We start from the raw sequence: 57,254 nt of genomic DNA on the forward strand, positions 1-57,254 counted from the left end.
GGGCAGCCCCAGCGGTCGGACCATGAGCGGCACGCTACCGGGCCACTTCGCCGTGGGGGGGGGGGGGGGGGGCCCGCCCGGCCCCCCCCGCCCCGCGCCCCCCCGCCCCCCCCCCCCCCCCCGGGCCGGACCCGCCCCCCCCCCCCCCCCCCCCCCCCAGGCCGAGCGGGCGGGCCTGGACGCGCCGCACCGACAGCGGCTCGGGGTCGCGGGCGGCGGGGACCTCGGCGGCCGCCGGCTCGTCGTCGGCGTACCCACCGGTGTAGTCGTCGTCGGCGTAGGGCCGGTCGGCGAACTCGTCGGCGTAGCGGTCCTCGCCGTACCGGCCGTAGCGGCGATCGTGCTCCAGCTCGCCGGACGAGCGGGAGTCGTACCGGCCGTAGCCGCGGGGGTCGTCGTCCTCGACGAGCCCCAGGTAGATCCCCATCTTCCGCATGGCTCCAGCCATCGGACCTTCCCCTCTGCCGGTGTCCTCAGCGTCGCGTCTGCACCATCGTCGTCACATCCGCCCCAGGAGCCCGGTGAGCCTGCGGCTCGTGCGACTGCTGTGACTCGCGTGGCTGGTGTTCCTCGACCTCACCGCAGGGTAGGGGCCGCGCTCCGAACAACGCGGTTCCGACACGCACGATCGTCGCGCCGGCCGCGACCGCGTCCTCCAGGTCGCCGCTCATGCCCGCGGAGATCTCCATCGCCTCCGGGTGGTCGGCCCGGAGGCGCTCGGCGAGGGTGGCCAGCCGCGCGAAGGCCGGTGCCGGTCGCTCTCCGCGGGGAGCGACCGCCATGAGCCCGCGCAACCGCAGCCCCGGCGCCGTCGCCACGGCGTCGGCGAGCGCGGGAACGCCGTCGGGCGACGCGCCGCCCCGCGCGGCGGCCTGCCCCTCGGGACCACCGAGGTCCACCTGGATCAGCACCTCGACCGGGCGCCCGGCCTGCTGCCCGGCCCGGTCCAGGGTCGCGGCCAGGGAGGCCCGGTCGAGCGAGTGGACGACCGCGCCGGTCCGCGCCACGGCCGCGGCCTTGTTGCGCTGGAGCTGGCCCACGAAGTGCCACCGCAGGTCCGCGCCCGCGAGCTCGTCGGCCTTCTCCAGGAGCTCCTGCACGCGGTTCTCGCCGAAGTCGCGCTGCCCCAGCCCGGCGAGCGCCCGGACGTCGGCGGCGGGCCAGGTCTTGCTGACCGCGAGCAGCGCGACGCCGGCCGGGTCGCGGCCGGCAGCCCGGGCGGCCGCGTCGATCCGGGCGCGGACCGCGTGCAGGTTCTCCTCGAGCAAGCTCACGTGGCCGATTGTCCAAGGAGGAACCGCCCCCGCGCAGGGGCGGGGGCACGGGGGCCCTCGATCAGCCGAGCCAGACCAGGCCGGCCTGGCGACCGGTGACGCCGTCGCGCCGGTGGGAGAAGAGGAAGGGGTTCTCGACCGTGCAGCGCGGGTCCTGGACGACCTCGGGGATACCGGCCCGGCGGAGGACCTGCTCGACCCCGGCCCGCAGGTCCAGCCCCGCCGTGCCGGCCCGGGTGCGCACCGCCGCGTCGGGGGCGACCCGCGCGACGTCGGCCTGCATCGCCGCGGGCACCTCGTAGCAGGCGCCGCACACCGCGGGACCCAGCAGGGCCGTCACGTGGCGCGCGCGGGCACCCAGGCTGGCCATGGCCGACAGCGCGGCCGGGAGGACGCCCTGCCGCAACCCTTCGCGCCCGGCGTGCACGGCTGCGACGACACCGGTCTCGGAGTCGGCCAGCAGGACGGGGACGCAGTCGGCCGCGAGCACCGCCAGCACCAGCCCGGGCGTCGCGGTGACCAGCCCGTCGGTCGCGGCGACCGGCTCCGCCCGGGGGCCGTCGACGATCGCGACGCCGGTGCCGTGGACCTGGTCCATCCAGAGCAGCCGGTCCCCGGCCACCCCGAGCTCGCGCGCGACGCGCGCGCGATTGGCCCCGACGTCGGCCGGGTCGTCGCCGACGTGCGTGCCGAGGTTGAAGGAGTCGTAGGGAGGACGCGAACGGCCGCCCCGCCGGTCGGTGACGACCCGGCGGGGTCGCACCGCCGACGGGGCGGCCGGTTCAGTGCTCATCACTGCTGACCTTACGGCCCCCTCCAGAGGCTCACCCGAACGTCCGGGAGGCGAGGAGGAGAAGGTCCTCTCTCAGCCCTTGAGGAACTCCGGGATGTCGAGCTCCTCCTCGAAGTCCTCGTTCGACAGCGGCCGGCGGCCGTTGGCGACCGGACCGGGGATCGGCGGGAGCGGGGGGACGGTCAGCCCGCCACCGCCGGCCGGCCGGCCGGCCGACGCGGCCGGCGCCGGCTGGGCGAGCCGCTCCCCCGTCGCCGGCTGGGCCGCCGGCGCCGGCTGGGCCGCCGGCGGAGCCGCCGCGACCGGCGGCGCGGCGACGGGACGACGCTGCGACGCGAACGGCGAGGCGCCGCCGGTGGACAGCGGCCCGGAGGTCGGACCCGACGTCGCCGCCGAGGTCTCCTTGCGCGAGCTGGGACGGCCACCGTCGAACCCCGCCGCGATGACCGTCACCCGCACCTCGTCGCCGAGGGCGTCGTCGATCACCGCACCGAAGATGATGTTGGCGTCGGCGTGCGCGGCGTCGGAGACCAGCGAGGCCGCCTCGTTGATCTCGAACAGGCCGAGGTCCGACCCGCCCGAGATCGACAGCAGCACGCCGTGGGCGCCCTCCATCGAGGCCTCCAGCAGCGGACTGGCGATCGCCTGCTCGGCGGCCAGCAGCGCCCGGTTGTCACCGCGCGCGCTGCCGATGCCCATCAGCGCCGACCCGGCGCCGGACATGACCGACTTGACGTCGGCGAAGTCCAGGTTGATCAGACCGGGGGTCGTGATCAGGTCGGTGATGCCCTGGACACCGGAGAGCAGCACCTGGTCCGCGGTGCGGAAGGCGTCCATGACGCTGACGTTCCGGTCGCCCAGCTGCAGCAGCCGGTCGTTCGGGATGACGATGAGCGTGTCGCACTCGTTGCGCAGCTCCTCGATGCCCGACTCGGCCTGCACCGCGCGCCGCTTGCCCTCGAAGGCGAACGGGCGGGTGACCACACCGATGGTCAGCGCGCCGAGCTTGCGGGCGATCGAGGCGACGACGGGCGCGCCACCGGTACCGGTGCCACCACCCTCACCGGCGGTCACGAAGACCATGTCGGCGCCCTTGAGCACCTCCTCGATCTCCTCGCGGTGGTCCTCGGCGGCCTGCCGGCCGACGTCGGGCTGCGCACCGGCCCCGAGCCCGCGGGTGAGCTCGCGGCCGACGTCGAGCTTGACGTCGGCGTCGCTCATCAGCAGCGCCTGGGCATCGGTGTTGATCGCGATGAACTCGACCCCCTTGAGGCCGACTTCGATCATGCGGTTGACCGCGTTCACCCCGCCGCCGCCGATGCCGACGACCTTGATGACCGCTAGATAGTTGTGCGGAGGTGTCATGCGGCGCTCCCCAACTGGACCCTCATCCTCAAGTTCAGCCTTACAGTTATGTCAACTGGGTCGACGTGGATGAAGTTAGGTGTGGTCCGAGAGGCGCTACAAGCACCCTCTCCGGGTCGGCGTGTCGGTGGACCCGGATCGCACCGAACCCCGGCGACCCATTGGTCACATCTGCCCCACTGAGTGTGACGACTCGCGCCGTGGATGTCTCATCCCGAGATCCAGGGACCGACAGCGCGCGCGACCAGAAACTTCGGCGAGGATTTCGCGTGTCGGGCGTGTCGGAGCCTCCGGCGTGTCGGCCGATCTGCTGGTCGCCGCCGGTACGCAGGCGAGCGGACACCCTCCGCCACCGACCCGGCTCGACCCGGCGGCGCGCGGCCCGGCCCTAACGCAGGACGACCGCGTCGGGGGTGCTGACGTCGATCTCGGCGGCCGGCTCGAGCTCACCGGCGGCGATCCGGTCGAGCAGCGCGCCCAGGACCTGTGCCTTGGTGGCGGACTCCGCGGCGTCGCCCCACACCACGACGGTGCCGTCGCTCAAGGTGAGGCCGATGTCCTCGACCCCGGGGACGGTGACCTCGGCCAGCTCGCGTCGGAGGTCGGTGGGGAGGGCGCGGATCGCCGCGATCCCGGCCAGCGTCTCCGGGTCGCCCGCCTCCGCGTCGTCCACGACGAGCGGCACCACAGCGGGAGGCGGGTTCCCGGTCACGGTGTCGAACAGGATGCCGTCGGCGTCCACCAGCGACCGCCGGCCCGGCGGACCGACCACCGCTACCGGCACCCGCTCGGCAACGGTGACCACGATGCGGTCGGGCCAGCCGCGCGCGGCCTGCACCTCGCGGACCTGCGGAAGCCGGGCGACGCGATCCTCGACCACATCGAGGTCGACGCGCAGGAGCGGCACGCCGTCGGGCACCTGCGCGGCCTCCCGCACCCGGTCGGCCGGGAGCGTCGTCGTCCCGTCCACCTGGACCGTCCGGACCGCCAGCAGCGGGGACATCCAGAGCAGCCAGCCGACCACGGCCACGAGGGTCGCGCCCACGGCCAGCTGGATCGACCGCCGCTGCCGGGAGCGGCGCCGGGGCGCGCGCCGGTCGGGCAGCGGGGTGACGCGGGCGCCGCGGCGATCGGCGGTCCGGCGTCCGCTCCGCGTGCGGTCGCGGGTGGTGCTGCCGGTCCGGTTCACCGGCCGGCGTCCGGCGCGTCGTCCTTCCCGGCCGGCCCCTCCGTGGCGCGCAGGGCGTCGAGCACCTCGGGCCCGACCATCGAGACGTCACCGGCACCCATCGTCATGACCAGGTCGCCCGGACGGGCGCGGGCGGCCAGCGCCGGGCCGGCCGCCGACCACGACGGCTCGAAGAGCACCTGCTCGGCCGGCAGCGGCACGGCGTCGGCGACCATCGCGCCGGTCACCCCCGGAACCGGGTCCTCGCGGGCGCCGTAGACGTCCATGACGACGACCTCGTCGGCCAGGCCGAGCGCGGCGCCGAAGCCCTCGGCGAACTCCCGGGTGCGGCTGTACAGGTGCGGCTGGAAGGCGACGACGAGCCGGCCCTCCCCCGCCACCGCGCGGGCGGCCCGGAGCTGGGCCTCGACCTCGGTCGGGTGGTGGGCGTAGTCGTCGTAGACCCGCACGCCCCCGGCGACGCCCTTGAGCTCGAAGCGTCGGTGCACGCCGCCGAAGCGGGCGAGCCCCTCGATCAGGCCGCCGGCGGGCAGCCCGAGCTCCAGACCGGCGAGCAGCGCCGCGGCGCTGTTGCGCGCCATGTGCTCACCCGGCAGCTGGATCGCGACCCGGCCGAGCTCGGCGCCGTCCAGCAGCGCGGTGTAGCTGGTGTGCTCACGGCCGACGACCAGGTCGGCCAGCCGGAGGTCGGCGTCCGCGGCGGTGCCGTAGGTGCGCACGCGGGCCGGTCCGGGCACCGTCCGCAGCCGGGCCGCCCCCGGGTCGTCGGCGCAGAGGACGACGAACCCTTCGGGGTGCACGGTCTGCAGGAACCGGTCGAAGGCCTGCTCCACGGCCGCGAGGTCGCCGTAGTTGTCCAGGTGGTCGGCTTCGACGTTGGTGACGATCCCCGCGAACGGCGACAGCAGCAGGAAGGAGCGGTCGCTCTCGTCCGCCTCGGCGACGAAGACGTCGCCCTCCCCCGCGTGCGCGTTGCTGCCGGACTCGTTGAGGTTGCCGCCGATCGCGAACGACGCGTCGACGCCGCAGGCCTGCACCGCGACGGTGAGCATCGAGGTGGTCGAGGTCTTGCCGTGCGTGCCGGCGACGGCGACGCTGCGCCGCCCCGCCATGACGGCGGCCAGGGCCACCGCGCGGGGCAGCACCCGCAGGCCGCGGTCGCGGGCGGCGACGAGCTCGGGGTTGTCCGCCCGGATCGCCGTCGACACGACCACGGTGTCGGCGTCGCCGACGTGCGCGCCGTCGTGGCCGAGCTCCACCCGCGCGCCGAGGGCACGCAGCGCCAGCAGCGTCGGGCTGTCCCGCCGGTCGGTTCCCGAGACGCGGACGCCCCGGGCGAGGAGGATCCGCGCGATGCCGCTCATCCCGGCGCCGCCGATCCCGATGAAGTGCACCGCACCCAGGTCCGGCAGGGACGGCACCGGGCCGGTCCAGGCCGCCACGTCGGCGGCGCTCATCGCTCGGTGCTCACTGTGCTCCTACCTCGCAGACGATGTCGGCCAGCTTCTCGTCGGCGTCGGGGACGCCGGCGGCGGCCGCGTGCCGGGCGAGGCCGGCCAGCGCCGCCGGGTCGGTCAGCAGCGGAACCAGGGTGCCGGTGATCCAGGCCGGGTCGAGGTCGGCGTCCTCGACGAGCAGCCCACCGCCGGCCTCGATCACCGGCAGGGCGTTGCGCCGCTGCTCCCCGTTGCCGATCGGCAGCGGGACGAAGGCTGCGGGCAGGCCCACGGCGGAGAGCTCGGCGACGGTGACCGCGCCGGAGCGGCAGAGCGCGAGGTCCGCCGCGGCGTAGGCGAGGTCCATCCGCTCCAGGTAGTCCACGACGACGTAGGGCGCGCTGCCCGCCGGCGGCTCGGGGACCACGACGTCGGTGTTCTTGGGTCCCCGGGCGTGCAGCACCTGCACCCCCGCGGCGGTCAGGGCGTCGGCCGCGGCGACGGCGGCGCGGTTGAGCGACGCCGCACCCTGCGACCCGCCGAACACCAGCAGCGTCGGGCGATCGGCGTGCAGGCCGAACTGCGCCCGCGCCTCGGCCCGCCGGGCGGCCCGGTCCAGCGAGGAGATCGCCCGACGCAGCGGCATGCCGACGTGCTCGCCGCGGTGCAGCGGCGTGCCGGGCACGGTGACCGCGACGCGGGCGGCCAGCCGGGCGCCGATGCGGTTGGCCAACCCCGGCAGGGCGTTCTGCTCGTGCACCACCACCGGCACGGAGGCGCGGCGGGCGGCGAGGTAGGCCGGCAGCGCCACGTAGCCACCGAAGCCGACCACCACGTCGGCGGCCAGCTCGTCGAGCAGGGCGCAGGTCTCGGCGACCGACCGGCGCACCCGGCCGGGCACGCGCAGCAGGTCCGGCGTGAGCCTGCGCGGCAGCGGGACCGGCGGGATGAGCCGCAGGTCGTAGCCGCGGGCGGGCACCAGCCGCGTCTCCATGCCGCGCGCCGTGCCCAGGCAGGTGATGCGCAGGTCGCCGTCGCGCCGGCGGAGGGCGTCGGCGAGGGAGAGCATCGGCTCGATGTGCCCGCCGGTGCCCCCACCGGCCAGGACCACCGACCGCACGGCGCTCACCGGTCACCGCCGGGGCGACCGCGCGGGGCGACGGGGCGCTGCCGCGGCGCCGGGGCCCCCGACGGGGTGCGCGCCGACGCGCCCCGGGTGGCGCCCCGGGGCCGGGCCGCGCCCCCGGCCCCCGACGGGGCCTCCGTGCGTACCGGGGAGCGGCGGGATGCGGCGCCCCGGGCGTGCAGGACGGTGCGAGGGCTGCTCACCACCGGCCGCTCCGGAACGGCGTCCGCCGGGAACCGGCGGGGACGCACCTGGTCGACGGCCGTGCTGGGCGCCGGCATGAGCAGCCGCGCCAGCCGGCTCCGCTCGGCCGTGCGCAGGTGCTCGACGGCGGCCGGCTCCGAGCGGGCGAACCGGGCGAGCAGACCGACGATGAACAGGGTCAGGATCAGCGAGGTGCCGCCCGCCGAGATCAGCGGGAGCGTCACCCCGGTCACCGGCAGCAGTCCGACCACGTAGCCCATGTTCATGGTCGCCTGGCCGGTGAGCCACACGGTGATGGCGACGCAGGCCAGCTGGACGAAGCGGTCGGCCGAGCGCCGGGCGATGCGGAAGCCGGCGTAGGCGAGGACCCCGTACAGGGTGACGACGACCAGGCAGCCGAGGAAGCCCAGCTCCTCGCCGAGGATCGCGAAGATGTAGTCGGACTCCGCCTCCGGGAGGATGTTCCACTTCATCGCGCTGTTGCCCAGGCCCACGCCCCACAGCCCCCCGGTGGCCAGCGCGTACATGCCCCGGATCGCCTGGAAGCCGGTGTCGGTCGGGTCCGCGAACGGGTCGAGGAACGCGGTGATCCGCTCCATCCGGTACGGCGCCGCCTGCACCATGACCACGATCGCGACGGCGGCCACCCCGGCGAAGGCGCCGAACCAGCGCAGCGGCATCCCGCCGGCCCAGAGCAGGCCGACCAGCACCAGGCCGAGGCTGACCACGCCACCGAAGTCGGGCTCGAGGATGAGCAGCAGCGAGAGGAGGACGAAGACCGGGACCACCGGCACGAGCAGCGACGTCGTCGTGAGGTACCGCTCGCGCAGGGCGATGACATGCGCGCCCCACAGCGCGAAGACCAGCTTGCCCAGCTCGGAGGGCTGGAAGTCGGTGACGCCCAGGGAGATCCACTGCCGGGCGCCGTTGCGCTGCTGGCCGATGCCGGGGATCAGCACGAGGACCAGCAGGACGACCACGACGATCAGCGCGATCGGTGCCCACCGGCGCACCAGCCCCACCGGCAGCCGCATGGCGACGACCATCGCGCCCAGCCCGATGCAGGCCAGCACCAGCTGCTTCACGCCGGGCGCCCACGCCGGCTCGTCGGCCAGCGCCGCCTCGATCGAGGAGGCGGAGAAGACCATGACCAGGCCGATCAGCAGCAGCAGCCCGGCAGCCCCGAGCACCAGGTGGCAGCTGGTCATCGGGCCGTCCATCCAGGCGGGCCCGCGCAACCGCGGCGCGCGCTGGTGCCGGAGCCGCGTGCCCGGGGAACGGCGCTCGGTCCCCGCCGCGCGGCCCGGCCGGGCGGTCGTGGCGGTCATCGGGCCAGCGCCGCGACGGCGTCGGCGAAGGCACGGCCCCGGTGCCCGTAGTCGCGGAAGACGTCCATCGAGGCCGCCGCGGGCGCCAGCAGCACCGTGTCGCCCGGGGCGGCCAGCCGGGCGGCGGCGGCGACGACCGCGGCCATCGTCGCCTCACCCGTCGCACCGGTCCCGTCCATCCCGTCATCGTCGCCGCTGGGCACCGCCACCACGGGGACCGACGGGGCGTGTCGCGCCAGCGAGGCGGCGATCAGCTCCCGGTCCCGGCCGAGCAGCACCACCCCGGCCAGCCGGGGGGCGACGGCGGCGACGAGCGGATCGACGTCGGCGCCCTTGAGCAGGCCCCCGGCGATCCAGACGACCCGCGGGTAGGCGGCGAGCGAGGCCGCGGCGGCGTGCGGGTTCGTCGCCTTGCTGTCGTCGACGTAGTCCACGCCGTCGACCGTGGCGACGAGGACGTTGCGGTGGGCGCCGCCGCGGAACCCGGCCAGCCCGCGCGCGACGGCCTCCAGCGGCACCCCGGCCGCGCGGGCGAGGGCCGCGGCGGCGAGGGCGTTGACGGTGTTGTGCGGCCCGGGGACGGGGACGTCGGCGCGCGCCATGATCGGCTCCCCCACCGGGTCGGCGGCGAAGGCGCGGTCGACCAGCGCCCCGGCCCGCACGCCCAGCTGCCCGGGGGCGGGCTCGGCGAGGGTGACGGTGACCGGTCGCGGATGGCCGGCGACGAGAGCGGCGGCGACGGGGTCGCCGGCATCGGCGACGGCGACCGGCGCCCGCTCGAGGATGCGCGCCTTGGCGTCCCGGTAGGCGGCGAAGGAGCCGTGCCAGTCGGTGTGGTCGTCGGCCACGTTGAGCACCGCGGCCGCGGCCGGGGCCAGCGACGAGGACCAGTGCAGCTGGAAGCTGGAGAGCTCCACCGCGATCGCGTCGTACGCCGGCAGCCCGTCGGCGCCCCGGGCGGTGACCACCTCGACCAGGGGCCGGCCCACGTTCCCGGCGGCCACGGCCCGGTGCCCGGCGGCGGTGAGGATCGCCTCGAGCATGGTGACCGTCGTCGTCTTGCCGTTGGTGCCGGTGACCGCCAGCCACGGGGCGCGCGTGCCGTCGGGGCCGGCGAGGCGCAGCCGCCACGCCAGCTCCGGCTCGCCGACCACCTCGATGCCGCGGGCGGCGGCGTCGACGAGCAGCGGCGCGTCGGGCCGCCAGCCCGGTGAGGTGACGACCAGGTCGACGTCCTCGGGCAGGACCTCCGACGCGCCCAGCCACCTGGCGCCCCGGCCGGTCAGCTCGTCGACGGCCGGGCGGCGGGCGGCGTCGGTGAGCAGCACACGCGCCCCGGCGTCCAGCAGCACCCGGGCGGCCGCCGCCCCCGAGACCCCGAGGCCCGTCATCAGCACCGTGCGGCCGGCGACCGGGAAGCCCTCGACGCTCACAGGCCCACGAAGCTCAGCCAGTCGGCGTAGAACAGGCCGAGACCGAACGCGACCGCCATGCCGGTGACCAACCAGAACCGCACGATCACGGTGTTCTCGGTCCAGCCGGCCAGCTCGAAGTGGTGGTGCAGGGGCGCCATGCGGAAGACCCGCCGCCGGGTGGCCCGGAAGAAGGCCACCTGGATGATCACCGACAGCGTGACCGCGACGAACAGGCCGCCGAGGACGACGAGCAGCAGCTCGGTGCGGGTGACGATCGCCAGGCCGGAGAGCAGCCCACCGAGGGCCAGGGAGCCGGTGTCGCCCATGAAGATGCGCGCCGGGCTGGTGTTCCACCACAGGAAGCCCAGGCAGGCGCCCATGCCGGCGGCGGCCACCAGCGTGACGTCCAGCGGGTCACGCACCGTGTAGCAGCCCTCGATGAGCTCGTTGGCGCAGTCGTGGGTGAACTGCCAGAACGAGATGAAGATGTAGGACGCGAACACCATCGCCGAGGAGCCGGCGGCGAGGCCGTCCAGGCCGTCGGTGAGGTTGACGGCGTTGGAGAAGCCGGCGATGAACAGGTAGGCCAGGATCACGAACGCGATCGGTCCCAGGGCCAGCGGCGCGATGTCCCGGACGTAGGACACGACGGTGGACGCCGGGGTGACGTCGTCGCCGTTCGGGAAGTTGATCGCCAGGACCGCGAAGGCGACGCCGACGACGAGTTGACCCACGAGCTTCGCCGTCTTGTTCAGCCCGAGGCTGCGCCGGTGGCGGATCTTCAGGTAGTCGTCGAGGAAGCCGACGGTGCCCATGCCGACCATGAGGAACAGCAGCAGCAGGCCGGTGGCGCTGAACCCCCAGCCGGACTCCCCGACGAACGCCAGGTGGGCGACGAGGTAGCCGAGCACGGTGGCGCCCACGATGACGGTCCCGCCCATCGTGGGCGTGCCCTTCTTCGACAGGTGGCTCTCGGGACCGTCGTCGCGGATCTCCTGCCCGAGCCCCTGCCGCCGGAAGGCCCGGATGGCCAGCGGCGTCATCAGGATCGAGACGATCAGGCCGACGGCCGCCGCGATGAGGACGCTCCTCATCGCCCCGCACCGCCCAGCAGGTCGGCGGCGAGGAGCTCCAGGCCGTAGGAGCGGCTGGCCTTCACGAGGACGACGTCCCCCGGGCGCAGCACCTCCGTCAGCCACGCTAGGGCAGCGCCCCGGTCCGGCACGTGCACCGACTCCCCCCCTGCGCGCCGCCCTCCGGCGGCCGCGCCCTCCGCTATGCCTACCGCATCGGCGCCCACCGCGACGACCAGGTCGACCCCCGCCGCAGCCGCGTCGCGGCCCAGCCGCTCGTGCTCGGCGGCGGCGTCCGGGCCGAGCTCGGCCATGCCGCCCAGGACGGCGATCCGCCGCTTCCCCGGCAGCCCGGTCAGCGCCGCCAGGGCGGCGCGCATCGACTCCGGGTTCGCGTTGTAGGCGTCGTTGACGACGGTGACGCCGTCGGCGCGCCGGTCGACCTCCATGCGCCAGCGGCTGCGGGGCCCCGCCGCCGACAGCCCGGTGGCGACGTCGGCGGGAGCCATGCCGACAGCCAGCGCCGCACCGGCCGCCGACAGGGCGTTGGCGACCTGGTGCTCCCCCACCACGCGCAGCGCGACCGGGTGGCGCTCCCCGCCGGCCACCAGCGTGAACCGGGCGCGGGCCGAGTCGTCCAGCGCGACGTCGAGCGCGCGCACGGCGGCGTCGGCGGACCGGCCGGTGGTGAGCACGCGGGCCTGGGTGCGGGGGGCCATGCCGAGGACGCGGGGGTCGTCGGCGTTGAGCACCGCGGTGCCGTCGGCGGGCAACGCCTCGACGAGCTCACCCTTCGCCCGGGCGATGACCTCGGCGCTGCCGAACTCCCCGAGGTGGGCCGAGCCCACGTTGAGCACGACGCCGACCTGCGGCCCGGCCACCCGGCACAGGCGGGCGATGTGCCCGGGGCCGCGCGCCCCCATCTCGAGCACGAGGAAGCGGGTCCCCCGGTCGGCCGAGAGCACCGTGAGGGGCAGGCCGATGTCGTTGTTGTACGACCCCGGCGGGCTGACCGTGGGGCCGGCGCCGGCGAGCACCTGGCCCAGCAGGTCCTTGGTCGAGGTCTTGCCCGACGAGCCGGTGATGCCCAGCGTGCGCACGCCGGCGGCGGTGAGGCGCTCGTGGACGCCGGCCGCCAGCCGGCCCAACGCGGCCACCGGGTCGTCGACCACGACGCACGGCAGCGCCCCGTCCGGCCGGGCGGCCAGCGCGGCCACGGCACCGGCGGCGGCCGCCGCGCCCAGGAAGTCGTGGCCGTCGGCCCGCTCCCCCGCCACCGCGACGAACAGGTCGCCGGGGGCGACCGCGCGCGAGTCGAGGGTGACCGTCCCGGTGACGGTCGCGTCCGCGGCGCCCTCCAGGCGTCCGCCGGTCAGCTCCGCCACCTCCGCCAGGGACAGCTCGATCACGACGTTCCTCCGCTCAGGACCTCGCGCAGCGCCGTGCGGTCGTCGAAGGGGTGCACGGTGCCGGCGATCTCCTGCCCGGTCTCGTGGCCCTTGCCGGCCACCAGCAGCGTGTCGCCCGCACGGGCCAGCCGCACGGCCGCGGCCAGGGCGGCCCGGCGGTCGCCGACCTCCAGCACCTCGGCGCGCCGGTCGGCGGGGACCTCCGCGGCACCGGCCAGCATCGCCGCGCGGATCGCGGCGGGCTCCTCGGAGCGGGGGTTGTCGTCGGTGACCACCAGGACGTCGCTGCCCTCCGCGGCCGCCCGGCCCATCTCCGGGCGCTTGCCCGGGTCGCGGTCGCCGCCGCAGCCCAGGACGGTGATCAGCCGCCCCGGCGTGGCCCCGCGCAGGGCGGCCAGCGCGGTGCGCACGGCGTCCGGGGTGTGGGCGTAGTCGACGACGGCGACGAAGGACTGGCCGGCGTCGACCGGCTCCATCCGCCCGGGGACGACGGTGTCGGCCAGGCCCGCGAGCGCGTCCTCCACGGCGACGCCGATGCCGTCCAGCAGCGCGACGGCCAGCACCGCGTTGGCCACGTTGAACCGGCCGGGCAGGCGCAGGCGGGCCGGCCAGCTGCGGCCGCCGGGCCCCTGCAGGGTGAACGCCGAGCCGCCGCCGGGCACGGTGGCGACGCCGGAGGCGGTCCAGTCGGCCTGCGCCCCTTCGCTGCTGGCGACCGTCACCGGCCGCGGACGGCCGGGGCGCGCCACGAGGCGGCGGCCGTACGGGTCGTCGACGTCGACCACCTCCACCGCCGCGCGGCCGTCGAACAGCAGCGCCTTGGCCCGGAAGTAGTCCTCCATGTCGCGGTGGAAGTCCAGGTGGTCGCGGCCCAGGTTGGTGAAGCCGGCGGCGGCGAACCGCACGCCGCCGACGCGCCCCTGGACCAGCGCGTGGCTGGAGACCTCCATGACGACGGTGTCGACGCCCGCGTCGGCCATGCCGGCCAGCAGCGCGTGCAGGGCCGGGGCCTCCGGGGTGGTGCGGATGCTGGGCAGTGCGGTCACCGTCGGGCTGCCGTCGGCGGCCCGCCCGCGGGTGCGGGCCTGGACGGTGCCGATCAGCCCGCTGGACCGTCCGGCGGCGGCCAGCCCGGCCTCGACCAGGTAGCTCGTCGTCGTCTTGCCGTTGGTGCCGGTGATGCCCAGGACGGCGAGCCGGCGGCTGGGCTCCCCGTAGACCCGGTCGGCGACCGCCCCGAGCACGGCGCGGGGGTCCTCGACGACGCACACCGGCAGCCCGGTCGCCACCGCCTGGCTCCGGCCGGTGGGGTCGGTGAGCAGCGCCACGGCGCCCCGGGCGGCGGCATCGGCGGCGAAGCGGGCGCCGTGGGTCCGGGCGCCGGGCAGCGCGGCGTAGAGGAAACCGGGGGCGACCTCGGTGGAGGCGAGGGTGGCACCGGTGACCTCGACGCCGGCGCCCTCCCCCTCCGGCATGCCGATGAGATCGGCCAGCGCGGCCAGGGGCAACGGGTGGTTCCCCGCGGGCCGCGGGGTCGTCCCGGGGTCGGTCGGGGTCACGGGGCTCCAATCTACCGGCGGGGGCCCACCCGACCGGCGCACGTGCGCGGAACGCCGCCGGCCGCGCCGCCCCGTGCGGGGAGCGGCGTCGGCGGCGGCCTGGCTCAGGGGGTGCCGGTCAGCTCGAACTCGGGGCGGGGGGTGCCCGAGGGCACCACGTCGTCGGCGGTCAGCGCGGCCCGCATGACGTCGGCGAAGACCGGAGCGGCGACCTGGCCGCCCTCCGCGGAGCTGGTGGGGCGCTCGAGGTCCACGGCCACGACGTACTGGGGGTCGTCCGCCGGGGCGAACCCGGCGAACGTCGTCACGTAGCCACCACCGGCGTAGCAGTTGCACTCGGGGTTGGCCCGCTGCGCGGTGCCGGTCTTGCCGGCCACCCGGAAGCCCTCGATCTGCGCCAGCGGGGCAGTGCCGCCCTTGCCCACGACGGCCTCGAGCATGTAGGCCATCTGCTCGGCGGTCGACTCGCTGACGACCCGCGTGCGCGCCGGCTCGGCGGTGGGCTCGGGGCGACCGTCGGCACCGGTCACCGACTGCACGATCCGCGGCTCGATCCGCACGCCGTCGTTGGCGATCGCCTGGTAGACCGACGCCATCTGCAGCGTGGTGACCGAGACCCCCTGACCGATGGCCACGTTGGCGGCCCGCACCCCGCTCCACTCCGCCGAGTCCTGGAGGATGCCGCGGCTCTCGCCGGGCAGCTCGATGCCGGTCTTCTCCCCGATGCCGAACGCCCGCAGGTACTCCTCGAGCTTCGCGTCGCCGACCTCGCGGGCCAGCATGATCGTGCCGACGTTGCTGGACTTGGCGAGGATGCCGGTGACGGTCCAGTCGACCGGCGCGTGGTCGTGGGCGTCGGTGACCACGCGGTCGCCGGCCTCGATGTGGCCGTTGACCGACAGCACCCGGTCCGGCGTCGCGACGCCCTCCTCGACGGCGGCCGCCAGCGTCACCGCCTTCAGAACCGATCCGGGCTCGAAGACGTCGGAGACCAGCGGGTTGCCCAGCCGGTCGGGATCGGTCTCGCTGTACTTCCCGGGGTCGTAGCCCGGGCAGGCGCCCATCGCCGCCACCCGGCCGGTCGCCACCTCCAGCACCACCGCGGAGGCGCGGGTCGTCGCGCCGTCCGCGCACGCCTCGGCCAGCCGCTGCTCGGTGACGAACTGCAGGTCCTGGTCGAGAGTGAGGGTGACGTCCCGCCCGTCGGTCGCCGGCGTCGCCTCGTCGATGCCCGACGGGATCGGGTGACCGCCGCTGCCCACCTCCACCGTGCGCTGCCCCGGCGTGCCGGACAGCTGCTCCTCGAAGGTTTGCTCGATGCCGGCCAGGCCGGTGCCCTCCCGCCCGACGAAGCCGATGACCTGGCCGCCGACGGAGCCCGCCGGGTACAGCCGCACCGGATCGTCCTCGAGGAAGACGCCGGCGAGCCCCAGTCCGTCGATCGCGTTGGTGGTCTCGGGGGCGACCTGGGCGGCCAGCACGACGTACCGGCCGTCCGCCGACAGCTTCTCGGTGAGCTCGGGCACCGGGACGTCGAGCAGCGTGGTGAGCGCCAGCGCGGTACGGGCCGGATCGCGGACGACCGTCGGATCGGCCACCACCCGGGAGGCGTCGACGGTGTAGGCGAGCGGGTTGCCGTCACGGTCGAGGACCTGGCCGCGGAGGGCCGCGATCGGGTAGGTGCGCAGCCTGTCCTGCTCCGCGGCGCTCGCGTACGCCGCGCCGTCGATGCCCTGGAGCACCACCAGCCGCCCGACGACGAGCAGGAGCAGGGAGATCAGGACGACCAGGCCCCACCGGTTGCGCCGGCCACGCTGGTCGACGGACAGGCCGGCTCCTCCGCTGCGGCGGGTGCCGGGGGCCCGGCGGGACACGAAGGGACCGGTTCCCCCGCGGCCGGGCGAGGACGCGCGCACCGTGCGGGGGCCGGCGCCGGGTCCACGAACGCTGCTCGGCACGGGTCAGTTCCCGTCCGGCGCGCTGTCCGCGGGGGCGGGAGTGGGTCCGGCGGCGGGCTCCGGCGGCGCGGGAGCAGGCGCGGGCTCCGGCGTGCCGCGCATCGTCGTCGTCCCGTCGGGCCCGAGCACGAGGTAGCCGGGGCTGCCTGCGGGCACGAGGCCGGCGGCGACGGCGTCGCCGGCGACGTCGGCCGGCGTGTTGCCCGAGACGACGAGCTGCTCGAGGCGCTGGACCTCCTGGGCGCGGGCGCCGTTCTCCGCCCGCAGCTGGCTGGCCTTGAGCGAGTCGACGGCGACCGCCGTGTTGAGCACCAGCAGACCGAGCGTGGTGAGGCCCAGGAGCGCCACGGCCAGGAGGACGAAGGGCGCCTTGCGGGAGCGCAGCGAACCGCGGGCGCGACGGCGGGGGCGGACGGCGGCGCCGGTGGGCACCAGGCGCAGCTCGGGGCGAGGAACGGCACGACCGCTGCCGCGGGTCCCGGACGGCGAGGTGCGCGGAGCCGGGCCGGTGGCCCGCGTCGAGCCGGTGGCCCGGGAGCCGGTGGCGCGGGTGGAAACGGTGCGCGGGACGGCGGTCCGCACTACAGCAGCGCGGGTCACGCCGCCCGCCGGATGCGCTCGGCGGCCCGCACCCGGGCCGAGGCGGCGCGCGGGTTGCTCGCGGTCTCCGCGGGCGCGGGGGCCTCTCCCCCGCGGGTGAGCAGCCGCAGCACGGGCCCGCGCTCCGGCAGCGGCACCGGCAGCTCCGGCGGGGTGCGGTCCACCGCTCCCGCGGCGAGCGTCTGCTTCACGATCCGGTCCTCCAAGGAGTGGAAGGTGATGACCGCGACCCGGCCGCCCACGGCCAGGGCGTCGATCGCGGCGGGGAGGGCGCGCTCCAGCGCGCCGAGCTCGTCGTTGACCTCGATGCGCAGCGCCTGGAACGTCCGCTTCGCGGGATGGCCGCCCGTGCGGCGGGTCGCGGCGGGGATGGACTCACGGACCAGCTCGGCCAGCCGCGCGGTGCCGGTGAACGGCTCACGGGCCCGCTCCCGGTCGATCGCGGCCGCGATGCGGGAGGCGAAGCGCTCCTCGCCGTAGACCCGCAGCACGCGCGCGAGGTCCTTGGGTGGATAGGTGTTCACGACGTCGGCGGCCGTCCGTGGCGCGCCGGGGTCCATGCGCATGTCGAGGGGTGCGTCGGTGGAGTAGCTGAACCCGCGGTCGGGGCGGTCCAGCTGGAGCGAGGAGACACCGAGGTCGAACAGCACGCCCTCGACCTCCTCGATCCCCAGGCGGTCGAGGACCTCGGGGAGCTCGTCGAAGACAGCCGGCACGACCGTGACGCGGTCGGCGTGACCGGCGGCCTCGATCCGGCGGGTGGCCTCGGCGCGGGCGTCCGGGTCGCGGTCGAGCCCGACGACGCGCAGCCCGGGGTGGGCGTCCAGCAGCGCCAGGGTGTGGCCGGCCAGGCCCAGCGTGGCGTCGACCAGGACGGCGCCCTCGGCGGCGCAGGCGGGGCCGAGCAGCTCGACGACCCGGTCGAGGAGGACCGGCACGTGCACCGGAGACCGCGAGTGGTCCGGCGCCGCGGCACCTCCAGTGCTGCTCATCGTCTGCTGCCTCTCGATGGGTCCGGGATGGTGCGGCGATGGTGCCGCGCCCCGCTCGGCCGCGGGGGGACGCGGCGGCGGGCGGTGTGCGGGATCGTGCGGGTGGGGCCCAGGGGGGAGGTGGGGTGGCGGTCGCGCGGTGGGGCGCGGTGGGGCCGGTGGAGCCGAGTGGGGCGGCGGGACCTCGGACCGGGGTGGCGCCCGGCCCCGCGGGCTCCGCCTGGCGTCGGGGAAGAGCGTCAGGTGGCGCCTCGCGGGGCCGGTGGGGTCACCCGTGCCGGCCGAGGGCCGGCGGCGCCCGCCGGTCCGCACGGTCCTCCGCTGTGGGACCGAGCCGCGGGGAAGGCGGCTGGGGCCCGGCCCGGTCGAGCCGCGGGGAAGGCGGCTCGAACGGCTGCGGCGCGGAGGCCGGTGGGGGCGGGTGGGGCATCCCGGGATCACGACAGCGTCGGCATCCCCTCGCTCTCCATGTCGGCGAAGGCGGCCTCCTGCTCGGCCACGTAGGCGTCCCAGGTGGCGGAGTCCCAGATCTCGAAGCGGGTGTCGACCCCGACCACGACGACGTCGCGGTCCAGGTGGGCGTACTCGCGCAGCGGCGCGGGGATGGTGATGCGGCCGGTCTTGTCCGGCTCCAGCTCGACCATCGACCCGAAGCTCATGCGCGCCCGCATGCGGGCTGCGGCGGTGTCGGAGGGCGCCATCGCAGCCATCGCAGCGCTCTGCTCGGCGACCCGGGCCATGGTCAGCCCGTAGATGCAGCGGTCCTGGCCCTTCTTGATCACCATGCCGTCGGCCACCTGGTCGCGGAACCGGACGGGCAGGGCGAGCCGGCCCTTCTCGTCGAGGCGCAACTGGTAGCTGCCGACGAACACCGGATCACCTCCCGCATCGGTCCTCCCACGGCTCTGCAGGTCCCCAGGCCGAATCCTGCCTCCCCACCCGGCGACACAGTAACCCACTGGCCCCCACTGGACACCACTCGACGCCGTGTCGTGACCCACCGCCTCCACCGCCGCCCCGGCACCGCCGGGGAGCCCTCGGAGAGGCCCGAGCGGTGGCGCGAGCGGTGGCCCGGGCGGTGGCGCGATCGAGCACCGGCGCGGGGCCTCGCGTGGCACGTACGGTGGGGCGGTGACGGAGGCGACACGGGCCGCCGACGGAACGGCCGACGCGTCGGTCGACGTCGCCGCCGAGGGAGCACGCATCGCGGCGAGCGTGGGGCGCGTCGTCCAGGGCAAGGACGGCGTCGTCCGGCTGGCGCTGATCGTGCTGCTGGCCGAGGGCCACCTGCTGATCGAGGACGTGCCCGGCGTCGGGAAGACGACGCTGGCCAAGGCGCTGGCCGGGTCCATCGACGCCAGCGTGCGGCGCATCCAGTTCACGCCCGACCTGCTGCCGAGCGACGTGACCGGCGTGGCCGTCTACGACCAGGAGTCCCGGGCGTTCGAGTTCAAGCCCGGAGCGATCTTCGCCAACCTCGTGGTCGCCGACGAGATCAACCGGGCCTCTCCCAAGACGCAGTCGGCGCTGCTGGAGTGCATGGAGGAGCGGCAGGTCACCGTCGACGGGGTCAGCTACGAGCTGGCCCGCCCGTTCCTGGTGATGGCCACCCAGAACCCGCTGGAGATGGAGGGCACCTACCCCCTCCCCGAGGCGCAGCGTGACCGGTTCACCGCCCGGGTGTCGATGGGCTACCCCGACCCGGCCGCCGAGCTGGCGATGCTCGACGACCGCGCCACCACCGACCCCCTGGGCACGCTGCGCCCGGTCGCCGACGCCGCCCTCGTCCGGTCGCTGGTCGCCGCCGTGGGCCGGCTGCACGTCTCCGAGGCGGTGCGCAGGTACGTCGTCGCCCTGGTGGAGGCCACCCGCCGCTCCTCGGAGCTGCGCCTGGGCGCCTCGCCGCGGGCCGGGCTGCAGCTGCTACGCGCCGCCCGCGCCTCCGCCGCCCTCGACGGCCGCGACCACGTGCTGCCCGATGACGTCCAGTCCCTCGCCGTGCCGGTCCTGGCGCACCGCCTCCTGCTCAGCAGCGAGGCCTCGGTCAGCCGGCGCACCCCGGAGCAGGTGGTCACCTCGCTGCTCGCCTCCGTGCCGGTCCTCCGCGGGCGCTGATCCGTGGCCGCAGGATCCGGACGGGCCCGCTCGGCCCTCACGCTCCGCGGCCGCTGCCTGGTCGGCGGCGGCCTGGCCCTCGGCCTCACCGGCGCGGTGCTGGGCGAGCGCTCGCTGGTGGAGCTGGCCGGCTTCGTCCTCGCCCTGCCGCTGCTCGCCGCGCTCACCGTCGGGCGGAGACGGTTCCGGATGACCACCCGGCGCAGCGTCACCCCGTCGCGGGTGCCGCGCGGTGCACCGGCCGAGGTGGTCCTGGAGCTGGTCAACTCCGGCACCCGCCGCGGCGGGCTGTGGCTGCTCACCGAGCACGTGCCCCCCGCGTTGGGCCTCCCGCACCGGTTCTCGGTGGCCGGTCTGGCCGCCGGCGCCGCCACCACCGTCCGGTACCGGGTGCTCGGGCGGCACCGGGGCCGCTACCAGCTGGGGCCCCTGCAGCTGCGGATCGTCGACCCCTTCGGCCTGGTGGAGCGGACCGGCACCGGCACCGGCACCGCGCCGCTGACGGTGGTGCCCCGGGTGCGCCCCCTCGGTCGCGGAGGGCCGGGTGGGGAGCACGGCAGCGGAGGCGACGGGGTCCCCCGCGCGCTGGCCGTCCACGGCGACGACGACGTCAGCGTGCGGGAGTACCGGCGAGGCGACGACATGCGCAAGGTGCACTGGCGGGCCACCGCGCGCACCGGCGAGTTGATGGTCCGGCTGGAGGAACGGCCCTGGCGCACGCAGGGCACGCTGCTGCTGGACACGCGGGCCCGGGCCCACCTGGTCGCCCCGGCGGGGCGCACCGCCCGCGACGTCCCCCGACCGCCCGGCGACGACTGCCCGCCCGCGGACAGCCTCGAGTGGCTCGTCGAGGCCGCGGCCAGCATCGGCATGGCCCTGGTGCAGCGGGGCGCGGAGCTGCGGGTGGTCACCGCGACCGGTGAGCTCTCGTCGGCCCCCGGCCGCGGCGGTCTCGGGGCCGAGGAGCTCCTGGACCGGCTGGCCGTCGTCGGGCCCTCGCGGGGGACCGACCTGTCGGCCGCCGTGTCGGCGGCGTGCCGGGCGGCCGGCGACGGCCCCCTGATCTGCCTGCTGGGCGCCGTGGGGCCCGACGACGTCGCCGACCTCGTGCGGCTGCGCCCCGGCCCGGCCGCCGGCCTGGCGGTGCTCGTGGACATCACCGGGTGGGGCGATCCGGTGCCGAGCCGCCGGCGCGGGATCGCGGGCGCCGCCCCCGACGCGCTGGCTGCCCAGCGGGAGGAGGCCGCGGCGGTGCTGGCCGGCGCCGGCTGGCGAGTGATCACCGCGACGGCCGGTCAGGACGTCGCCGAGGTGTGGGCCGCCCTGGGCGCCGTTCCCGCGGGAGCGCGGGCATGAGACCGGCCGACGCCCGCTCCTCCGTGGCCGCCGCGGTCGCCACCCTGCTGGGGGCGCTCGCCCTCACCCCCGTCTTCACCAGCCGGGCCTGGGTCCCGCCGGTGTTCCTGGTGATCGCCGCCGTGCTCGCCGGCGGGCTGCTGCTGCGGGCCGCCTCGGCCCGGCTGGCCACCCGGGCCGCCGACCCCGGGCCGCTGGAGTCGCTGGGCAGCGTCGTCGTGCCGGCCGGGCAGCTGGCGCTGGTCGCCTGCCTGCTCACCGCCGTCTTCGCCTCCGAAGGCGCGGTGGCCGGTGTGGTGCCCACCCCGACCAGCCTCGGCCGGCTCGCGGAGGTCTTCGGGAACGGAGCGGCCGAGATCCGCGAGCAGGCGACGCCCGCCCTGCCGCTCACCGGCCTGCTCGCGCTCACCACCCTGTTCGTCGGGCTGGTCGCCGTCCTCGTCGACCTGGTCGCGACCGCCGGGCGGCAGGCGACCCTGGCCGGGGTGGGGCTGCTGGTCCTCTTCTGCGTGCCGGTGGGCACGGTGACCGGCGGGGTCGGCCTGGTGGCGCTGGCCGGACCCGCCGCCGGCTTCGCCCTCCTGCTCTGGGCCGACCAGCGCCGCGAGCTGGACGGTTCCGCCGGTGAGCCCGTCACCGGCGGCACCGGCACCGCCGTGCGCATCGGCGTGGTCGCCGTGGCGGCGGGCGTCGGCCTCGGCACCGTGGTGCCCACCCTCCCGGAGGGCTCGTTCGCCACCGGGCTCGGCGGCGGCACCGGCTCGGCCACCGGGACCTCGCTCGACCCGGCGGCGGAGCTCCGGGGTCAGCTGACCCTGCCCGAGCCGATCGATCTGCTCCGCGTGGAGGCCTCCGTCGAGGACCCGGGCTATCTGCGGGCCGTGGCCCTCGACGAGTACGACCCGGCCGGCGGTTGGTCGCTGAGCAACCTCGACGGCGAGATCTCCGTGGCCGACGACCAGGAGCTCGCTCCTCTGCCGGACCGGCAGCCGGTCCGGCCGGTGACCGCCTCGGTCGAGGTGCTGGAGCACGACGACCGGTTCCTGCCCGTCCCCTCCGTGCCGCAGGCGGTGCGCGTGGACGACGACGCCGAGGCGTGGCGGTTCGACGCATCGACCGGAACGGTGTTCGGCCGCGACGCGACCAGCGCGGGGCTCTCCTACCGGGTGAGCGCCACCGAGCCCCGGCCGACGGCGGAGATGCTGTCGGGCGCCGAGCCGCTGCCCCCGGGAGCGGTGCTGCAGGAGCGCTTCACCGCGCTCCCCGAGCTCGACCCCGCCATCGGGGAGCTGACCACCCTGCTGACCGACGGCGCGACCACGGGCTACGAGCGGGTGCGGCGCATCCAGGCCTACCTGAGCGACCGGTCCAACGGGTTCACCTACAGCCTCTCCACGGCCCCCGGGACCAGCGGCGACGACCTGGTGGACTTCCTCCGCCTCAAGCGCGGCTACTGCGAGCAGTACGCCGGTGCCATGGCCGTGCTGGTCCGCCAGGCGGGGATGCCCGCGCGGGTGGCGCTGGGCTACACCCCCGGCGACGCCCAGCGGGGCGGCACCCGGCTGATCACCAGCGACGACGCGCACGCCTGGGTGGAGGTCTTCTTCCAGGGCTACGGCTGGGTGCCGTTCGACCCGACCCCGCTGGGAGCCGCCCGGCAGGTGGCCCTTCCGTGGGCGCCGCGCGCCTCGGAGGAGGAGCGGGAGGACGCGGCCCCGGCCGCGCCTGCGGCGCCACCGGCCCCGGCGCCGGTGGCGCCCCGCGCGGACCGCGTTCCCGAGGGACTTCCGCAGGCCGGCGCCCGGCAGCAGGCCGGGACGTCGCTGCAGCCGCTGCTGCTCACCGCCGGGCTGGTGGCCGTCGGCGCGCTGCTGCTGGCGACGCCGGCCGGGGTGCGCGCCCTGCAGCGCCGGCGCCGGCTGGCCGGGGAGGGAGCCGACGGCCTCTGGGACGAGCTGACCGCCGGCGCCGTGGACCTGGGCGTGCACCTCCACCCGTCCTGGACCCCGCGCCGGGTGGCCGACGCGCTGGCGACTGCCGTGACCCGCGGGCCGGGTGGGCCGTCGGTGGCCGCGTCCGTGGCCGCGGTGCACGAGCTGGCCCGGGCGGAGGAGGCGGCCACCTACGGGCGGCCGGGGAACGGGCGGCCCGGCCCCGAGCTGCGGGCGGCGCTGCGGACGGCCCGCCGGGGGCTGGCCGGCGCCCGGCCCCTGCCGGTGCGGCTGCGGGCGCTGCTGTGGCCGGCCTCGCTGGTGGACGACGTCCGGGCCGCACTCCCGCAGCGGTGGCGGAACGCCACCGGCCGTCGTCCGGGGAGGACGACGGCCGGGCGGGCGGTGTGAGGGGCTACTGGTCGTAGCGGCGGCGGAAGCGCTCCTCCAGGCGGCTCTTCATCGGCTGCCGGCGGGTGCGGCCACCGCCACGGCCGGCGGCCGTCGAGCCGCGCGGTCCGGCGGGGGCGTCGGTGACCTCGACGGCGCCGGTGGCCGCGCGGTAGTGCAGCACGCCGAGGGCGGCACCCCCGAAGGCCACCAGGAATCCCAGCACGCCGAGCGGCACGGACTCGGCGACCGCTCCGCCGACCAGGACGGCGAGGCCGACCAGGACCAGCAGTGCGCCGAGCTGCAGCTTGCGGCGGGCCTTCAGACGGCGATCGCCGGTGCGGACCGAGGAAGCGAACTTGGGATCGTCATCGACGAGGGCGCGCTCGATCTGCTCCAGCAGACGCTGCTCGTGCTCGGAGAGCGGCACGTCGACCTCCAAATGGGCGGAGCCAGTTCCGTCGGAGGCTCCCGCCGACGGTGTCTCCGAGGATACGAGCCGATTGCAAGGCGCGAAAGGCGACGCCACCGCGACCCGCCGGGCGGGTCGGCCGATCACTCCTCCGGGTGGCCGCTCCGGCGCGAACCGCCTGGTCAGCGCCCGGCCGATCCGGGGGAGCCGGCACGGCGCAGCAGCGTCGCCGGGCGGACCGCACCGGCACCGAAGCGGCGGGCGGCGCGGTCGGCGGCCAGCTCGGCCTCCCGCCGGCCGTGCTCGCGTGCCCCGAGCTCCAGCTGACGGGGCGCCGACCCGGCCTCGACGAGCCGTTCGGCCCGCACACCGACGAGCCGGATCCGGGCCCGATCCAGCCCCAGGGCGTCGTAGAGAGCACGGGCGGTGTCGTAGAGCTCCTGCCCCACGTCGGTGGGCGCCCCGAGGGTGCGGCTGCGGGTGATCGTCGCGAAATCGGCGAAGCGCACCTTGATGCTCACCGTGCGGGCCAGGCTGCCGGTCGAGCGCAGCCGCCCCGCCGTCCGCTCCGCCAGGCGCAGGAGTTCCCGGTGGACGACCACGGGGTCGTCCACGTCGGTGGCGAAGGTCTCCTCCGCGCCGGTGGAGCGCTCGGGCTCGTCGGGCACGACCCGCCGGGGGTCGCGCCCCCAGGCCAGCTCGTGCAGGTGGGTGCCCGCCGCCGCGCCGAGGGCTCGCTGCAGGGTTTTCGCCGGGACGTGCGCCAGGTCACCGACCGTGCGCAGCCCCAGCCGCAGGAGCGTCTCCTCCGTCTTCGGCCCCACGCCCCAGAGCGCGCTCACCGGCAGCGGGTGCAGGAAACCCATGACCTCCGGGGGGCGGACGACCAGCATCCCGTCGGGCTTGGCCCGGGTGGAGGCCAGCTTCGCCACGAACTTGGTGCCGGCGACGCCGACCGAGCAGGTGATGCCCTGCTCGTCGACGACGCGGGCGCGGATGTACTCGCCGATCTCCGCGGCGTCGCCCAGCCGGCGGCCGGCGCCTGCGACGTCGAGGAAGGCCTCGTCCAGGCTCAGCGGCTCGACCAGCGGGGTGATCGACCGGAACAGTGCCATGACCGCCCGGGACACCTCGGAGTACAGCGCCATGTCCCCCGGCAGGACCGTCGCCGTCGGGCACAGCCGCAGCGCCCGTGCGGTGGGCATGGCCGCGTGCACGCCGTAGCGCCGGGCCTCGTAGGTGGCCGAGGTGACCACGCCCCGGTTGCCGGCCCCGCCGACGATGACCGGCGTGCCGGCCAGCTCCGGGTGCCGGCGCACCTCGACGCTGGCGAAGAACGCGTCCATGTCGACGTGCAGCACGGTGCAGCCGGCTGCACGCACGCTCTTCCCCACGCCCACCTCCCGCACCGACCCCCGTGGATCGAACAGACGTTCGATCCACGGGGATGCTAGCGGCCCGGGGCGGGGCCGGCCGAGCGGCCCGCCCCGGAGCGCTGCGATCAGCGGGCGGCGACCCGCTCGTCCTCGCGGTCGTGCTTGCCGGGCCACATCTTGGCGCCGAGCACGCCACCGAGCGCCGCCGCGGCGATCGACAGCCCCAGTCCGAGCACCGCCCAGCTGGCGGCGGAGCGAGCTGCATCGGCGGCCTGGCCCGCCTGGATGTCAGGGATGTCGGCCTGCTGGATGCCGGCCACGTCGGTGACCACGCCGGCGAGCGAGCCGAGGAGCGCGCCACCGCCGAACAGGGTGAGCAGCACGATCGTCACGACGGCCAGCGCCCACACGAGGATGCCGTGCAGGAGCCCCTCGCTGAACCCGCGCCACAGCGCGCTCGCCCCGGCGGTGAGACCACCGAGGAACAGCGCGATCAACCCGTTGATCCCGCTGATCAGGTCGGCGTCGTTCCCGGCCCCCGAGCCGACGTCCCACCAGCCCAGGGCCAGCGTGGCCAGCTGCAGGAGCAGGAAGGTGGGCACCGCGACGATCAACCCGGCCCACACCGGGCCCCACCGGACGCGGTCCCGCCGCGGCGGCGCCAGGGAGATCTGCGTGGGCCGCCCGAGGTGCTCGTCGTCGTGGTCGACCTGTGGGGCCGCCGCGACCCGCGTGGCGCCCTCCGTCGTCCCCACGGGCGTCGTGGCCTCCCCGCGGCGGACGTCCGCCCCGGTGCCGGAATCGATTCGTGCACGACCTTCGGTCATGACCCTCTCCTTCTCGTTCGTCGTGGCTGTCGTTCAGGACAGGGATGCCCGGGCTGCCGGGCCGACCACCCGGGGCGGCGAGCCGTAACGCGATCGAGATGTGCGCCGATCGTCCCGACGGCGGTCCCGCCGCGCCCCTCCGGCACGAACACCGAGGTCACGGCGCATGTGTGGAGCACGAGCACACGAGGTACAGCAGCCTCCGCAGGGTCGCCGTCCGGTGGCCCGGTCGATGGGATCGGAGGAGCCAGTGGCGCTCGACGACGAGGACATGACCAGCACGGAGGGCCCGGCCGACGGCGGTGCATCCGGCACCCCGGGTACGCACGACGGTGGCGCCGACGGCGGTGCCGACAGCGGTGCCGACGGCGGCGCGAACGGCGGTGCCGACGGCGGCGCGGACGGCGGTGCCGACGGCGGTGCCGACGGTGGCGCGGACGGCGGTGCCGACGGCGGTGCCGACGGTGGCGCGGACGGCGGTGCCGACGGTGGCGCGGACGGTGGCGCGGACGGTTCGGCCTGACCGAGAACTCGACCCCGCGGGGCCGGACGGAGCAGCTCCGCCCGGCCCTGCGGCGGTGCACGGACATGGCGCCCGAGCTCTTCGCCGAGCAGTACTGGGCGCGGCGCCCGCTGCTCACGCGGGCCGAGGACACCGGGAACTCCTTCACCGACCTGCTCGACCTCCCCGCCGTCGACGAGCTGCTCTCCCGGCGCGGCCTGCGCACGCCGTTCCTGCGGATCGCCAAGGACGGCGCCGTCGTCGACACGAAGCGGTTCACCACCTCCGGAGGGGCGGGCGCGGAGATCGCCGACCAGGTCTCCTCCGACGCGGTGCTGCGGCTGTTCGCCGACGGGAGCACCGTCGTCCTGCAGGGCCTGCACCGGTTGTGGCCGCCGCTGATCGAGTTCGCCGACCAGCTGGCCGCCGACCTCGGCCACCCCACGCAGGTGAACGCCTACGTGACCCCGCCCTCCTCGCAGGGCTTCAGCCCGCACTACGACGTCCACGACGTGTTCGTGCTGCAGGTCGCCGGTGAGAAGCACTGGACCATCCACGAGCCGGTGCTCCCCGACCCGCTGCGCACCCAGGTCTGGACCGACCGCGCCGACCAGGTCGCCGCGGCGGCCGGGCGCGAGCCGGTCATCGACGCGGTGCTGCGCCCCGGTGACGCCCTCTACCTGCCCCGCGGCTACCTGCACTCGGCGAAGGCGCTCGGCGAGATCAGCGCGCACCTGACCGTCGGCATCCACTCGGTGACCCGCTGGGCCGCCGCGGAGCAGGTGCTGGACCTGGTGCGCACGCTGGCGGCCGAGGACCGCACGCTGCGGGGATCACTGCCCCTGGGCATCGACCTCTCCGACCCCGACGTCCTCACCGACGACGTCGCGACCGTCGTCGAGGGTCTGCGTGCGTGGCTGGGCCGGGTCGAGCCGGCCGAGGTGGCCGACCGCCTCCGGGCCCGCACGTGGGCGCAGGTGCGGCCGGAGCCCGTGGCCCCCCTCGCGCAGGCCACCGCGGCGGCAGCCGTGACGGCGGAGACGGTGCTGCGGCTGCGCAGCCGGCTGCGCTGCACCCTGCGCGACGCCGACGACGGACGGGTGGCGCTGATCGCCGGGCGCCGCACGCACACCTTCCCCTCCGACGTGCGCCCGGCCCTCGCCGAGCTCCTGGCCGTAGGTGAACTCAAGGTCGGCGATCTGCCCGGGCTGGACCCGGCGGACCGCCTCACGCTCGCGCGCCGGCTGGTGACCGAGTCGATCGCCACCGTGCCCGACGCCGCGCTGCCGGCCACCGGGCACGCGGCCGCGCGCGAGGACGCGACCGGGTCCGGCCGGTGAGGCCGTGGCGGGAGTGACCGGAGCCGGCTCCGCCGGTGGCGACGAATTCTGCCGCAGCGGCGTCCCCGCCCGCCCCCTGGGCCGGCTCGACGGGAGCCGCTGCTCGGTGCAGGCGCTCGAGCGCGCCGACTCGGGCGTCGCGACGGCGTCCCCGGTGTCGCGCTGGCTGCTGATCGAGCAGCCGGGCCCGTGGGGGCGGCAGGCGCTGCTCCAGTCGCGGTTCGACGCCCGCGTAGCCCCGCTGCTGGCCGAGCGCGCGCAGCGGGAAGGGGTGCGGGTGCTGCTGGTCCGCCGCCCCGGTGACCGGCTGTCCGACTCCGGCCGTCGCTGGGCCTACGCCGACAGCCGGCTCGGCCGGGAAGGCCTCTGGTGGTCGGTGCGCTCGACCGACGCCGACCTGCTCACCGTGCCCTGGGACGGATCGGTCGGCGAGCCGGCGCAGGGGCGGACGTACCTGGTGTGCACCCACGGCGGGCACGACGCCTGCTGCGCACTGCGTGGCCGGCCCCTGGCCCGCGCGCTGCCCGCGCCCGGGCCGGCCGACGTCTGGGAGTGCAGCCACCTCGGCGGTGACCGCTTCGCCGCCAACGTGCTCGTGCTGCCGCACGGCTTCTACTACGGGCAGGTCCCCGGCGACGGCGGGCTGGTCGTCGCCGCGCACGACCGCGGCCAGGTCGCGCTGCCGTGGTTGCGCGGGCGGGCGGGGCTCACGGCACCGGTGCAGGCGGCCCAGCACTACGCCCGCGAGGAGCTCGGCCTCCTCGGCGTCGACGACCTCGCACCCCTCGGGGTCACCCCACGGAAGTCGGCCGATCCGGCGGCGGAGCGCTGGGAGGTGACCCTCGCCGGTCCGGTGGCATCGGTGGTCGTCACGGTGGAGAGCCGCCCGTCCCCGGAGGCGGTGCACCTCACCTGCCAGGCTCCGGCGCCCGGCCGGGTGCGGACGTGGCACCACCTGTCGCTCACGACCCGGCCGGCGGTCCCGGCCGACAGCTGACCGGACGGCGCTCAGCCGAGGGCGCGGCCCCGGGCGGCGAGGAGCGGGATCGCGAGCTCCGTCGCGGTGAGCGAGCCGTGGTAGGCGGCCAGCCGACTCGGGCCGGGTTCCAGGCGGGAGCTGACCAGCACCCAGCTCCCCCGCGCCAGCGCCACGACGTCGCCGATGCGGGCGGCGAGCGCATCGTCCACCGGGCCGAAGATGCCGCTGGCGACGGCCTCCTCGCGCCCCACGACCCAGGCGCGGTCGCCCAGGACGCCGCGCCAGCGATCCAGGACGTCGGCCTCGGCCCCGGGCTCGGTGTGCACGTAGCGGGCGCGCGGCTCGCCGGCGAGCAGCCGTACGCCGTCGGCGAGATCGGGCTCGTCGTCCAGGTCCAGGCGGGTGTGCGCGGAGACGTCGAGCATGCCGTGGTCGGCGGTGACCAACAGGGCGGCGTCGTCCGGCAGCCCGTCGACGAGCTGCTCGACGACGCGGTCGACCAGGGCGAGCTGGCCCCGCCAGCTGGGTGAGTCGACACCGCGGACGTGGCCGGTGAGGTCCAGCTCGGCCATGTAGCCGTAGACCAGGGCCCGCGGGCCGGCGTCCAGGGCCGACCGCATGAGCGCGGTGAGGTCGCCGGGCCCCACCGCCCCGGTGTAGTCCGCACCCCGGTAGGCGGCCGCGGTGAGGCCCGAGCCCGCGTAGGCCCACGGGCCGACGGCGGTGACCGCGACGCCGTCGGCGGCGACGCGCTCGAAGACGGTGGGCCGCGCCTGCCAGTCGGCGGGGTCGGGGTCGTCGGCCCACTGGGTGTGATTGAGGGTGCGCCCCTCCCCCGGCACCTCGGTGACGAAGCCCAGGACGCCGTGGCTGCCCGGGGGCAGGCCCGTACCGATCGTGGTGAGGCTGACCGGGGTGGTGCTGGGGCAGGGCGCCTGCAGGTTTCCGGCCGGGCTGGTCAGCGCGGCGAGGGTAGGGGCGAGCCCGGCGTGGGCGCGGACCAGGTCGGCGCCCAGGCCGTCGACGAGCAGGACCGCCACGCGGCGAGCGCCGTGCAGCGCCGCGGCCAGGTTGAGCGGATCGGCAGGCAGGTCTCCCCGCGCGACCGGCGCGCCCAGGGTCGCCGCGACGCCGGGCAGCACGTCGGCCAGGGTGGCGACGCCGTAGGCCGGCCGGTGGAGGTCGGGCGGGAGCCCGCCGTCGTCGACCGCCGCGCTCACGCGCGGGTGGCCAGCAGGTGGAGGCCGGCGGCCACCTCGCGGTAGGGCGAGGCCTCGGCGACCGCCAGCTCCAGGTTCCGGACGGCGGCCGGGTCGGCCCCGGAGGCGGCCTCGAGCAGGTCGGCGACGACGGAGACGCCGCGCCAGCTGCCCGCGGTCAGGCCGGCGCCGTCGACGAGCGCGAGGAGGTCCTCGGGGGTGAACCTCCGCCGGACCGGCCGCCCGGGGACCCGCTCGTCGCCGAGCAGCGCGAGCGCCTCGACGGGGTGGCCGGCCACCGCGCGGGCGAGCACGGCGCCGGCACGGTTGGCGACGGCGAGGCTCACCCGGCCGCCCGGGCAGAGGGCACCGGAGATCTCCCGGAGGGTGACCGCCGGGTCGTCGACGACCTCGAGGACGGAGTGGCACAGGGCGAGGTCGTACCCGCCCTCGTCGGCGGCGAGGACCTCGTGCAGCAGGTCGCCGTCGCCCTGGACGCCGCGGACCCGCTCGGCCACGCCCGCCGTCTCGGCGCGGCGGTGCAGGGTGGCCAGGGCGTCGGCGCTGGGGTCGACGACCGTGACGCCGTGCCCCAGACGGGCCAGGGGGACGGCGAACATGCCGCTCCCGCCGCCGACGTCCAGCACCCGCAGGTGCCCGCCCGCGCTGACCAGCGGGTCGAGCGCGGCCCAGACAGCAGCGGTCCGGGCGGGCAGCTGCTCCGCGGTCGGCGAGGCAGGTTCGATCGGCACCCACCGGAGCCTAGTGGCGGCCGGCAGCGGCCGCTGCCGCCTCCGCAAGCACCCTGCCGGTCCTCCGGCCCCGTCCAGGGCACCGCCCCGAGCGGGCGTGCGAGGGGCGGAGAGGGCGGGGGCCTCTCAGGCGGGGACGCCGTCGGCGGCCCGCCGGAGGACGTCGAGATCGATGCGGCGCAGCTGCATCATCGCGTCGGTCGCGCGCCGGGCCCGGCCAGGGTCGGGATCGCTCAGCAGGGCCATCAGCTCGGTGGGGGTGACCTGCCAGGAGACGCCGAACCGGTCCTTGAGCCAGCCGCACATGCTCTCCTCGCCGCCGTCGGTGAGCCGGGTCCAGTAGTGGTCTGCCTCCTCCTGGTCGGCGCACATGATCTGAAAGGAGATGGCCTCGCTGTGCGGGAACTGCGGGCCGCCGTTGAGCGCGACGTACGCCTGCCCGTCGAGGGTGAAGCTCACCGTCATGGCCGTGCCCTCGGGCATGGGCATGTCGGGGCCGTAGCGGGTCACCTCGCCGATCGAGGAGTTCGGGAAGATCGAGGTGTAGTGGGCCGCGGCCTGCTCGGCCTGGCCGTCGAACCACAGGCACGGGATCTGCTGGGGCATCGCTGGTCCTCCTTCGCACGCGCCGGCCGGGTGCCGGTGTCGGAAGGTAGACCGGGCCGGACCGGGGAAGTCATCGGTCGCTCGCCGCCCGACCTCCGCCGGTCGCCCGCCCCTGCCCGTCGCCGGATGATCGTTTACCGGTCCGCCGGGCCCGGGCACTGCCTCGGTGTCAGCACCGTCAACGACTGAGGAGTTCTCATGACCCGCTCCGTGCGCCCCCGTCTGGTCCGCACGACCGCGGCCGCGTTCACCATCGCCGCCGCCTCCCTCACCACCGCTGCCTGCGGGGATGACGTCGTCGACGACGGCGTCGAGCAGAACGTCGAGGAGGGCGTCGACCAGCTCGAGCAGGAGGTCGAGGACGCCACCGACGGCAACGGGTGAGCCACCGCACCGACACCGGGGGCCCTCCTCCCGGGCGAGCCGAGGGAGGAGGGCGGCCCGTTGCGGGTTCCCGCCGCGGGCCCGCGAGCGGTGGCCAGCGGCGGCCCCGCCGCGAGCCTGCGAGCGGTGGGAACAGCGGGGTCCTTCTAGTGACCGGAGCTGCCCGGGCTGGAGTGCCAGAGCTTGCGGGGCGGCCCGGCCGCTGCCCGGCGCGCCGCCACCTTGGTCTCGTCACCGGCCGGCTTGATGTCGGCGTAGGGCGACATCCGGAACCCGGTCGGGTGGACCAGGACCGGCCGCACCACGACCGGCCGGGAGCCGTGCGAGGCCGCCGCCCCGGCGATCGCCTGCTCGGTGTACTCATCGCCGTCCCCCACCCACCCCGCGGTCATCAGCTCGGCGACGGACTCGAGCCCGCCGGCTTCCCAGGCCTCGTGCAGCGCCGGCAGCTCCCAGGCCCCGGTGGCCCGCAGCGACATCCCCCGCGGGCCGGTGCGCCGCAGCACCCCGCGGATCACCAGCAGCCACGAGTGGAAGACCGTCGCGGCGTAGGGGCCCTGCGCGTCCTCGAAGAAGGTCGAGTCGGTGCAGCCGGTGCCGTCGTCGAGGGTCACGAACACCACCCGGCGCCCGGACCGGATCGGCGGCGTCTGGGTGGCCACCTTGACCCCGGCGACCAGCACCTCCGCGCCGCTCCGGCAGCCGAGGAGCTCTCCGGCGGGCACCGCGCCGAGCGCCGACAGGAACGGCCGGTAGAAGTCGACGACGTGCCTGCTGGCGTCCAGTCCGAGCACCTCGAGCTCCGCCCGCACCAGTTCGGCGTCGGTGAACTCGGGCAGCCCGCTGCTCTCGGCCCAGCTGGGGGCGGTCGCCCCGTCGGACTCCGCCGGCTCCTCCTGCAGCCCCATCAGGTCCAGGCTCAGCTGCCCGTCTGAGGTGGCCCGGGCACCGCTGCGGCTCCACCGGTCCAGCTCGCTGATCTGCAGCAGCAGGTCCCGCCGGGTGACCTGGCGCCGCCGCCGGGTCGGCCGGCCGGCCTCGCGGTCGCGCATCCCGAAGCCGTAGAGCGAGTCGAACCCGCCGGCGAGCACCAGCCGCTCGACCACCGGCCGGGACACCGACGCGCGCGACCAGAAATCCGTCAGTGACCGATAGGGCTGCCCGGCGACGACCCGCGCCACCTCGTCGTCGGAGATGCCCTTCACGTCGGCCAGCGACAGCCGGATGCCGTAGTGCGTCGGGTCGGGCATCGCCGCGGGCATCCACTCCGGACGCCGCCAACCCCGGACCTCATCCTCCACTTCACGGTCAGAGTCGTCGCCCCCGTCGTCGGCAGTGACCAGCCGTTCGACGCGGTAGCTGCCGGTCGAGGCGTTGACGTCCAGGCCGAGCACCCGGATGCCGAAGTTGCGGGCGTCGTCGAGGATCAGCCGCTTCGGGTACATGCCGGGGTCGTGGGTGAGAACCCCGGCCAGGAAGGCCGCCGGGTGATGGGCCTTCAGCCAGGCCGACTGATAGGTGGGCAGCGCGAACGCTGCGGCGTGGGCCTTGCAGAAGCCGAACGACCCGAAGGCGGCCAGCACCTCCCACACCTGCTCGGCCACCTGCACCGGGTAGCCGGCGGCCAGCGCCCGGGGCACGAACCAGGCCCGCACCTCCGGGTGGGCGTCCTTCTCCCCCAGGGCGCGGCGCACCTCGTCGGCCTCGGCCAGCGTGCAGCCGGCCATCCGGGCGACCACCTGCAGCACCTGCTCGTGGAAGACCACCACCCCGGCGGTCTCCGCGAGCGCGAACTCCAGGTCGGGGTGCGGGTACTGCGCCTCCCGCCAGCCGTTCCTGGCCATGAGGAACGGGGTGACCATGTCGCTCTTCACCGGCCCGGGCCGGAACAGCGAGATGTCGATGATGATGTCCTCGAAGGTCTGCGGCCCGAACTTGCCGACCAGCTCCCGCTGTCCCGGCGACTCGATCTGGAACATCCCGAGCGTGCGGGTGCTGCGGATCAGCTCGAAGGTCGTCGGGTCGTCCCGCGGGACGGCGTCGATGTCGACCACCTCCTCGTCGACCCGCTCGATCTCGTCGAGGGCGTGCGCGATGGCCGACTGCATCCGGATGCCGAGCAGGTCGAGCTTGAGCAGCCCCAGCTCCTCGACGTCGTCCTTGTCGAACTGGCTCATCGGATAGCCCAGGTAGCTGCTCTCCACCGGGGTCCGGTCCAGCAGCGTGGCGTCGGAGAGCAGCACCCCGCACGGGTGCAGCGCGATGTGCCGGGGTAGCCCGTCGAGCCGGGCGACGAGGTCGAACAGCAGGTCCAGATCCCCGCTACCGCCGGATCGTCGTGAGCCCAGCCGGCTGGCCCGCAGCTCCGGCAGGTCGCGCAGCGCGGCGTGCACCTGGTTGGCGCGGATGTGCGGGAACGCCTTGGCGACGGCGTCGACCTCCGCCGACGGCAGCCCGAGCGCGGCGCCGACGTCGCGGATGGCGTGCCGCACCCGGTAGGTGTCCATCATCGAGATGCAGCTGACCCGGTCGGCGCCGAAGCGGTCGATGACCGCGTCGTAGACCTCCATCCGGCGGGCGGACTCCACGTCGATGTCGATGTCGGGCAGCTGGTGGCGCAGCGGCGAGAGGAACCGCTCCATCAGCAGCCCGTAGCGCAGCGGGTCGACGTCGGAGATGCCCAGCAGGTAGGTGACCAGACTACCGGCGCCCGAGCCGCGCGCAGCCGCCCGAACCCTCAAGCTCTTGATGAGGTCGACCACGTCGGCCACGGTGAGGAAGTAGGAGGGGTAGCCCAGCTGGCCGATCACCGCCAGCTCCTCGTCCAGCCGCTGGCGGACCCGGGTCGTGGGCGCCATGCCACGCCGGCCCAGCCCGGCCTCGCACCGGGCGCGCAGCACCTGCGCCGGGCCCATGCCCCGCTCGGCCGGCGTGGTGACGACGTCGAGCTCGGGGTACCGGACGCTGCCGATGCCCAGGTCGGCGCCCGGGTCGACGGCGCACTGCTCGGCCAGCCGGGCGGTGCGCTCGAGCAGCCGCAGGGCGGCGTCCCGGTCGGGGCCGACGACGTCCTCGGCGACCTCGGCCATCTCCTTGCCCGACTTCAGGTAACCCTCGGCCGTGGTGCGGTCGACGTGCCGGGCACCGAGCGGGACCAGCCGCCGGGCGGCGTCGAGCACGTCGGCGGTCGGCGCGTCCAGGGCGTCGACGTAGCGGACGGCGTTGCTGAGCACCACCGGCACGCCCTGCTCGGCGGCGAACCGCAGCATCGCCTGGGCCCGGGAGCGGTCGCCCCGCCCGCGGTGGTGCACCAGCTCCAGCGCCAGCCCGGGGCCGAAGACTGCACGCCAGGCGTCCAGCTGGTCGGCGGCCAGGTCGGCCCGGCCGGCCAGCAGCGCCCGCCCCACCGGGGAGTCGGGACCGAGCAGCGGGACCAGCCCGGTCGCGTGCTCGGCGGCGATCGCCAGCGAGCTCACCGGCTCGCCACGGGTGCCGCGCAGGTGGGTGGCGCTGGTGACCCGGCACAGCGACCGCCAGCCGGCGCCGTCCCGCGCCAGGAAGGTGACCCGGGGCAGTCGCGGGTCGACGCTCGCCCCACCGCGGGCCGGCGCCCGCCGGGCGGCCGTCGCGGCCCGTGACCGCGGGGGGCGTGCCGCGGCAGGGTCCTCCCCCAGCACGTGCGCGAGCGCCGGCGGCACGCTGGTGCCCAGCGACGGCGCCACCGCGAGGTCCACGCCGAAGATCGGCCGCACCCCGGCCGACCGGCAGGCCAGCGCGAACTTCACCGCGCCGTAGAGGCCGTCCCGATCGGTCAGGGCCAGCGCCGGCATCCCGTGCTCGGCGGCGCGGGCCACCAGGTCGGCGGGGTGGTTGGCCCCGTACCGCATGGAGTAGCCGGAGGCGACGTGCAGGTGGACGAAGGGGTCGCTCACGTCCAGGGCCCGGCGGGCCGGGAGCCCGCGGATCCGGATACCGACCCGCCGACCACGTGCGGCCTCGGGTAGCGGGGCGACTCCGGCAGCGGCGTGCTGCCGAGCGCCGTCTCGACCACGGCGAGGAAGGCGCGGACGTCGCGCACCAGGTCGTCGGCCTCCCGCTCGGTGACCGCGCGGGACAGCCCCGCCTCGGCGGCGGCGCGCTTGCCCGCTCCGGCGGCGAAGAAGGTGGCCCACTCCCCCAGCTCCGGCGCCACCTGCCCGAGCAGCACCCAGGCGCTGCGCGGGCGGCGCCGCCCGCCCTCCGGCCGGGTGCGGGCGGCCAGCACCGCGGCGGCGGCGCGGAGCGCGGCGAGGTGGGCGGTGGCGTACCGCTCCCGCTGGTCGGTGGCCGCGGCGGCCGCGGCCAGCCCCCGGTGCGCCTGGCCCAGCAGCGCCGCAGCGGCGGCGGGCAGGGCTGGGGGAAGCGGCAGCTGCTCGGCCGGCACGGCCCGTGCGGCGCCCATCAGTCGTGCACCCGCACGAGCCACCAGCGGTTGCCGGACGCGTCCCACGACAGGTCGTAGACCCCGGCGAAGCTCAGCCGGGAGCGCCCGGCCCGGACCGCCTCCACCCGCCAGACCTCCCGCGGCGCCACCAGGTCGGCGGACGCGCCGCCCGTACCGGCGTCCCGCAGCCACCACGGTGCGGTCTCGACCCAGGAGTCGAGCAGCTCGCCCACGAGGTACCGGGACTGCCCGCGCCAGAACTGCACCGGGCCCAGGGGGCCACGTTCGACCTGCACCTCTTCGCCGGTCCGACCGACGACCTCACCCAGCACCCGGCTCATGCCCGACTCCCCACGCCTCACCCCGCGCGCACACCGTCCCGGCACCCCACCGGCGGGGAAGGCCGGGGAGCGGAAACGAGCGTCATTCGAACGTCTGTTCGAACACGTCCAGTAGACCGGAGCCGCCTGCCTCCGTCAAGCCGTGCGGCGGCCGTGTCGCGGACGTGCGCCTGCCCCCCGCCGAACCCAGCGCCAAAGCTGCGGACCCCCGCGATCCAGCCCCGACCAACGGGCCAGCGACCTCCCCGGACGCTCCCGACGGCGGAGCGCCACCGCGGTTGCCGGGCGACATGCCGGGGACCGGCTGGTCTCACGTGCGGAGTGGATCGGGCGGCGCGAGGTCGTCGAGCCAGGGCGGGTCGGGCTCGGGGGCGTGGCACCACCCGGGCGGGCGGGTGGTCCGGGAGACACCCGAGGGGGTGCGCACGACGAGCCGGCCGTCGGGATGCAGGCTGAAGCACCAGCCGCGAGCGAAGGTTTTGATCCGGTGGTGCCGTCGGCACAGACAGCACAGGTTCCAGCAGGCGGTGGGCCCGCCGTCGGCGAACGCCTGCCCGTGGTCGATGTCGCACCGGCCGGGTCGGCGGCGGCAGCCGGGCATGCGACAGTGCCGGTCGCGCACGGTGACGAGGCGGTGCTGCGCAGCGGTGGGCCGGTACCCGCAGGTCGGAGGTGGCGGCCGGAGGCCGGGCCCGTCGAGGTCACCGGGCCCGTCGAGGTCACCGGGCTTGTCGGGCTGACCGGGCTCGTCGGGCCCACAGGACGAGTGGGCGCCACGCGGGGCGTTGCGTCGGCGGACGCGGCGGCCCCAGCCGGCAGCGTGGCGCAGCTCGGCCCGGGTGGCCACCGCGACGGTCTCCCCGGTACCCGGGGCATCGACGGCGACGCAGACCGAGCCGCCCGCCGGCGCGGAGCCGAGCAGGTCGAGGGAGGCGAGCAGCTCACGGCACTGGGCGGCGGAGATCAACTGGCCGTCCAGCTCCGCCGGGGGCGCCCCCGCTGGGGCGTCAGACCGCAGTGAGGCCGCCGCAGCGTGGACGACCAGGTGAGCGGTCACCGGTGGGCGGCTGGTGTCCCACGGCCGCAGCACCAGGTCGAGCGCGGCGGTGGCGCGCAGCAGGCCGATCGGCCGGTCGTCGCCGTCGGCGCGCATCCACCGGGCGTACTGGTCGACCGCGTCGCGGGCGGCGTGGACGGCGGGCAACGGCCCCTCGACGACGAGCCGGCCCAGGTCGTCGGCGGTGCGCTCGACGTGCACGTCGGCCCGGCGCTCGGCCTCCTTGCGCCGGCGTTCCCTGGCTGCCGCGTCGACCCGGTACAGGTGGTAGCGGGCCCGGTCGCCCAGCCGGGACGGCGGACAGCTCTCCGCGCCGGGCAGCACCCGCGCCTGCACCTCGGCGGCGACGGCGGCGGAGGCGTCGCCGAGCAGGTCGAGCAGGATCCGCGCCTTGCGCAGCGTGAGCCGCCCGGAGAACAGCTCCCCCCACGTGGCCGCCAGCTTCGTGGTGAGCAGGACCGACTCGGCGGCCAGCCGCCCGGCCTCCGAGCAGTTGCGGATGAGTGCGAGCTCGGAGACGAAGTCGTCGGAGACGTCGGCCAGCGCCGCCGGGCGGATCGCCCGGGAGTCCGGACCCGGCCCACCGCGGCGGCCGTAGTCGGCATCCCGCTCGGTCGAGCGCCGGCGCGCCAGTTCCGCGATGACGGCCGCCTGCCTGGCGTACTCGCGGACCATGTGCGCGTCGGCGGACCAGAGGTCGCACACCAGCTCGAACTCCGCCGCCGCCGGCGACACCACCTCGCCAGGGAGCAGCGGCATCGGCTCGCCGTCGTCGGGTGCGTGGGGCTCCCCGTCGTCCTCCATGGCTGCACGGTAGGCAGCGGGTACGACAGTTCCTGCTGGTCGAACCGCTGGATGGCGCCACCTCCGTCCGCTCGAGCCCCACGGCCCGGTAACGGCTCCAGCGGTCGGCCGAGGTCCAGCATGGTCTTCGACGAGGCGGTGCCGGCGTGCGCCGGTCGAGGATGCACCGGAGACCGCCGACCCCGCTGCTGGACGGCGGGCGCCGACCGTCCGCGCGACCGAGCGGGGCACGCGCCCGGCTCGGGCCGGTGGCAGGATCGACCCATGCCCTTGCCGGACCACCCACGGGTCACCGAGGTCGCGCGGCTGCTCCGCGCGGCCGGTGCCACCGGCGAGGTGCGCCACCTGCCCGACACCGCCCGGACCGCCGCCGCAGCCGCAGCAGGGCTCGGCGTCCCGGTCGGCGCCATCGCCAACAGCCTGGTGTTCGACGTCGACGGTGCTCCCGTGCTGATCCTGACCAGCGGCGCCCACCGGGTCGACGAGACACGGGTCGCCGAGTTCCTCGGCGTCCCGCAGCTCACCCGGGCCGATCCGGAGTTCGTGCGGCGGCACACCGGCCAGCCCATCGGCGGCGTCGCGCCGATCGGACACCCCGAGCCGATCGGCACGCTCGTCGACGTCGAGCTGGCCCGCTTCGACGTGGTGTGGGCAGCCGCCGGGCACCCGCACACGGTCTTCCCCACCAGCTACGACGAGCTCCTCCGCCTCACCGAGGGCACCCCGGTCGAGGTCGCGGCCGCGGCCGATTCCGCCCCGCAGGCCGCCCCGTGACCGGCACCCGGCCGGCCACCCGCATCGTCGAGCTGCCGCCCCCGTGGATGCGGGAGCACATGCAGGAGGTGCTGACCGTCTACGGCCTGGCGATGGGCTACGACTCCGGCGTCGTCGCCGGGCGGTACGGCTACGCCATCCAGCACACCGAGCGGCCCGGCTTCCGTGCCGTGGGCGCCTTCGCGCAGACCCCGGAGGGCGAGCGGCTCGTCGGCTTCGGCTACGGCTACCTCATCGCCCCCGGGCAGTGGTGGCACGACCAGGTGCGCGCCGCGCTGGACCGCCGGACGGCCAGGAAGTGGCTGCCCGGCGCCTTCGAGGTCTGCGAGCTGCACGTCCACCCCGACGCGCAGAGCCAGGGGCTGGGCCGGCAGCTGCTGCACGCGCTGGTCGAGGGCCTGCCGCACCCGGTCGCCCTGCTCTCCACGCCCGACGCCGACACCAAGGCCTTCCGGCTGTACCGCGCCGACGGCTTCGTCGACCTCGCCCGCGGCTACCACTTCCCCGGCGACTCCCGGCCCTTCGCCATCCTCGGCGCGCGGCTGCCGCTGCATCCGCCGACCCCCTCCGCGCCGAGCTCCCGGGCGTGACCGCGCCCCCCGCTCCCGTGGACGTCGTCGTCGTCGGCTCCGGCCACAACGGCCTGGTCGCCGCCTGCTACCTGGCCCGCGAGGGCCTGCGGGTGGAGGTCGTCGAGTCCGACGACCTCCTGGGCGGTGCGGTGTCCACCGTCGAGCGCTGGCCCGGGGTGCAGGTCGACCGGGGCTCCAGCGCGCACGTGATCATCCGGCACAGCGGCATCGTCGAGGAGCTGGACCTGGCCGCGCACGGGCTGCGCTACATCGACTGCGACCCGTGGGGCTTCGCGCCGGCTCCCGCGCCCGGGAGCCCCGGCCCGGACGGCCGGCCGCTGGTCCTCTCCGTTGACCTGGACGCCACGTGCGCCTCCATCGAGGCTGCCTGCGGCCCGGCGGACGCCGCGGCCTACCGGCGCTTCGTGGCGGTCTGGGCCCCGCGTAGCCGCGCGGTGGTCGCCGCCTTCGGCCGCGCGCCCTCCCCCGGGGGCCTGGTCCGCTCGTTCTGGCCGCTCGGCGCGCCCGCCGAGGGCCGGGCACGCACTCCCGGCGGCGAGCTGGCGGTCGACTTCCTCGGCTCCGGCGACGCCCTGCTGGACCGGTGGTTCACCAGTGAGCGGCTCAAGGCGGCGCTGGCCTGGTTCGGCGCCCAGTCGGGCCCGCCGATGTCCGAGCCCGGCACCGCGGCCATGGTCGGCTGGGTGGCGCTGCTGCACGACGTCCCGCCCGGCCACCCGGTCGGGGGCTCCGGCGGCCTGACGCAGGCGCTGCGCCGGCGGCTGGAGTCCGACGGCGGCCGGGTGGTGCTCGGCGACGGCGCCGCGCGGTTGCTGGTGGAGGACGGCCGGGTCGCCGGGGTCGAGACGCGGTCCGGCCGGCTCGTGCGGGCGCCCTCGGTGGTGGCCGCCTGCCACATCGGCGTGACCCGCGAGCTGGCCGGGGAGGCCGCACCCCCCGTGCTCGCCGAGGCCGCGCCGCCGATCGGCAACGGCTTCGGCCTGGTCGTGCGCGCGCTGACCGACGCCCCGCCGTCGTACCCGGGCGTCTCGGCCGCCGACGCCCTGCAGGGCCTCCAGCTGCTCTGCACCGACCGCGGTCAGCTGGCCGCCGCGCACGGCGACTGGGGTGCCGGCCGGGTGCCCCGCAATCCGGTGCCGCTGGCCATGTCGTTCTCCGTGAGCGACGACACCCTGACCCCGCCGGGGCAGCACGTCGTCACCATCTGGGGGCAGTGGTACCCCTACGCGCTCGCCGACGGCGGCGACTGGGACGCGCTGGCCGACACCGAGGCCCGGCGCCTGGTGGATGCCGTCGACCGCTACGCCCCCGGGTTCGCCGGCTCCGTCCGGGAGGTGTACGTGCAGACCCCGCTGGCCCTGGAGCGGGAGCTGTCCCTCCCCCGTGGCAACGTCATGCACGTGGAGATGGGCCTGGCCAGCATGTTCGCCTTCCGCCCGGCGCCGGGGCTGTCGGGCTACCGGGTGCCGGGCCTGCCCGGCCTCTACCTGGCCGGCGCCTCCACCCACCCCGGCGGCGGCGTCTCGGGCAACTCCGGGCGGACGGCGGCGCGCACCCTTCTCGCCGACCGCCGGGCGCTGCCCCGCGCCCGGGCGGCGGCCGGCCGGGCGCTGCGGCGGCTGCGGGCCGGAGCGGCGGAGGTGTGACGGCCACGACCGCCTCCGCGCCGGCGTCGGCCCTGCGCCGCGTCGTCCCCCTGGCGCTGGCCGGCGCGCTCGTCGCCACGGCCATCGCCTACCCGCTGACCTCGGGCGACCTGCGCGACGTCGTCTCCTGGACCATCGTGCTGCTCGGCTCCGCGCTGTCGGTGGTGCACGCGGGCCTGAGCCGGGGGGTGCGCACCGGGCTGGGGGTGCTGGTGCTCGTCGCGCTCGTGGCCATCGGCTTCGAGTCGGTGGGCCTGGCCACCGGCTACCCCTACGGCAGCTACACCTACAGCGACACCCTCGGCCCCACGCTGCTCGGCGTGCCGTTCCTCGTCCCGCTCGCCTGGCTGATGATGGCCTGGCCGAGCTGGCTGCTCGGCGACGTGCTGGCGCGGCCGGTCCGCGCCTCCCGCCGCCGGCCGGCCCGCATCGGCTGGGCGGCGGCGGTCTTCGCCGCGTGGGACGTCGTCCTCGATCCGCAGCTGGTGCAGGCCGGCTACTGGACATGGGCCGATCCGTCCCCCGGCCTGCCCGGCATCGACACCGTGCCGCTGACCAACCTGGCCGGCTGGCTGCTCGCCGGGCTGGTCCTGATGACCCTGCTGGACGCGCTGGTCGCCCGTACCGCGAGCGGGCCCCGCACCGGTCCGGGCGCCCCCCTGTTCGCGCTGGCCTGGATGACCCTCGGCGGCGCCCTCGCGCACGCCGGCTGGCTCGGCCTGCCCGGCTCGGCGGCCTGGGGGGCGGGGCTCGGCGCCTGCGTCCTGGTCGTCCTCGCGGTGCAGCAGCGGCGCGCGGGGCGGCGGTGAGCGGCCGGCTGCTGCGCCTCCTGGCCGGGGTCTCGGTCGCCGGGGCGGTGCACGCCGTCGTCAACACCGCGCTGCTGCGCCGTCCCCGTGCGGACCCGCCGCCGGTGGACCGCCGGGTCACCGTCGTGCTGCCGGTCCGCGACGAGGCCGGGCAGGTCGGCGGCTGCCTGGCCGCACTCCTCGACCAGCGGGGGCTGGAGCGGCTGCGGGTCGTCGTGGTCGACGACGGCTCCACCGACGGCACCGCCGACGTGGTGCGCGCGGTGCACGACCGCCGGCTCCGGCTGGTCCCCGCTCCCGCGCCGCCGCCGGGGTGGCTGGGCAAGCCGCACGCCTGCGCGGTCGGGGCGGCAGCAGCGCAGGACGAGGACGGCGCCGACGACGACGTCCTGGTGTTCGTCGACGCCGACGTCCGCCTCTTCCCCGACGCGATCGCCGCCGCCGTCGAGCTCCTCGACGCCTCAGGGCTGGACCTGGTCTCACCGTGGCCCCGCCCGCTGGCGGTGGGCGTGGCCGAGCGCCTCGTGCAGCCGCTGGCGCCGTGGCTCTGGACGACCACGCTGCCGCTGCGCCTGGCCGAGCGCTCGCCCCGCCCGTCGCTGGCCGCCGCCAACGGCCAGTTCCTCGTCGTACGGCGGAGCGCCTACCTGCGGGCGGGTGGGCACGCCGCCGTCCGCGGCGAGGTGCTGGAGGACATCGCGCTTCTCCGGGCGGCGAAGCGGTCCGGCGGCCGCGGCGGGCCGGTCGACGGCTCCCGGCTGGCCGCCTGCCGCATGTACGAGGACTGGCCCGCGCTCCGGGACGGCTACGCCAAGTCGCTGTGGGCGTCGGTCGGCGGCACGCCGGCCGGCGGGCTCGCTACGGCGGCCGCGCTCACCGCCGTCTACGTCGTCCCGCCCCTCGCGGCGCTGGGCGGCTCCCGCGCCGGGCTCGTCGGGTACGCGGCCGGGGTCGCCGGGCGCGTCGCCGCCGCGCTGTCCAGCGGCAGCCGGGCCTGGCCGGACGCCCTCGCCCACCCCGTCTCGATCTTGGTGCTCGACGCGCTCATGGTGCGCTCGGTGCTGGGGCGGCGGCGCGGCACCCTGCGCTGGCGCGGCCGGACGGTGGACGCGAGGAACGCGGGCGCATCGGCGACGATGGACCGGTGACCTCACCCGACCAGTTCCGGCCGCGCACCTCGTTCGACCCCACCGCGATGGACGTCGGCGCGTTCTACCGGGTGCTCAACTCCGTCGTCGTCCCCCGGCCGATCGCCTGGGTCTGCAGCCGCTCGGCCGCAGGGGTGCACAACCTGGCCCCGCACAGCTTCTACACCGTCGCCTGCGTCGACCCGCCGGTCATCCAGTTCACCTCGGTGGGCCGCAAGGACTCGCTGCGCAACGTCGAGGACAGCGGCGAGTTCACCGTGAGCCTCACCCCGGAGTCGCTGTTCGAGCAGATCAACGCCACCGCGACGGACTTCCCGCCGGACCAGAGCGAGGCCGAGCACACCGGGGTCACCCTGGAGCCCAGCGACCGGGTCGCCACGATGCGGGTGGCCCAGTCGCCGGTGACCCTGGAGTGCACGCTGCACGCGACGCTGCGGCTGGGCGACAGCACCGTGGTGTTCGGCCGGGTCGTGCACGTCTCGGCGTGGGAGAGCGTCGTCCGGGACGGCCGGCCGCGGATCGAGGAGCTGCAGCCCCTGGCCCGCCTCGGCGGCAACGAGTGGTCGACGATCGGGGACGTCAAGGAGATCCGCCGGATCCCCTACCGCAGCTGGACCGAGGACCCGGGCATCGGCGACCGCCTCCGCGGGGGCTGATCAGCCGGGCAGGTGGGCGGCGACCTCGTCGGCGGCGTCGGCCCCGAAGGCGTCGGCGAAGCGGGCGAGGAAGCTGTCCCGCGGCAGGTCGTACTCCTGCGTCCCGATGACCTCGACGGCAGCGGTGGCCACGGCCGACCCGAGCTGGGTGGAGCGCTCCAGGCCCAGGCCCCACATGCGGCCGGCGATGAACCCGGCACGCAGCGCGTCGCCGCCACCGGTGGGCTCGACCGGCTTGGTCTCCGGCACGGCGACGACCGACAGCGGTTCCTCACCGGCCCGGCGCACGAGCACGCCGTCGGCAGCGCGGGTGGTCACCCAGGTGCCGACCCGGGCGAGGACCTCGTCGGCCGTCCAGCCGGTCTTCTGCAGCAGCAGCGCCGACTCGTACTCGTTGGTGAACAGCAACTCCGCGCCGCTGACGAGGTCGCGGATCATCTCGCCGTCGGCCCAGGCCAGCTGCTGGCTCGGGTCGGCGGCGAACGGGTAGCCGCGGTCCCGGCACTCCTGCGTGTGGCGGACCATCGCGGTCGGGTCGTTGGGCCCGACGACGACGAGGTCGAGGCTGCCGATGCGCTCGGCGACCGGCGCCAGCTCGATCTGCGAGGCCTCGGCCATCGCGCCCGAGTAGAACGACGCGATCTGGTTGTTCGCCTCGTCGGTGGTGCAGACGAACCGGGCGGTGTGCTTGAGCTCCGACCAGCGCACGCTGCGGGTGTCGACCCCGTGGCGGGACAACCAGGCGTCGTAGTCGGCGAAGTCGCTGCCGACGGCGCCCACCAGCACCGGTGACAGGCCCAGCAGACCCAGCCCGTAGGCCATGTTCGCCCCGGCGCCACCGCGGTGCTGCACCAGGTCGTCGACGAGGAAGGAGAGCGAGACGTTCTCCATCTGGCCCTCGACGAACTGCTCGGTGAAGCGACCGGGGAAGGTCATCAGGTGGTCGGTGGCGATGGAGCCGGTGACGACGACGGGCACGGGGGGCTCCTCGGGGACGGGCCTGGCGTCGGGGCGCGGTGCGCCGGCGCACGAGGGGGCCGCGGCGGTGGACGGACGGGGAACGGCAGGGGCACGCACACCCTAGGTGCCGACCGGCACGACCGCCCGGTCGTGGGGGTCGCCGACGTCGCTCAGTCGGCGGGGGGGACGTCGCCCGCGCCGGGGCCGGCCAGCTCCCCGCCCAGCCATCGGCCCAGCTGCAGGGTGCCGATCGCGCCGAGCAGCACCCCGGTGGCCGCGCCGGCGGTGACCACCAGCACCGCGCCGTCCGCCCCGGCCACCTCGAGCCCGGAGACGACACCCGCGCCGCTGAGGGTCAGGCCCGCCATGGCCACGCGGGTCGGCCGTTCCCACAGGGAGATCGGGCCGGTGCGGTGCACACCGGCCTGCCCGGCGCGGGCCCGCAGGTAGTCGGGCAGCCAGCACAGCGCCCCGAAGGCGACGGCGAGCCAGCCCGGGGCACCGGCGACCCAGAGCGCCGCGGCATACGCGGCCTCGGTGAGCCGGTCGACGACGGAGTCGAGGACGAACCCCCGCTGCGAGGCGCGTCCGGTGCCGATGGCCAGCGCGCCGTCGAGGCTGTCGAGCAGCCCGGAGAGCCCGACGAGCAGCCCGGCCACGACGAGCCAGGCACCGCCCGCGGCCGCCGGCGCCACCGCGGCCGCCGCGACGACCACGCCGGCGGCGGTGGCGAGGGTCGGGGGCAGCGCGGCCAGCGGCCGGGCGAGGGCGTGTGCGAGCGACAGCCAGCCGCGCACGAGGGCCGATCCGGTGTCGGCGCCGCCGTGCCACCGCGACCAGGCGTCCAGGTACTCCTCCCTGCTGAGCACCGCCCCTCCTCCCCCGCCGCCGGGTCCGCCCCAGGGACAGTGGGAGCATGCCCGCCGCCCGGACGCGTCGTTCCCTGCTGATCCTCCTGGCCGTGGCGCTGGTCGGCGCGGCGGCCGTGGCCGGCGTGCTCCTCACCCGGGACGGCGGGTCCTCCGCGCCCGCGCCGGTGGCGGCGGAGGTGCCGGGCCCGGTGCTGCTCGTGCCCGGCTACGGCGGCGACACCGCCGGCCTGGAACCGCTGGCCCAGCGGCTGCGCGACACCGGCCGCGACGCCACCGTGGTGCCGCTGCCCGGCGGCGGCACCGGTGACCTGCGCGCGGCAGCGGACGTCCTCGACGCCGCGGCGTCGTCGGCGCTGGCCAGGAGCGGGGCCGGCAGCGTCGACGTCGTCGGCTACTCGGCCGGCGGGCTGGTCGCCCGGCTGTGGGTAGCCGACGGGCACGACGACGTCGTCCGCCGCGTGGTCACCCTCGGCTCACCGCACCACGGCACCGGCGTGGCGTCGCTCGGCGCCGTGTTCGCACCGGACCGGTGCGCGGAGGCCTGCCGCCAGATGGTGCCGGGCAGCGAGCTGCTCACCGGGCTGGCCGCCGACGAGACGCCCGAGGGGGTGGACTGGGTGTCGGTGTGGACGACGCAGGACACGGTGGTCACCCCGCCGGAGTCCGCCCGCCTGGACGGCGCGCTGAACCTGACCGTGCAGTCGGTGTGCCAGGGCCTGCAGGTGAGCCACGCCCAGCTGCCGCGTGATCCGGTGGTGCAGGGCATCGTGCTCGCGGAGCTGGACGCCGGGGACCCGGTCCCGCTGACGTCCGCGGACTGCGCCCGCCTGGGCGGCTGAGCGGGACCGCCGTGCTGAGCGCCCCACCTGGCCGTCGGCGCATCGCGCGCCCGGGATCGGGGCATGCCCGGTCCATGGCCCCTCCGATCAGCGACGCCGTCGTCGTCGACGTCCTGCGCCGGCTCGACCGGCTGCTCACCCCGCTGGCCACCCGGCTGGGCCGGCCACCGGCGCTGCCGCGCCGCGAACGCGACGAGTGGTGGGCCGACCGGGTCTCCCGGGTGGCGGCCGGCGTCTCCGCCGTCCCCCGGTTGGCCGGCAAGCTCGCCGACCTGCTGCCGCTGCAGAACACCGTCGGCACCGCCGTGCAGTCCCTCGTGGTGCTCGGCGTGGCCGGCGAGCACGGCGTGGCGGCGCCGGCCGAGCGGGTGTCGCTGCTGGCCCGGGTGCTGCTCGACCGGGAGCTGAGCCCCGCGCGTGTCGAACCGCTCCTCACCCGCGCCCAGGGCACCTACGTGGAGGGCACCCTGGGCAGCAGGGACGAGCGCCGCGGGGTCACCGGAGCCGCCCGGACGCTGTGGCGCGCGGCCCGGCTGCTCGGCCGGATCGACGACGCCCTCGACGCCCGGCCCAAGGGCCGGCTGCTGGCCCGCGCGGTCGCCAACCTCCCCGTCGTCGGTGTCGCCGGCGGGTACGTCTCGGAGCGGGCGGGCCTGCGCCGGGCCGCGGCGAAGGCGGCGGACGTGCTGGAGGCCCCGCTCAGGACGTGACGGCGGGCGCGGCGGCGGCGAGGTTGGTGAACACCTCGCGGGTCGCCGTGGAGCGGTTCATGGTGATGAAGTGGATGCCGGGCACGCCTTCGTCGAGGAGCTGCCGGCACATGTCCGTGGCCACCTCGACGCCGAGGGCGCGCACGGCGGCCTTGTCCTCGGGCCGGTCGCCGTCCAGGGCGGCGAAGCGGTCGGCGAGCTCGGGCGGGAACGCCTGGCCCGACAGCTGGACGATGCGGGTGATCTGCCGGACGCTCGTGACCGGCATGACCCCGGCGATGACCGGGACCTCGCACCCCTTGGCCGCCACCCGGTCACGCATCCGCAGGTAGTCCTCGGGGCGGAAGAACATCTGGGTGATCGCGAAGTCGGCGCCCGCCCGGCACTTGGCCACGAACATCTCGACGTCGGTGTCGAAGTCCGGGGAGCGCGGGTGCCGCTCGGGGAACGCGGCGACGCCGACGGAGAAGTCGCCGACGGAGCGGATCAGCTCCACCAGCTCGGAGGCGTACCGCAGGCCCTCGGGGTGGGCGACCCACTCCGCCTGCGGATCGGCGCCCGGCGGGTCGCCGCGCAGCGCCATGATGTTGCGCACCCCGGCCGCCGCCATGCGGCTGATCACGTGCCGCAGCTCCGCGACGCTGTGGTCGACGGCGGTCAGGTGCGCGAGCGGGGTCATGGTCGTGTCCGCCGCGATCCGCTCGGTCATCGCCACGGTGCCCTCGCGGGTGGAGCCGCCGGCCCCGTAGGTCACCGACACGAAGGACGGGCGGAGCCGCTCCAGCTCGCGCAGCGCCGTCCACAGCTGCTCCTCCCCGGCCGGCGTCTTCGGCGGGAAGAACTCGAACGACCACGTGGGTCGCTCGGTGGCGAGGAGCTCGCGCACGGTCCGGGTCACGGCATCCGAGGGTAGTGGCGTCCGGACCGGCCCCGGCGGCGCCACCACCGGAGTCCGGCCGCCGAGGTGCATCCGGCTCCCTCCCGGGCACCGAAGAGGCCATGGACCGGCAACCGGGGGCGGAGTGACGATGGAGCAGAGCACGGCGGCCGCCCTGCTGGAGGGGCAGCGCCCCACCGGGTCGGGCGATACTGACCGCATGATCGCCCGGGCGCAGCAGCGCGAGTCGGCCCGCTCCGCACCACCGCTGGCGGCGGCGGACCTCGACCGGGTGCGCGCCGCGGTGGCCGCCGCGCTCGACGCCTTCCTCGACCAGCAGCGCGCCACGCTCGCCGGCATGGACCCGAGCCTGGCCCCGGTCGTCGACGAGGTCCGCGCCGTCGCCGAGGGCGGCAAGAAGCTGCGCCCGTCCTTCGCCTACTGGGGCTGGCGCGGCGCCCGCGGCCACGGCCCCGGCGTCGGCGAGGACGACGACGCGGTGCTGCGCGCGGTCGCCGCCCTGGAGTTCGTGCACGCCAGCGCCCTGGTGCACGACGACGTCATGGACGCCGCCGGCACCCGGCGCGGCCGGCCGACCACGCACATCGGCTTCGCCGACCGGCACACCGCCCACGGCTTCTCCGGCGACCAGGAGCTCTTCGGCGTCGGCGCGGCCATCCTCGTGGGCGACCTCGCCCTCGTGTGGTCCGACGAGATGCTCCGCTGCTCCGGCATCTCCGAGGCGGCCCTGGGCCGGGCCCGGGCGGTCTGGGACACCATGCGCACCGAGGTCACCGCCGGGCAGTACCTCGACCTGCTGCGCGCAGCCGGCGGGCTGCCCGGCCCCGACGGCGCGCTGACCGTCGCCCGCTACAAGAGCGCGGGCTACACGGTGCAGCGGCCGCTCCAGCTCGGCGCCGCGATCGCCGGCGCCGGCCCGTCCGTGGTGGAGTCCTTCGCCGCGATCGGCCTGCCCCTGGGCGAGGCGTTCCAGCTCCGCGACGACCTGCTCGGCGTCTTCGGCGATCCGCAGGTCACCGGCAAATCCGCCGACGACGACCTGCGCGAGGGCAAGCAGACGCTGCTGGTCGCGCTGGCCGAGGACGCGGCGGACGACGCCGGCCGGCGGCTGCTCGGCGAGCTGCTGGGGAACCCCGACGCCGGCCCGGAGGAGTTCGAGGTGCTGCGCGGCCTGCTGGTCTCCACCGGCGCCCGCGACCGCGTCGAGCAGCGCATCACGGTCAGCACCGCCCGCGCGCGGGACGCCATCGCCGAGTCCCCCATCGCCGACGACGCCCGCGCCGCCCTCGACGCGCTCGCGGTCGCCGCCACCACCCGCACCGCCTGATGGTCCGCACCGTTCCGGGTCCCACCGATCGGGTCGTCGTCGTCGGTGCCGGGCTCGCCGGGCTGGCCACCGCCCTGCGGCTGCGCGCCGCCGGCCGCGAGGTCGTCGTCGTGGAACGGGGGAACGGGCCGGGCGGCCGTGCCGGCCGCGTGGAGCAGGCCGGGTACGCCCTGGACACCGGCCCGTCGGTGTTCACCGCACCCGAGGTCGTCGCCGACACCCTCGCCGCGGTCGGCGAGAAGCTCGAGGACCGGCTGACCCTGCGCCCGCTGCCGACCAGCTACCGGGCGCAGTTCGCCGACGGCACGCACCTCGACGTGCACGCCGACCGCGACGCCTTCGCCGCCGAGGTGGCCGCCCTGTGCGGGCCGGCCGAGGCGGACGCCCTGCGGCGCTACCTGGCCGACCTGGCCGAGCTCTACCGGCTGCAGCTGGACACCTTCATCGACCGCAACCTCGACTCCCCGCTGGACCTGCTGGGTCCCCAGCTGCTCACCCTCGCCCGCCGCGGGGGCTTCCGGCGGCTGTCCGGTCACGTCGAGCGCGCGTTCACCGACGACCGGCTGCGCCGGCTGTTCAGCTTCCAGGCGCTGTACGCCGGGGTCTCCCCCTTCCGCGCCATCGCCGCCTACGCGGTCATCGCGCAGCTCGACATCGGCGCCGGCGTCTGGCACCCGGAAGGCGGCATCGCTGCCGTTCCGCGCGCCCTGGCCGACGCCGCGGCCGACGCCGGGGTGCAGCTCCGCTACGGCGCCACCGTCGCCGAGCTGGAGACCGCCGGCGGGCGCGTGGGGGCGGTGCGGCTCGCCGACGGCGAACGGCTGCCCGCCGACGCCGTCGTCGTCACCACCGACGCCCCGCACACCCTGGTGCCCGGCCTGCGCGGCCCGCGCCGGCCGGTGTACTCGCCGTCCTGCGTCGCGCTGCACCTGGGCGTTCGCACGCCGCTGGCGGGCCAGGCCCACCACACGATCAGCTTCGGCGCGGCGTGGCAGCAGGTGTTCGACGAGCTGACTCCGCACGGGCGGCTTCCCGGCGGGGGGTCCAGGGCTCGGCGGGGCAGCATCATGAGCGACCCCAGCCTGCTGATCAGCATGCCCTCGGTCACCGACCGCAGCCTCGCCCCCGACGGTGGTCAGGTGCTCAGCGTCGTCGCCCCCACGCCGAACCTCGACCGGCGCAGCGGCGGCAACCCCGACCTGGACTGGGCCGCACTGGCGCCCCGCTACCGCGAGGAGCTGCTGGCGACGCTGGAGGCCCGAGGGTTCACCGGGGTCACCGACGCGATCGAGGTCGAGCACATGGACACCCCGCTCACGTGGGCGGCGCAGGGCATGGCCGCCGGCACGCCGTTCGCGCTGGCGCACACCTTCGGCCAGACCGGCCCGTTCCGCGCCCCGACCCTGCCCCGGCGCGGCCCGGAGAACGTGGTGCTCGCCGGGTCCTCGGTGCAGCCCGGCGTCGGCGTGCCGATGGTGCTGATCAGCGGCCGGCTCGCGGCCGAGCGGATCACGGGGGTGCCTGCTCCGTGAGGCGGCGGGTGAGTGAGCATCGCGGCGAGGCCTGCGCGCGAGGCCCGAGCCGGACCGTGGACATCGCATGACGGCGCTGCGCCCACCCGGCACCCAGGCCCACCGGCAGGAGCAGCTGCGCGCCGCCTACCGGCGGTGCGCGCAGATCGCCGCGCGGCACGGAAAGAGCTACCACCTGGCCACCCGGCTGCTCACGCCCGACCGGCGGACCGCCGTCCACGCCCTCTACGCCGCCGCACGGGTGGCCGACGACCTGGTGGACGTGCCCGGTGACGACCCCGAGGGTGACCTGGCGGAGTGGTCCCGCGCCGTGCTCGCCGAGCTGGCGGCCGGCTGGTCCGACGACCCGGTCCGGCTGGCCCTGGTGCACACCTACCGCCGCTACGACATCCCGGTCGAGCACCTGGTCGACTTCCTGGCGGCCATGACCAGCGACCTCGAGGTCACCGGCTACGCCGACCTCGACGCCCTCGACCGGTACATGTGGGGCTCGGCATCGGTCATCGGGCTGCAGGTGCTGCCCGTCCTCGGCACGGCCCCCGGGGTCCTCCGGGAGGAGGCGGCTCCGCACGCCATCGCTCTCGGCGAGGCCTTCCAGCTGACCAACTTCCTCCGCGACGTCGCCGAGGACGCCGACCGCGGCCGGATCTACCTGCCGGCGGACCTCATGGCCGCCCACGGGGTGACCCGCGAGCAGCTGCTGGAGCGGCGGCACGACGCCCGGTTCGCCGCGCTGATGCGCGAGATGGTCGAGATCGTCCGCCGGCGGTACGACGACGCGGCCCCCGGGACGCCGCTGCTCGCGCCGGAGTCCCGCGACTGCGTGCGGGCCGCCACCGACCTCTACGGCGGCATCCTGACCGAGATCGAGCGGGCGGACTACCGGGTGCTCGACGGCCGGGTGTCGGTGTCCAAGCCCCGCCGCCTGGCGGTGTTCGCCCGGCGGTTGACCGCGGCCCAGCTGGCCAGGGTGAGGGTCACCATGGCGAACCCGAAGAGCAGGTCCTCCACCGGGGCGTAGGCGACCCGCGGGCCCCAGATGGTGCCGGGGTCGTAGGTGACGACGTCCAGCCCGGTGAGGACGCCGTTCATCAGCAGCTGGAACGTCACGATGATCGCGTAGGCGATCCAGAAGACCTTCCGGGTGACCATCCGGGTGCGGTAGACGGCCAGGTCGACCACCAGGACGGCGACCACCGCCAGCACGGCGAGCGTGGAGTAGCTCACCGCCCGGCCCGCTCCCCGGCCGGCAGGGCCTCCTCGGCCGGGTAGCCGGCGTCCCAGCGGGTCACCTTCCGCACCGCCTCCAGCGCCAGCACCGAGCAGAGCGGGACGACGAGGAAGAACAGCACCTCCTCGACGGGGATGCCGCCGGGCAGCCGGACGCCGAGGGTGCGCACCTCGCTGTAGTTCCAGTGCCCCTGCGCGATCGCGTAGAGGACCCACCCCACGAAGACGACGAACTGCGGGACGACGGCGAGCAGCAAGCGCCGCCAGCGCGCGTAGACGCGCACGCCCAGCACCAGCTCGAGCGGCGCGGTGACCACCAGGCAGCCGGCCAGCAGCCCCAGGTAGGTCAGCCGCTCCACGTCAGCGTCCTCCGCCCCGCGCGGCCTGCCGGATCCAGCCCGGGCCCCCGGAGGTCACAGGGCCTTCCGGTTCGCTCCCGCGGGTCGCTCGCTGCGCTGCTCACACCCGTGTCCGCTCACAGGGCCAGGGCCTGGGCCCGGCGGGTGACCTCGGTGTGCCGGTTGTCCCGCAGCGCCTGCACCGGCGTGCCGGGGAGCGACTCGTCCTCGCGGAACAGCCAGTCGAAGGCCTCCTCGTCGCTGAACCCGCCGTCCCGCAGGACGGTCAGCAGACCGGGCAGGTGCTTGAGGACGACGCCGTCCTGGACGAAGTCCGCCGGGATCTTCCCGTTGCCGCTCCCGGGCACGGCCATCAGCTTCCGGTCGCGCAGCAGCTGGCGGACCCGGTTCGGCGAGGTGCCCAGCAGCTGGGCGACCTCCGCGGGCGTGAGCGTCTCCATAGACTCCGAGCCTATGGCGACCATCGAACCAGCCGACAGCCCGGTGCCGGGACGGCCGCAGCAGGATTCCGGGGCGGAGGTCGCGGAGGACCCGGTCCTCGACCCGCCGTACCTCGACCTGGAGGCGCTGGAGATCCGGGCCCGGGAGCTGCTGCCCGAGCCCGTCTACGACTACTACGCCGGCGGCGCCGAGACCGAGACGACGATGAACGAGGCGACGGCGGCCTGGCGCTCGTGGCGGCTGCGGCCCCGGGTGCTCCGCGGCTTCAGCACCGCGCAGCTGGGCACCGAGCTGCTCGGCTCGCCGGTGCGCAGCCCGATCGGCATCGCTCCGTGGGCCTACCAGGCCATGGCCCACCCCGAGGGCGAGCTGGCCACCGCCCGCGCCGCCGCCGACACCGGCACCCTGATGACCGTCTCGACGAGCGCGAACCACAGCCTCGGGGAGGTCGCGGCCGTCGCGCCCGGCAGCCCGCGGTGGTTCCAGCTCTACCGGCTGCACTCCGAGCGGCACACCGACGACCTCGCCCGGCGCGCCGGGGAGGCCGGCTACCGGGCGCTGGTCCTCACCGTCGACGTCCCCCTGCTGGGCCGGCGCCGCCGCGACATGGGGCACGACTTCGTCCACCGCGCCGGCGTCCGGATGGCCAACCGCCCGCCCGAGGGCGAGGAGCCGACCCTCGACGGCCTGGCGACGGCGACCTGGACGTTCGACGAGATCGCCCGCTTCGGCGAGCTCTCCGGCCTGCCCGTGGTGGTCAAGGGCGTCCTCCGGGGCGACGACGCGGTGCGGTGCGTCCAGGCCGGCGCCGCCGCCGTCTGGGTCACCACCCACGGCGGCCGCCAGGTCGACCCGGCCGTCGCCAGCGCGCACGCGCTGCCCGAGGTGGTCGACGCCGTGGGCGACGACGTCGAGGTCTACGTCGACGGCGGCATCCGCTCCGGCTCCGACGTGCTCACCGCGCTCGCCCTGGGCGCGGACGCGGTCTTTCTCGGGCGGCCCATCGCGTGGGGGCTGACCACCGGGGGCGCGCGCGGCGTCGCCGGGGTCCTCGACGGGCTGAACGCCGAGCTGGAGCACGCGATGGTCCTGTGCGGCCTGCCCGACGTGCGCTCCCTGCCCCGGGACACCGTGACGCCGGCCGGCGTGATCCGGCGCTCCTGACCACGCGCACCAGGCGTACCAGCCGCCCCCCGCACCGCGTGGTGGGGCCCGGGCGGCCGGTACCCCTCCTACACTCGGCGGGGTGGACACCGCCGTGACCGACCCCGTGGTCGGCCTCGTTCTCGAGGGGCGCTACCGCCTCGAGGAGCGGCTGGCACGTGGCGGTATGTCCACCGTCTACGCAGCCACCGACCTGCGGTTGCACAAGACCGTCGCGGTCAAGGTCATGGCCGAGCACCTCGCCCACGACCCGACGTTCGTCGACCGGTTCACCCGCGAGGCGCGCGCCGCCGCGATGCTCAGCCACGTCAACGTCGTGGGGGTCAGCGACCAGGGCAGCGACCAGGGGCTGGTCTTCCTGGTCATGGAGCTGGTGCGCGGCCGCACGCTGCGCGACCTGCTGAGCGCGCGCGGCCGGCTCACCGTCGCCGAGGCGTTCGCCGTGCTCGAGCCGGTCCTCGCCGGGCTCACGGCCGCCCACCGGGCCGGCATCGTGCACCGCGACATCAAGCCCGAGAACGTGCTGATCGGCGTCGACGGCCTGGTCAAGGTCGCCGACTTCGGTCTCGCCCGCGCCGTCGTCGGCACCGGGCAGACCAGCCAGACCGGCGGCGTGCTGATCGGCACCGTCGCCTACCTGTCCCCCGAGCAGCTCGAGCGCGGCCGCGCCGACGCCCGCAGCGACATCTACGCGGCCGGCATCGTGCTGTACGAGATGCTCACCGGGCACCCACCGTTCGGGGGCGACACCCCGCTGGCCGTCGCCTACCAGCACGTGCACCACGACGTGCCCGCACCGTCGGCGGAGGTCCCCGGCCTGCCCTGGCAGGTCGACGAGCTGGTCGCCCGCACCACGCGGCGCGACCCCGCCGGCCGTCCGCTCGACGCCGGAGCGTTCCTCGCCGAGCTCGCCGACGTCCGCACGGACCTCGGTGTCGAGCCGGTCCCGGTGCCCACCGGGCAGAGCAGCGCGGGCCCCGGCACGCTGCGGCCCACCAACCGCCCGACCCGCCCGCGGCCCGGGCACCCCAGCGACCCCGGCACCGAGGTGCTGGGAGGGCGGGGCTCTCGCGCCGCCCGCACCAGCACGCTGCCGGGCATGGGCGCCGGCCCCACCACCGACGTGCACGGCCGCCGCCCCGGGCCGGCCCGACCGCGCCCCGGCGTCCCCGACCACATCCGGCGCCGCCGGGCCCGCCTGTTGATCGCGGTCGTGCTGCTGATGGCCGTCACCGTCGGCGCCGTCGGCTGGTGGCTGGGCTCCGGCCGCTGGACCGACGTCCCGTCGCTCGCGGGCAAGGAGGAGGCCGCCGCGATCGACCTCCTCCAGGACGCCGGCCTCGACCCCGACCCGGTGGTCTCCGAGTGGAGCGAGACGGTGCCCGACGGGCAGGTCATCGCCACCGACCCGGCCTCGGGCTCGGTGATCCGCGGCACCGACGTCCGCGTCGTCGTCTCCAAGGGCCCCGAGCGCTACGTCGTCTCTCCCGACCTCGTCGGGCGCCCCGTGGAGGAGGCCGAGGCGGCGATCCAGGAGCAGCTGCCCGTCCAGATCACCCGCGGCGAGGACTACGACGACACCGTGCCCCCGGGCATGGTCATCGGCTTCGACCCGCCCGCAGGGACCCAGCTCAAGCGCGACCAGGTCGTCACCGTCGTGGTGAGCCAGGGCCGGGCGCCCGTCGCGGTGCCCGACGTGACCGGGCAGAGCCCGGAGCAGGCGACGCGCAACCTGGAGGCGCTGGGCTTCACCGTGCAGCGGGCCGAGGACGGCCGCACCGACGCGGTGGACGTCGGCGAGGTCATGGCCGTCGAGCCCGGGCCCGCGTCCGGCCCGGTGCCCTACGGCAGCACCGTGCGGATTCAGGTCTCGGCGGGCGTCCCGCTGGTCACCGTCCCGGACGTCGTGGACATGCCCGAGGCGGAGGCCATCGCCACCCTGCAGGGCGCGGGCCTGCAGGTGGAGTCCACCCGGTTCTTCGGCGACCGGGTCTTCCGGCAGAGCATCAAGCCCGGGGAGACCGTCGAGAAGGGCACCGAGATCACCATCCTCCTCACCTTCGGATAGGCGCCTCCTCCTTTGTCGAACACCTCCCCCGGTGTGCCGCGCGTCGGCGCGCACATCCAGATCAAGGGCGGGCTGGCCAAGGGTGGGCTCGCCTACACCGACGCCGTCGCCGCGCGCGCCGTCCAGGTGTTCGTGGGCAACCCCCGCGGCTGGAAGCTGACCGACGGCGATCCGAAGCAGGACGCCCTGTTCACCGCCGGCTGCACCGAGCGCGGCGTGCCGTCGTTCATCCACACGCCGTTCCTGGTGAACGTCGGCTCCCCCACCGAGGCCACCGTCGAGCAGTCCATCGCCTCGATCGCGCACAACCTGCGGCGCGGTGCGCAGCTGGGCTGCCGGGGCGTCGTCGTGCACGCCGGCTCCGCCGTCGGCGAGGACCGCTACGACTCCGCCCTGCGCCAGCTGCGCGAGCGGCTGCTGCCGGTGCTGGAGGCGGCGGATCCCGCCGGCCCCCGCCTGCTGATCGAGCCGACCGCCGGCGGCGGCAAGGCCCTGGCCGCCACCGTCGAGGACCTGGGCCCGTACTTCGCGGCCCTGGAGGACCACCCGCTGGTCGGCGTCTGCTTCGACACCTGCCACGCCTGGGCCGCCGGGCACGACCTGTCGGTCCCCGGCGGGATGACGGCGACGCTGGACGCGCTGGAGGCCAGCGTCGGCCCCGGCCGGCTGGGCCTGGTGCACGTCAACGACTCGCTCGACGAGTGCGGCTCCAA

General features: G+C 76.2%; 51 protein-coding genes and 1 pseudogene (1 of these 52 running past the window's edge). 21 read left to right on the top strand and 31 right to left on the bottom strand.

Translation table 11 applies throughout. The annotated features are described in order from the left end of the window. Nucleotides 1–473: 473 nt before the first annotated feature. The 15 genes from ACI791_RS00005 to mraZ all read right to left on the bottom strand — a co-directional run bounded on the left by ACI791_RS00005 (nt 474) and on the right by mraZ (nt 18,593). Entirely contained in the window at nt 474–1,274 is an 801-nt protein-coding gene (locus tag ACI791_RS00005; RefSeq protein WP_456584163.1) for a YggS family pyridoxal phosphate-dependent enzyme, read from the bottom strand. A gap of 61 nt (nt 1,275–1,335) precedes the next feature. Beyond that, on the bottom strand, nt 1,336–2,067 hold the full coding sequence (gene pgeF / locus ACI791_RS00010) for a peptidoglycan editing factor PgeF (protein ID WP_456584164.1): 732 nt from the start codon (nt 2,065–2,067) through the stop codon (nt 1,336–1,338). Between the two features lie 72 nt (nt 2,068–2,139). After that, a complete protein-coding gene (ftsZ, locus tag ACI791_RS00015) occupies nt 2,140–3,432 on the bottom strand; it encodes a cell division protein FtsZ (protein WP_347060323.1) in 1,293 nt (430 codons plus the stop codon). A 388-nt stretch (nt 3,433–3,820) separates the two neighbouring features. After that, complete coding sequence (locus tag ACI791_RS00020; protein WP_456584165.1) at nt 3,821–4,621, bottom strand: cell division protein FtsQ/DivIB; 801 nt, start codon at nt 4,619–4,621, stop codon at nt 3,821–3,823. Continuing rightward, nucleotides 4,618–6,078: a UDP-N-acetylmuramate--L-alanine ligase gene (gene murC / locus ACI791_RS00025; RefSeq protein WP_456584166.1), complete on the bottom strand. Its 1,461-nt coding sequence runs from the start codon at nt 6,076–6,078 to the stop codon at nt 4,618–4,620. Before murC ends, ACI791_RS00020 begins: the two co-directional genes overlap by 4 nt. 10 nt (nt 6,079–6,088) lie before the next feature. After that, nucleotides 6,089–7,186 (bottom strand): undecaprenyldiphospho-muramoylpentapeptide beta-N-acetylglucosaminyltransferase, encoded by a 1,098-nt coding sequence (murG, locus tag ACI791_RS00030; protein WP_456584167.1) that lies wholly within the window; start codon nt 7,184–7,186, stop codon nt 6,089–6,091. Next, complete coding sequence (gene ftsW, locus ACI791_RS00035; RefSeq protein ID WP_456584168.1) at nt 7,183–8,595, bottom strand: putative lipid II flippase FtsW; 1,413 nt, start codon at nt 8,593–8,595, stop codon at nt 7,183–7,185. The genes murG and ftsW overlap by 4 nt, the downstream gene beginning before the upstream one ends. A gap of 116 nt (nt 8,596–8,711) precedes the next feature. Next, nucleotides 8,712–10,148, bottom strand: a complete 1,437-nt coding sequence (gene murD, locus ACI791_RS00040) for a UDP-N-acetylmuramoyl-L-alanine--D-glutamate ligase (RefSeq protein ID WP_456584169.1) — start codon at nt 10,146–10,148, stop codon at nt 8,712–8,714. Continuing rightward, a complete protein-coding gene (gene mraY, locus ACI791_RS00045) occupies nt 10,145–11,224 on the bottom strand; it encodes a phospho-N-acetylmuramoyl-pentapeptide-transferase (protein WP_456584170.1) in 1,080 nt (359 codons plus the stop codon). The genes murD and mraY overlap by 4 nt, the downstream gene beginning before the upstream one ends. Further along, nucleotides 11,221–12,612 carry a UDP-N-acetylmuramoyl-tripeptide--D-alanyl-D-alanine ligase gene (locus tag ACI791_RS00050; RefSeq protein WP_456584171.1) on the bottom strand — a complete coding sequence of 464 codons (1,392 nt, stop codon included), beginning with the start codon at nt 12,610–12,612 and terminating at the stop codon, nt 11,221–11,223. Before ACI791_RS00050 ends, mraY begins: the two co-directional genes overlap by 4 nt. Further along, on the bottom strand, nt 12,609–14,171 hold the full coding sequence (locus ACI791_RS00055) for a UDP-N-acetylmuramoyl-L-alanyl-D-glutamate--2,6-diaminopimelate ligase (protein WP_456584172.1): 1,563 nt from the start codon (nt 14,169–14,171) through the stop codon (nt 12,609–12,611). The genes ACI791_RS00050 and ACI791_RS00055 overlap by 4 nt, the downstream gene beginning before the upstream one ends. 104 nt (nt 14,172–14,275) lie before the next feature. Continuing rightward, on the bottom strand, nt 14,276–16,045 hold the full coding sequence (locus ACI791_RS00060; protein ID WP_456584173.1) for a peptidoglycan D,D-transpeptidase FtsI family protein: 1,770 nt from the start codon (nt 16,043–16,045) through the stop codon (nt 14,276–14,278). Between the two features lie 87 nt (nt 16,046–16,132). Beyond that, nucleotides 16,133–16,711 carry a hypothetical protein gene (locus tag ACI791_RS00065; RefSeq protein WP_456584174.1) on the bottom strand — a complete coding sequence of 193 codons (579 nt, stop codon included), beginning with the start codon at nt 16,709–16,711 and terminating at the stop codon, nt 16,133–16,135. Nucleotides 16,712–16,725: 14 nt separating this feature from the next. Then, complete coding sequence (gene rsmH, locus ACI791_RS00070; protein WP_456584175.1) at nt 16,726–17,721, bottom strand: 16S rRNA (cytosine(1402)-N(4))-methyltransferase RsmH; 996 nt, start codon at nt 17,719–17,721, stop codon at nt 16,726–16,728. Nucleotides 17,722–18,158: 437 nt separating this feature from the next. Continuing rightward, nucleotides 18,159–18,593 (bottom strand): division/cell wall cluster transcriptional repressor MraZ, encoded by a 435-nt coding sequence (gene mraZ / locus ACI791_RS00075; RefSeq protein ID WP_456584176.1) that lies wholly within the window; start codon nt 18,591–18,593, stop codon nt 18,159–18,161. Between the two features lie 259 nt (nt 18,594–18,852). On the opposite strand from mraZ, the gene ACI791_RS00080 reads away from it, so the two are divergent. The 3 genes from ACI791_RS00080 to ACI791_RS00090 are packed head-to-tail and all read left to right on the top strand — an operon-like array spanning nt 18,853 to nt 23,534. Next, on the top strand, nt 18,853–19,836 hold the full coding sequence (locus ACI791_RS00080; RefSeq protein ID WP_456584177.1) for an AAA family ATPase: 984 nt from the start codon (nt 18,853–18,855) through the stop codon (nt 19,834–19,836). Nucleotides 19,837–19,839: 3 nt separating this feature from the next. After that, a complete protein-coding gene (locus tag ACI791_RS00085) occupies nt 19,840–21,192 on the top strand; it encodes a DUF58 domain-containing protein (RefSeq protein WP_456584178.1) in 1,353 nt (450 codons plus the stop codon). After that, on the top strand, nt 21,189–23,534 hold the full coding sequence (locus tag ACI791_RS00090; RefSeq protein ID WP_456584179.1) for a transglutaminase family protein: 2,346 nt from the start codon (nt 21,189–21,191) through the stop codon (nt 23,532–23,534). The genes ACI791_RS00085 and ACI791_RS00090 overlap by 4 nt, the downstream gene beginning before the upstream one ends. Before the next feature lie 4 nt (nt 23,535–23,538). Here the strand turns inward: ACI791_RS00090 and ACI791_RS00095 are convergent, their stop codons facing one another. From ACI791_RS00095 to ACI791_RS00105, 3 genes are all read right to left on the bottom strand, one after another. Then, nucleotides 23,539–23,943, bottom strand: a complete 405-nt coding sequence (locus tag ACI791_RS00095; RefSeq protein WP_347060300.1) for a DUF3040 domain-containing protein — start codon at nt 23,941–23,943, stop codon at nt 23,539–23,541. A gap of 164 nt (nt 23,944–24,107) precedes the next feature. After that, nucleotides 24,108–25,319, bottom strand: a complete 1,212-nt coding sequence (gene dinB, locus ACI791_RS00100) for a DNA polymerase IV (protein WP_456584180.1) — start codon at nt 25,317–25,319, stop codon at nt 24,108–24,110. 107 nt (nt 25,320–25,426) lie between these two features. Continuing rightward, nucleotides 25,427–26,128: a permease gene (locus ACI791_RS00105; protein WP_456584181.1), complete on the bottom strand. Its 702-nt coding sequence runs from the start codon at nt 26,126–26,128 to the stop codon at nt 25,427–25,429. Between the two features lie 250 nt (nt 26,129–26,378). Between ACI791_RS00105 and ACI791_RS00110 the strand changes: the two genes are divergently transcribed. The 3 genes from ACI791_RS00110 to ACI791_RS00120 all read left to right on the top strand — a co-directional run bounded on the left by ACI791_RS00110 (nt 26,379) and on the right by ACI791_RS00120 (nt 28,967). After that, nucleotides 26,379–26,651, top strand: a complete 273-nt coding sequence (locus ACI791_RS00110; protein ID WP_456584182.1) for a BatC protein — start codon at nt 26,379–26,381, stop codon at nt 26,649–26,651. A gap of 65 nt (nt 26,652–26,716) precedes the next feature. Then, complete coding sequence (locus ACI791_RS00115; protein ID WP_456584183.1) at nt 26,717–27,970, top strand: cupin domain-containing protein; 1,254 nt, start codon at nt 26,717–26,719, stop codon at nt 27,968–27,970. A gap of 4 nt (nt 27,971–27,974) precedes the next feature. Further along, nucleotides 27,975–28,967 (top strand): sucrase ferredoxin, encoded by a 993-nt coding sequence (locus tag ACI791_RS00120; protein ID WP_456584184.1) that lies wholly within the window; start codon nt 27,975–27,977, stop codon nt 28,965–28,967. An 11-nt stretch (nt 28,968–28,978) separates the two neighbouring features. Here the strand turns inward: ACI791_RS00120 and ACI791_RS00125 are convergent, their stop codons facing one another. The 3 genes from ACI791_RS00125 to ACI791_RS00135 form a co-directional block, all read right to left on the bottom strand. Further along, a complete protein-coding gene (locus tag ACI791_RS00125) occupies nt 28,979–30,169 on the bottom strand; it encodes an alkaline phosphatase family protein (RefSeq protein WP_456584185.1) in 1,191 nt (396 codons plus the stop codon). Further along, entirely contained in the window at nt 30,166–30,900 is a 735-nt protein-coding gene (locus tag ACI791_RS00130; protein WP_456584186.1) for a class I SAM-dependent methyltransferase, read from the bottom strand. Before ACI791_RS00130 ends, ACI791_RS00125 begins: the two co-directional genes overlap by 4 nt. A gap of 126 nt (nt 30,901–31,026) precedes the next feature. Beyond that, the gene (locus ACI791_RS00135) at nt 31,027–31,506 is read right to left on the bottom strand and encodes a VOC family protein (RefSeq protein WP_456584187.1); all 480 of its coding nucleotides are present in this window, start codon (nt 31,504–31,506) and stop codon (nt 31,027–31,029) included. A gap of 198 nt (nt 31,507–31,704) precedes the next feature. On the opposite strand from ACI791_RS00135, the gene ACI791_RS00140 reads away from it, so the two are divergent. Next, nucleotides 31,705–31,890 (top strand): hypothetical protein, encoded by a 186-nt coding sequence (locus ACI791_RS00140; protein WP_456584188.1) that lies wholly within the window; start codon nt 31,705–31,707, stop codon nt 31,888–31,890. A 146-nt stretch (nt 31,891–32,036) separates the two neighbouring features. Here the strand turns inward: ACI791_RS00140 and ACI791_RS00145 are convergent, their stop codons facing one another. The 4 genes from ACI791_RS00145 to ACI791_RS00160 form a co-directional block, all read right to left on the bottom strand. Continuing rightward, on the bottom strand, nt 32,037–35,822 hold the full coding sequence (locus ACI791_RS00145) for a DNA polymerase III subunit alpha (RefSeq protein ID WP_456584189.1): 3,786 nt from the start codon (nt 35,820–35,822) through the stop codon (nt 32,037–32,039). Beyond that, nucleotides 35,819–36,331 carry an SAV_6107 family HEPN domain-containing protein gene (locus tag ACI791_RS00150; RefSeq protein ID WP_456584190.1) on the bottom strand — a complete coding sequence of 171 codons (513 nt, stop codon included), beginning with the start codon at nt 36,329–36,331 and terminating at the stop codon, nt 35,819–35,821. Before ACI791_RS00150 ends, ACI791_RS00145 begins: the two co-directional genes overlap by 4 nt. Beyond that, nucleotides 36,331–36,654 (bottom strand): DUF6504 family protein, encoded by a 324-nt coding sequence (locus ACI791_RS00155; protein WP_347060279.1) that lies wholly within the window; start codon nt 36,652–36,654, stop codon nt 36,331–36,333. The genes ACI791_RS00150 and ACI791_RS00155 overlap by 1 nt, the downstream gene beginning before the upstream one ends. Before the next feature lie 310 nt (nt 36,655–36,964). Continuing rightward, entirely contained in the window at nt 36,965–38,515 is a 1,551-nt protein-coding gene (locus tag ACI791_RS00160) for an HNH endonuclease signature motif containing protein (RefSeq protein WP_456584191.1), read from the bottom strand. Between the two features lie 264 nt (nt 38,516–38,779). Here ACI791_RS00160 and ACI791_RS00165 point away from each other — a divergent pair, with 264 nt between their 5' ends. Genes ACI791_RS00165 through ACI791_RS00190 form a run of 6 tightly spaced genes read left to right on the top strand, consistent with a single transcriptional unit; the run spans nt 38,780 to nt 44,141 of the window. Next, a complete protein-coding gene (locus tag ACI791_RS00165; RefSeq protein ID WP_456584192.1) occupies nt 38,780–39,289 on the top strand; it encodes a YbaK/EbsC family protein in 510 nt (169 codons plus the stop codon). Further along, nucleotides 39,286–39,879 (top strand): GNAT family N-acetyltransferase, encoded by a 594-nt coding sequence (locus ACI791_RS00170; protein ID WP_456584193.1) that lies wholly within the window; start codon nt 39,286–39,288, stop codon nt 39,877–39,879. Before ACI791_RS00165 ends, ACI791_RS00170 begins: the two co-directional genes overlap by 4 nt. After that, entirely contained in the window at nt 39,876–41,528 is a 1,653-nt protein-coding gene (locus tag ACI791_RS00175) for a phytoene desaturase family protein (protein ID WP_456584194.1), read from the top strand. Before ACI791_RS00170 ends, ACI791_RS00175 begins: the two co-directional genes overlap by 4 nt. Continuing rightward, nucleotides 41,525–42,337, top strand: coding sequence for a carotenoid biosynthesis protein (locus ACI791_RS00180; protein ID WP_456584195.1), 813 nt, complete (start codon nt 41,525–41,527; stop codon nt 42,335–42,337). Before ACI791_RS00175 ends, ACI791_RS00180 begins: the two co-directional genes overlap by 4 nt. After that, nucleotides 42,334–43,485, top strand: coding sequence for a glycosyltransferase (locus ACI791_RS00185; protein ID WP_456584196.1), 1,152 nt, complete (start codon nt 42,334–42,336; stop codon nt 43,483–43,485). Before ACI791_RS00180 ends, ACI791_RS00185 begins: the two co-directional genes overlap by 4 nt. Continuing rightward, nucleotides 43,482–44,141 (top strand): flavin reductase family protein, encoded by a 660-nt coding sequence (locus ACI791_RS00190; RefSeq protein WP_456584197.1) that lies wholly within the window; start codon nt 43,482–43,484, stop codon nt 44,139–44,141. The genes ACI791_RS00185 and ACI791_RS00190 overlap by 4 nt, the downstream gene beginning before the upstream one ends. Here the strand turns inward: ACI791_RS00190 and ACI791_RS00195 are convergent, their stop codons facing one another. Then, entirely contained in the window at nt 44,142–45,119 is a 978-nt protein-coding gene (locus tag ACI791_RS00195) for a carbohydrate kinase family protein (protein WP_456584198.1), read from the bottom strand. Between the two features lie 152 nt (nt 45,120–45,271). Then, entirely contained in the window at nt 45,272–45,970 is a 699-nt protein-coding gene (locus ACI791_RS00200) for a CDP-alcohol phosphatidyltransferase family protein (protein WP_456584199.1), read from the bottom strand. Between the two features lie 47 nt (nt 45,971–46,017). Here ACI791_RS00200 and ACI791_RS00205 point away from each other — a divergent pair, with 47 nt between their 5' ends. Both ACI791_RS00205 and ACI791_RS00210 read left to right on the top strand, forming a co-directional pair. Beyond that, complete coding sequence (locus ACI791_RS00205) at nt 46,018–46,812, top strand: lipase family alpha/beta hydrolase (protein WP_456584200.1); 795 nt, start codon at nt 46,018–46,020, stop codon at nt 46,810–46,812. A 74-nt stretch (nt 46,813–46,886) separates the two neighbouring features. After that, nucleotides 46,887–47,522 (top strand): hypothetical protein, encoded by a 636-nt coding sequence (locus ACI791_RS00210; RefSeq protein WP_456584201.1) that lies wholly within the window; start codon nt 46,887–46,889, stop codon nt 47,520–47,522. On the opposite strand, the gene metF is transcribed toward ACI791_RS00210, so the two are convergent. Continuing rightward, nucleotides 47,512–48,420, bottom strand: coding sequence for a methylenetetrahydrofolate reductase [NAD(P)H] (metF, locus tag ACI791_RS00215; RefSeq protein ID WP_456584202.1), 909 nt, complete (start codon nt 48,418–48,420; stop codon nt 47,512–47,514). The genes ACI791_RS00210 and metF overlap by 11 nt on opposite strands. Before the next feature lie 130 nt (nt 48,421–48,550). On the opposite strand from metF, the gene ACI791_RS00220 reads away from it, so the two are divergent. The 3 genes from ACI791_RS00220 to ACI791_RS00230 all read left to right on the top strand — a co-directional run bounded on the left by ACI791_RS00220 (nt 48,551) and on the right by ACI791_RS00230 (nt 52,300). Then, nucleotides 48,551–49,747, top strand: a complete 1,197-nt coding sequence (locus ACI791_RS00220) for a polyprenyl synthetase family protein (RefSeq protein ID WP_456584203.1) — start codon at nt 48,551–48,553, stop codon at nt 49,745–49,747. Beyond that, a complete protein-coding gene (gene crtI / locus ACI791_RS00225) occupies nt 49,747–51,279 on the top strand; it encodes a phytoene desaturase family protein (protein WP_456584204.1) in 1,533 nt (510 codons plus the stop codon). The genes ACI791_RS00220 and crtI overlap by 1 nt, the downstream gene beginning before the upstream one ends. Nucleotides 51,280–51,346: 67 nt before the next feature. Then, on the top strand, nt 51,347–52,300 hold the full coding sequence (locus ACI791_RS00230) for a phytoene/squalene synthase family protein (protein WP_456584205.1): 954 nt from the start codon (nt 51,347–51,349) through the stop codon (nt 52,298–52,300). Here ACI791_RS00230 and ACI791_RS00235 read toward each other — a convergent pair. The 3 genes and pseudogenes from ACI791_RS00235 to ACI791_RS00245 form a co-directional block, all read right to left on the bottom strand. Then, nucleotides 52,297–52,506: pseudogene (locus ACI791_RS00235) on the bottom strand (lycopene cyclase domain-containing protein); the annotation flags it as partial. The gene ACI791_RS00230 and the pseudogene ACI791_RS00235 overlap by 4 nt on opposite strands. Continuing rightward, a complete protein-coding gene (locus ACI791_RS00240; protein WP_347060249.1) occupies nt 52,503–52,868 on the bottom strand; it encodes a lycopene cyclase domain-containing protein in 366 nt (121 codons plus the stop codon). The gene ACI791_RS00240 and the pseudogene ACI791_RS00235, both read right to left, overlap by 4 nt. Nucleotides 52,869–52,984: 116 nt before the next feature. Continuing rightward, nucleotides 52,985–53,308, bottom strand: a complete 324-nt coding sequence (locus tag ACI791_RS00245) for an Rv2175c family DNA-binding protein (protein WP_347060248.1) — start codon at nt 53,306–53,308, stop codon at nt 52,985–52,987. Between the two features lie 13 nt (nt 53,309–53,321). Between ACI791_RS00245 and ACI791_RS00250 the strand changes: the two genes are divergently transcribed. From ACI791_RS00250 to ACI791_RS00260, 3 genes are all read left to right on the top strand, one after another. Further along, entirely contained in the window at nt 53,322–54,473 is a 1,152-nt protein-coding gene (locus tag ACI791_RS00250) for an alpha-hydroxy acid oxidase (protein ID WP_456584206.1), read from the top strand. 82 nt (nt 54,474–54,555) lie between these two features. Then, nucleotides 54,556–56,541 (top strand): Stk1 family PASTA domain-containing Ser/Thr kinase, encoded by a 1,986-nt coding sequence (gene pknB / locus ACI791_RS00255; protein WP_456584207.1) that lies wholly within the window; start codon nt 54,556–54,558, stop codon nt 56,539–56,541. A 33-nt stretch (nt 56,542–56,574) separates the two neighbouring features. Continuing rightward, nucleotides 56,575–57,254, top strand: the 5' portion of a protein-coding gene (locus ACI791_RS00260) for a deoxyribonuclease IV (RefSeq protein ID WP_456584208.1). The gene runs 199 nt beyond the window's last position; 680 of the gene's 879 nt are visible here — the first part of the coding sequence; it begins with the start codon at nt 56,575–56,577; the stop codon falls past the right edge of the window.

The sequence above is a fragment of the Blastococcus sp. SYSU DS0973 genome, from assembly GCF_054051055.1.

Coding starts and splice junctions, on each gene's coding strand:
- pgeF (WP_456584164.1), bottom strand. CDS start 2,067: ATGAGCACTGAACCGGCCGCCCCGTCGGCGGTGCGACCCCGCCGGGTC.
- ftsZ (WP_347060323.1), bottom strand. CDS start 3,432: ATGACACCTCCGCACAACTATCTAGCGGTCATCAAGGTCGTCGGCATC.
- murC (WP_456584166.1), bottom strand. CDS start 6,078: ATGAGCGCCGCCGACGTGGCGGCCTGGACCGGCCCGGTGCCGTCCCTG.
- ftsW (WP_456584168.1), bottom strand. CDS start 8,595: ATGACCAGCTGCCACCTGGTGCTCGGGGCTGCCGGGCTGCTGCTGCTG.
- mraY (WP_456584170.1), bottom strand. CDS start 11,224: ATGAGGAGCGTCCTCATCGCGGCGGCCGTCGGCCTGATCGTCTCGATC.
- rsmH (WP_456584175.1), bottom strand. CDS start 17,721: ATGAGCAGCACTGGAGGTGCCGCGGCGCCGGACCACTCGCGGTCTCCG.
- ACI791_RS00090 (WP_456584179.1), top strand. CDS start 21,189: ATGAGACCGGCCGACGCCCGCTCCTCCGTGGCCGCCGCGGTCGCCACC.
- ACI791_RS00105 (WP_456584181.1), bottom strand. CDS start 26,128: ATGACCGAAGGTCGTGCACGAATCGATTCCGGCACCGGGGCGGACGTC.
- ACI791_RS00115 (WP_456584183.1), top strand. CDS start 26,717: ATGGCGCCCGAGCTCTTCGCCGAGCAGTACTGGGCGCGGCGCCCGCTG.
- ACI791_RS00135 (WP_456584187.1), bottom strand. CDS start 31,506: ATGCCCCAGCAGATCCCGTGCCTGTGGTTCGACGGCCAGGCCGAGCAG.
- ACI791_RS00140 (WP_456584188.1), top strand. CDS start 31,705: ATGACCCGCTCCGTGCGCCCCCGTCTGGTCCGCACGACCGCGGCCGCG.
- ACI791_RS00150 (WP_456584190.1), bottom strand. CDS start 36,331: ATGGGCGCCGCACGGGCCGTGCCGGCCGAGCAGCTGCCGCTTCCCCCA.
- ACI791_RS00155 (WP_347060279.1), bottom strand. CDS start 36,654: ATGAGCCGGGTGCTGGGTGAGGTCGTCGGTCGGACCGGCGAAGAGGTG.
- ACI791_RS00160 (WP_456584191.1), bottom strand. CDS start 38,515: ATGGAGGACGACGGGGAGCCCCACGCACCCGACGACGGCGAGCCGATG.
- ACI791_RS00165 (WP_456584192.1), top strand. CDS start 38,780: ATGCCCTTGCCGGACCACCCACGGGTCACCGAGGTCGCGCGGCTGCTC.
- ACI791_RS00205 (WP_456584200.1), top strand. CDS start 46,018: ATGCCCGCCGCCCGGACGCGTCGTTCCCTGCTGATCCTCCTGGCCGTG.
- ACI791_RS00210 (WP_456584201.1), top strand. CDS start 46,887: ATGGCCCCTCCGATCAGCGACGCCGTCGTCGTCGACGTCCTGCGCCGG.
- ACI791_RS00220 (WP_456584203.1), top strand. CDS start 48,551: ATGGAGCAGAGCACGGCGGCCGCCCTGCTGGAGGGGCAGCGCCCCACC.
- crtI (WP_456584204.1), top strand. CDS start 49,747: ATGGTCCGCACCGTTCCGGGTCCCACCGATCGGGTCGTCGTCGTCGGT.
- ACI791_RS00230 (WP_456584205.1), top strand. CDS start 51,347: ATGACGGCGCTGCGCCCACCCGGCACCCAGGCCCACCGGCAGGAGCAG.
- ACI791_RS00245 (WP_347060248.1), bottom strand. CDS start 53,308: ATGGAGACGCTCACGCCCGCGGAGGTCGCCCAGCTGCTGGGCACCTCG.
- ACI791_RS00250 (WP_456584206.1), top strand. CDS start 53,322: ATGGCGACCATCGAACCAGCCGACAGCCCGGTGCCGGGACGGCCGCAG.